The sequence below is a fragment of the Kluyvera sp. 142486 genome, from assembly GCF_046569695.1.
Taxonomy (GTDB): Bacteria; Pseudomonadota; Gammaproteobacteria; order Enterobacterales; family Enterobacteriaceae; genus Kluyvera.
In genome coordinates this window covers 1-57,671 of record NZ_JBKHUI010000022.1, presented here as the reverse complement: position 1 = coordinate 57,671, position 57,671 = coordinate 1, and the positions used below count along the sequence as shown (strand labels likewise).

Annotated in this window: 45 protein-coding genes and 4 pseudogenes (1 of these 49 running past the window's edge); 27 read left to right on the top strand and 22 right to left on the bottom strand. The window is 56.0% G+C overall.

The window, feature by feature from the left end:
- Window positions 1–425, bottom strand: partial view of a PTS sugar transporter subunit IIC gene (locus tag ACLGE8_RS20310; RefSeq protein ID WP_185668238.1) — the beginning only. Its footprint begins 919 nt before the window's first position; 425 of the gene's 1,344 nt are visible here — the first part of the coding sequence; it begins with the start codon at window positions 423–425; the stop codon falls past the left edge of the window.
- 337 nt (window positions 426–762) lie between these two features.
- Here ACLGE8_RS20310 and ACLGE8_RS20305 point away from each other — a divergent pair, with 337 nt between their 5' ends.
- Window positions 763–1,221 carry a YbaK/EbsC family protein gene (locus ACLGE8_RS20305; RefSeq protein ID WP_333496082.1) on the top strand — a complete coding sequence of 153 codons (459 nt, stop codon included), beginning with the start codon at window positions 763–765 and terminating at the stop codon, window positions 1,219–1,221.
- On the opposite strand, the gene bglJ is transcribed toward ACLGE8_RS20305, so the two are convergent.
- The 4 genes from bglJ to pobA all read right to left on the bottom strand — a co-directional run bounded on the left by bglJ (window position 1,218) and on the right by pobA (window position 4,954).
- Entirely contained in the window at window positions 1,218–1,892 is a 675-nt protein-coding gene (gene bglJ / locus ACLGE8_RS20300) for a DNA-binding transcriptional activator BglJ (protein WP_411000752.1), read from the bottom strand. The genes ACLGE8_RS20305 and bglJ overlap by 4 nt on opposite strands.
- Complete coding sequence (locus ACLGE8_RS20295; protein ID WP_411000750.1) at window positions 1,853–2,578, bottom strand: helix-turn-helix transcriptional regulator; 726 nt, start codon at window positions 2,576–2,578, stop codon at window positions 1,853–1,855. The genes bglJ and ACLGE8_RS20295 overlap by 40 nt, the downstream gene beginning before the upstream one ends.
- A 288-nt stretch (window positions 2,579–2,866) precedes the next feature.
- Complete coding sequence (locus tag ACLGE8_RS20290; protein ID WP_411000748.1) at window positions 2,867–3,766, bottom strand: helix-turn-helix domain-containing protein; 900 nt, start codon at window positions 3,764–3,766, stop codon at window positions 2,867–2,869.
- A 3-nt stretch (window positions 3,767–3,769) separates the two neighbouring features.
- Window positions 3,770–4,954: a 4-hydroxybenzoate 3-monooxygenase gene (gene pobA / locus ACLGE8_RS20285; RefSeq protein WP_411000746.1), complete on the bottom strand. Its 1,185-nt coding sequence runs from the start codon at window positions 4,952–4,954 to the stop codon at window positions 3,770–3,772.
- Between the two features lie 278 nt (window positions 4,955–5,232).
- Here pobA and ACLGE8_RS20280 point away from each other — a divergent pair, with 278 nt between their 5' ends.
- From ACLGE8_RS20280 to ACLGE8_RS20250, 7 genes are all read left to right on the top strand, one after another.
- Window positions 5,233–6,009 carry a threonine/serine exporter ThrE family protein gene (locus ACLGE8_RS20280; protein ID WP_411000744.1) on the top strand — a complete coding sequence of 259 codons (777 nt, stop codon included), beginning with the start codon at window positions 5,233–5,235 and terminating at the stop codon, window positions 6,007–6,009.
- Complete coding sequence (locus ACLGE8_RS20275; protein ID WP_411000742.1) at window positions 6,000–6,473, top strand: threonine/serine exporter; 474 nt, start codon at window positions 6,000–6,002, stop codon at window positions 6,471–6,473. The genes ACLGE8_RS20280 and ACLGE8_RS20275 overlap by 10 nt, the downstream gene beginning before the upstream one ends.
- 113 nt (window positions 6,474–6,586) lie before the next feature.
- A complete protein-coding gene (gene dnaT, locus ACLGE8_RS20270) occupies window positions 6,587–7,126 on the top strand; it encodes a primosomal protein DnaT (RefSeq protein ID WP_411000740.1) in 540 nt (179 codons plus the stop codon).
- Between the two features lie 2 nt (window positions 7,127–7,128).
- Window positions 7,129–7,866: a DNA replication protein DnaC gene (gene dnaC, locus ACLGE8_RS20265; protein WP_220440311.1), complete on the top strand. Its 738-nt coding sequence runs from the start codon at window positions 7,129–7,131 to the stop codon at window positions 7,864–7,866.
- Window positions 7,867–7,934: 68 nt separating this feature from the next.
- Window positions 7,935–8,426: a DUF2501 domain-containing protein gene (locus ACLGE8_RS20260; RefSeq protein WP_333500646.1), complete on the top strand. Its 492-nt coding sequence runs from the start codon at window positions 7,935–7,937 to the stop codon at window positions 8,424–8,426.
- Window positions 8,427–8,611: 185 nt separating this feature from the next.
- Window positions 8,612–10,906: a phosphatidylglycerol--membrane-oligosaccharide glycerophosphotransferase gene (gene opgB / locus ACLGE8_RS20255; RefSeq protein ID WP_411000737.1), complete on the top strand. Its 2,295-nt coding sequence runs from the start codon at window positions 8,612–8,614 to the stop codon at window positions 10,904–10,906.
- Window positions 10,907–10,961: 55 nt separating this feature from the next.
- Entirely contained in the window at window positions 10,962–11,477 is a 516-nt protein-coding gene (locus ACLGE8_RS20250; RefSeq protein ID WP_411000736.1) for a GNAT family N-acetyltransferase, read from the top strand.
- A 27-nt stretch (window positions 11,478–11,504) separates the two neighbouring features.
- Here the strand turns inward: ACLGE8_RS20250 and tsr are convergent, their stop codons facing one another.
- The 3 genes from tsr to ACLGE8_RS20235 form a co-directional block, all read right to left on the bottom strand.
- Window positions 11,505–13,172 carry a methyl-accepting chemotaxis protein gene (tsr, locus tag ACLGE8_RS20245; protein ID WP_411000734.1) on the bottom strand — a complete coding sequence of 556 codons (1,668 nt, stop codon included), beginning with the start codon at window positions 13,170–13,172 and terminating at the stop codon, window positions 11,505–11,507.
- A gap of 218 nt (window positions 13,173–13,390) precedes the next feature.
- Window positions 13,391–14,401: an Ldh family oxidoreductase gene (locus tag ACLGE8_RS20240; RefSeq protein WP_411000732.1), complete on the bottom strand. Its 1,011-nt coding sequence runs from the start codon at window positions 14,399–14,401 to the stop codon at window positions 13,391–13,393.
- A gap of 91 nt (window positions 14,402–14,492) precedes the next feature.
- Window positions 14,493–15,536 (bottom strand): zinc-binding alcohol dehydrogenase family protein, encoded by a 1,044-nt coding sequence (locus ACLGE8_RS20235; RefSeq protein ID WP_411000730.1) that lies wholly within the window; start codon window positions 15,534–15,536, stop codon window positions 14,493–14,495.
- Window positions 15,537–15,674: 138 nt separating this feature from the next.
- On the opposite strand from ACLGE8_RS20235, the gene ACLGE8_RS20230 reads away from it, so the two are divergent.
- The gene (locus tag ACLGE8_RS20230; RefSeq protein ID WP_185668215.1) at window positions 15,675–16,583 is read left to right on the top strand and encodes a GntR family transcriptional regulator; all 909 of its coding nucleotides are present in this window, start codon (window positions 15,675–15,677) and stop codon (window positions 16,581–16,583) included.
- Window positions 16,584–16,595: 12 nt separating this feature from the next.
- Here ACLGE8_RS20230 and ACLGE8_RS20225 read toward each other — a convergent pair whose 3' ends face one another.
- From ACLGE8_RS20225 to ACLGE8_RS20215, 3 genes are read right to left on the bottom strand one after another with little or no spacing between them, the layout of a single operon-like run.
- Window positions 16,596–18,758, bottom strand: a complete 2,163-nt coding sequence (locus tag ACLGE8_RS20225) for a glycosyl hydrolase family 28 protein (RefSeq protein ID WP_411000728.1) — start codon at window positions 18,756–18,758, stop codon at window positions 16,596–16,598.
- A 21-nt stretch (window positions 18,759–18,779) separates the two neighbouring features.
- A complete protein-coding gene (locus tag ACLGE8_RS20220) occupies window positions 18,780–19,856 on the bottom strand; it encodes a glycoside hydrolase family 105 protein (protein WP_411000726.1) in 1,077 nt (358 codons plus the stop codon).
- Window positions 19,857–19,867: 11 nt separating this feature from the next.
- Window positions 19,868–21,157 (bottom strand): ABC transporter substrate-binding protein, encoded by a 1,290-nt coding sequence (locus ACLGE8_RS20215; RefSeq protein WP_411000724.1) that lies wholly within the window; start codon window positions 21,155–21,157, stop codon window positions 19,868–19,870.
- Between the two features lie 427 nt (window positions 21,158–21,584).
- Here ACLGE8_RS20215 and btsT point away from each other — a divergent pair, with 427 nt between their 5' ends.
- From btsT to ACLGE8_RS20195, 4 genes are all read left to right on the top strand, one after another.
- Window positions 21,585–23,735: a pyruvate/proton symporter BtsT gene (gene btsT, locus ACLGE8_RS20210; RefSeq protein WP_411000722.1), complete on the top strand. Its 2,151-nt coding sequence runs from the start codon at window positions 21,585–21,587 to the stop codon at window positions 23,733–23,735.
- A gap of 107 nt (window positions 23,736–23,842) precedes the next feature.
- Entirely contained in the window at window positions 23,843–24,046 is a 204-nt protein-coding gene (locus ACLGE8_RS20205) for a YbdD/YjiX family protein (RefSeq protein WP_035893372.1), read from the top strand.
- 10 nt (window positions 24,047–24,056) lie between these two features.
- Entirely contained in the window at window positions 24,057–25,010 is a 954-nt protein-coding gene (gene yjiA / locus ACLGE8_RS20200; protein WP_411000720.1) for a GTPase, read from the top strand.
- A 444-nt stretch (window positions 25,011–25,454) separates the two neighbouring features.
- Entirely contained in the window at window positions 25,455–26,000 is a 546-nt protein-coding gene (locus ACLGE8_RS20195; protein ID WP_411000718.1) for a YfaZ family outer membrane protein, read from the top strand.
- Between the two features lie 68 nt (window positions 26,001–26,068).
- Here ACLGE8_RS20195 and ACLGE8_RS20190 read toward each other — a convergent pair whose 3' ends face one another.
- Both ACLGE8_RS20190 and ACLGE8_RS20185 read right to left on the bottom strand, forming a co-directional pair.
- On the bottom strand, window positions 26,069–27,439 hold the full coding sequence (locus ACLGE8_RS20190; protein ID WP_411000785.1) for an NAD-dependent succinate-semialdehyde dehydrogenase: 1,371 nt from the start codon (window positions 27,437–27,439) through the stop codon (window positions 26,069–26,071).
- 138 nt (window positions 27,440–27,577) lie between these two features.
- Window positions 27,578–30,118, bottom strand: a complete 2,541-nt coding sequence (locus tag ACLGE8_RS20185; protein WP_411000716.1) for a penicillin G acylase — start codon at window positions 30,116–30,118, stop codon at window positions 27,578–27,580.
- A gap of 217 nt (window positions 30,119–30,335) precedes the next feature.
- On the opposite strand from ACLGE8_RS20185, the pseudogene ACLGE8_RS20180 reads away from it, so the two are divergent.
- Together ACLGE8_RS20180 and ACLGE8_RS20175 are read left to right on the top strand one after the other, a co-directional pair.
- Window positions 30,336–30,581: pseudogene (locus tag ACLGE8_RS20180) on the top strand (helix-turn-helix domain-containing protein); the annotation flags it as partial.
- A gap of 84 nt (window positions 30,582–30,665) precedes the next feature.
- Window positions 30,666–30,899, top strand: a pseudogene (locus tag ACLGE8_RS20175) (LysE family translocator); the annotation flags it as partial.
- Window positions 30,900–30,938: 39 nt separating this feature from the next.
- On the opposite strand, the gene ACLGE8_RS20170 reads toward ACLGE8_RS20175, so the two are convergent.
- The gene (locus tag ACLGE8_RS20170; protein WP_411000714.1) at window positions 30,939–31,103 is read right to left on the bottom strand and encodes a DUF1127 domain-containing protein; all 165 of its coding nucleotides are present in this window, start codon (window positions 31,101–31,103) and stop codon (window positions 30,939–30,941) included.
- A gap of 178 nt (window positions 31,104–31,281) precedes the next feature.
- Here ACLGE8_RS20170 and ACLGE8_RS20165 point away from each other — a divergent pair, with 178 nt between their 5' ends.
- From ACLGE8_RS20165 to symE, 6 genes and pseudogenes are all read left to right on the top strand, one after another.
- Window positions 31,282–32,694, top strand: a complete 1,413-nt coding sequence (locus ACLGE8_RS20165; protein WP_411000712.1) for a PLP-dependent aminotransferase family protein — start codon at window positions 31,282–31,284, stop codon at window positions 32,692–32,694.
- Between the two features lie 231 nt (window positions 32,695–32,925).
- Window positions 32,926–36,435, top strand: coding sequence for a type I restriction-modification system endonuclease (hsdR, locus tag ACLGE8_RS20160; protein ID WP_411000710.1), 3,510 nt, complete (start codon window positions 32,926–32,928; stop codon window positions 36,433–36,435).
- A 66-nt stretch (window positions 36,436–36,501) separates the two neighbouring features.
- Complete coding sequence (locus ACLGE8_RS20155) at window positions 36,502–38,121, top strand: N-6 DNA methylase (protein ID WP_411000708.1); 1,620 nt, start codon at window positions 36,502–36,504, stop codon at window positions 38,119–38,121.
- A pseudogene (locus ACLGE8_RS20150) lies at window positions 38,118–38,609 on the top strand (restriction endonuclease subunit S); the annotation flags it as partial. The gene ACLGE8_RS20155 and the pseudogene ACLGE8_RS20150, both read left to right, overlap by 4 nt.
- A pseudogene (locus tag ACLGE8_RS20145) lies at window positions 38,583–39,500 on the top strand (restriction endonuclease subunit S); the annotation flags it as partial. The pseudogenes ACLGE8_RS20150 and ACLGE8_RS20145, both read left to right, overlap by 27 nt.
- A gap of 227 nt (window positions 39,501–39,727) precedes the next feature.
- The gene (gene symE / locus ACLGE8_RS20140; RefSeq protein ID WP_411000706.1) at window positions 39,728–40,066 is read left to right on the top strand and encodes an endoribonuclease SymE; all 339 of its coding nucleotides are present in this window, start codon (window positions 39,728–39,730) and stop codon (window positions 40,064–40,066) included.
- A gap of 67 nt (window positions 40,067–40,133) precedes the next feature.
- On the opposite strand, the gene ACLGE8_RS20135 is transcribed toward symE, so the two are convergent.
- Window positions 40,134–41,078, bottom strand: coding sequence for a TauD/TfdA dioxygenase family protein (locus tag ACLGE8_RS20135; RefSeq protein ID WP_411000704.1), 945 nt, complete (start codon window positions 41,076–41,078; stop codon window positions 40,134–40,136).
- 205 nt (window positions 41,079–41,283) lie between these two features.
- Between ACLGE8_RS20135 and ACLGE8_RS20130 the strand changes: the two genes are divergently transcribed.
- Window positions 41,284–41,526, top strand: a complete 243-nt coding sequence (locus tag ACLGE8_RS20130) for a DUF2164 domain-containing protein (RefSeq protein WP_185668202.1) — start codon at window positions 41,284–41,286, stop codon at window positions 41,524–41,526.
- The gene (locus ACLGE8_RS20125) at window positions 41,523–41,993 is read left to right on the top strand and encodes a GNAT family N-acetyltransferase (RefSeq protein ID WP_411000702.1); all 471 of its coding nucleotides are present in this window, start codon (window positions 41,523–41,525) and stop codon (window positions 41,991–41,993) included. Before ACLGE8_RS20130 ends, ACLGE8_RS20125 begins: the two co-directional genes overlap by 4 nt.
- 84 nt (window positions 41,994–42,077) lie before the next feature.
- Here ACLGE8_RS20125 and ACLGE8_RS20120 read toward each other — a convergent pair whose 3' ends face one another.
- From ACLGE8_RS20120 to ACLGE8_RS20090, 7 genes are all read right to left on the bottom strand, one after another.
- Window positions 42,078–43,154 carry a glycoside hydrolase family 105 protein gene (locus ACLGE8_RS20120; protein ID WP_411000700.1) on the bottom strand — a complete coding sequence of 359 codons (1,077 nt, stop codon included), beginning with the start codon at window positions 43,152–43,154 and terminating at the stop codon, window positions 42,078–42,080.
- Window positions 43,151–45,562: a hypothetical protein gene (locus ACLGE8_RS20115; protein WP_411000698.1), complete on the bottom strand. Its 2,412-nt coding sequence runs from the start codon at window positions 45,560–45,562 to the stop codon at window positions 43,151–43,153. Before ACLGE8_RS20115 ends, ACLGE8_RS20120 begins: the two co-directional genes overlap by 4 nt.
- A gap of 238 nt (window positions 45,563–45,800) precedes the next feature.
- Window positions 45,801–47,471: a hypothetical protein gene (locus ACLGE8_RS20110; protein WP_411000696.1), complete on the bottom strand. Its 1,671-nt coding sequence runs from the start codon at window positions 47,469–47,471 to the stop codon at window positions 45,801–45,803.
- 79 nt (window positions 47,472–47,550) lie between these two features.
- Window positions 47,551–48,612: a DUF2955 domain-containing protein gene (locus ACLGE8_RS20105; RefSeq protein WP_411000694.1), complete on the bottom strand. Its 1,062-nt coding sequence runs from the start codon at window positions 48,610–48,612 to the stop codon at window positions 47,551–47,553.
- Window positions 48,602–49,669, bottom strand: a complete 1,068-nt coding sequence (locus ACLGE8_RS20100) for an HlyD family secretion protein (RefSeq protein WP_411000692.1) — start codon at window positions 49,667–49,669, stop codon at window positions 48,602–48,604. Before ACLGE8_RS20100 ends, ACLGE8_RS20105 begins: the two co-directional genes overlap by 11 nt.
- Window positions 49,670–49,674: 5 nt before the next feature.
- Window positions 49,675–50,142, bottom strand: coding sequence for a MarR family transcriptional regulator (locus tag ACLGE8_RS20095; RefSeq protein WP_395596293.1), 468 nt, complete (start codon window positions 50,140–50,142; stop codon window positions 49,675–49,677).
- Window positions 50,143–50,237: 95 nt separating this feature from the next.
- Window positions 50,238–50,576, bottom strand: coding sequence for a YebF family protein (locus ACLGE8_RS20090; protein WP_411000690.1), 339 nt, complete (start codon window positions 50,574–50,576; stop codon window positions 50,238–50,240).
- Window positions 50,577–51,226: 650 nt separating this feature from the next.
- Here ACLGE8_RS20090 and trpS point away from each other — a divergent pair.
- The 4 genes from trpS (at window position 51,227) to ACLGE8_RS20070 (ending at window position 57,413) form a co-directional block, all read left to right on the top strand.
- Complete coding sequence (gene trpS, locus ACLGE8_RS20085) at window positions 51,227–52,234, top strand: tryptophan--tRNA ligase (RefSeq protein ID WP_411000688.1); 1,008 nt, start codon at window positions 51,227–51,229, stop codon at window positions 52,232–52,234.
- 261 nt (window positions 52,235–52,495) lie between these two features.
- Window positions 52,496–53,563: an HlyD family secretion protein gene (locus tag ACLGE8_RS20080; RefSeq protein WP_411000686.1), complete on the top strand. Its 1,068-nt coding sequence runs from the start codon at window positions 52,496–52,498 to the stop codon at window positions 53,561–53,563.
- Window positions 53,560–56,289: a ribosome-associated ATPase/putative transporter RbbA gene (gene rbbA, locus ACLGE8_RS20075; protein ID WP_411000684.1), complete on the top strand. Its 2,730-nt coding sequence runs from the start codon at window positions 53,560–53,562 to the stop codon at window positions 56,287–56,289. The genes ACLGE8_RS20080 and rbbA overlap by 4 nt, the downstream gene beginning before the upstream one ends.
- On the top strand, window positions 56,289–57,413 hold the full coding sequence (locus tag ACLGE8_RS20070) for an ABC transporter permease (protein WP_411000783.1): 1,125 nt from the start codon (window positions 56,289–56,291) through the stop codon (window positions 57,411–57,413). The genes rbbA and ACLGE8_RS20070 overlap by 1 nt, the downstream gene beginning before the upstream one ends.
- The last annotated feature ends 258 nt before the right edge of the window (window positions 57,414–57,671 follow it).

Genomic DNA, 57,671 nt, shown 5'->3' with positions numbered 1-57,671 from the left:
GGCAGATGGCCGCTGGTTTTTGGTGCGGCAACCAGCAGGAACGCCATGATGGAAAGCATCGAACACATGAACGGATCGAGCTGGTTGCTCTTTTCGTAGTGTTTGCCGAGGTTATAGGAGATGGCCGCACAGATATAGATAGACATAATGCCCATCGTCATATCAAACGGCGTCAGAATACGACCTTCAAACTGCTTGGCAAGATCTAACCACGCGCGGGCAAAGCCCCAGGTGGTATCGGGAGAAAACGGTGGATAGGCGAATACCAGTAAAAACGATCCTACAATCATAAAAGGCATGGCAGAGATAAAACCATCACGAATCGCCATAACGTGACGCTGAGAGGAAATTCGCCCCGCAACCGGACTAACGTAGTTTTCTACAAAGCGGAATATCAGATTAAATGCAGCGTGATTAGCAGACATAACAGCCCTCCTGACAGGCTTTAGACGTCAACACAGCAACAACGATTTTGCCGACATGCAACTGGGCGTACATTGAAGCATCAGGTGTTACGGGTCTGCGACCTGCAATGATGTTCATACCGATACAGTTCATACACGGCTCTTATTATAGATACAAAGGAAGTTACCCCCGCAGTATCAATCGGCTGATGAATAACCGCAACCGGTTACAGTAACCGGTTGCACTGATTGTGAAGGAGATCCAAAAAACAAACAATTTTTGCACAACTTAGCCGCTTTATTTACAACCCAGGTAGCTTTATGACAGAGTGGCTCGCCGAATTATCAGGAGAGAACCATGAGCCTACAGTCTGTAAAGGAATTCTTTGCCGAGCACGCGCCCGACATCAGCATCATCGAGCTTGAGCAAAGTACCGCAACCGTTGCTCTTGCCGCCGCCGCTCACCGCGTTGAGCCCGGACAAATTGCCAAAACGCTCTCGCTGAAGGTGAAAGACCGCGTCATTCTGGTGGTTGCGAAAGGAGATGCCCGTCTGGACAATAAGAAGCTGAAAGAGACTTTTGGCGCGAAGGCTCGCATGCTAAGCAGTGATGAAGTGGTGGTTCTCACCGGTCACCCAGTCGGTGGGGTCTGTCCATTTGGGCTGGAGAATCCGCTGGCGGTGTACTGCGATGTCTCGCTGCAGCAATACGAAGAAGTTCTCCCTGCTGCAGGAGCCATACACAGCGCGGTACGCATTTCGCCGGAGCGGATGGCTAGCCTTACCGCTGCCACATGGGTGGATGTCTGCCTCTAACAAACGGACGAGGAGCTGGCATTATTCATATCGTGTAACGACACCAGCAGGTCGGCAGCGCTCAGCAGTTCAATATCGGAATTCACCCCCAGCTTCGTCATCGCATTAAATTTATGTGCGCGAATAGTTTTGATATTCCGCCCCAGCTGCTGAGAAATATCCATCAGCGAATAGCCGTAGGTCATGTAGCGCAGGATCAGGTTCTCGGTCGGGCTGAGAAAACGATTTTCTCGCTGGGCAGCGGAATCCTCCATTGCCTCACGAACCTCTATCGCCTCTTCCAGCAGCGCGAATACGCTATGCCGTAGGTCGCTCAGCGTTTCGGATTTACTGAGCACGCCATGAATATAGGTGGGCGACAGCTGCCGAATCAGTCCAGCTTCATCTTTATCGTTAGCCAGAATGATACGCATCGCCTTAGGATGATGGCTGGCAATCTCGCCCATCGCTAACAGGCATTCAATACGAAGTTCACGCGTGCCAGAGAGACAATACATGACGCCATCAAACGGCCCTTGCCTGACCGCCAGCTTAAATTCGGCAATGCTGCGAAAAAAATGGAAAGTAAAATGCCTACCACGAGCGCTCATCAGTAGATGACGTAGCCCTACCGCCGTCACATTACAATGCTCTATGATAGCGATGCGCTGCTTCCTGCTGCATTTTTCCATTCGACTTGCTCCCCGTAGGCTGAATAGAGATTGAGTTCCTTCATTCCCTGATTGCTGTTGAGCCAGGCATACATTTCCGCATTACTGCGCAGAGACAGGCGGCGCATTGCACTATTTTTTTGCGCACTAATGGTTTTATTACTTTTTTTCAGCAAAGCGGCGATTTGGTTAATCCCCCATCCTTTCGCCAGCAGACGCAGTACTTTTCGCTCGGACAGCGTCAACATAATGAGTCGTTGATTATCATCATCGACATCTGCATCATGCTGCAGCGCAAGCAGCATTTCACTCACGTTATCCGTGCTGACATTGTCCTGTTGAATGGCTTTTACCACCCGCTCAACAGAGTCAGATTCTGAGAGTAGCGTGCTTTCCGGACGCATTAAAAATTCAACGGCTAATGCGTAGTACTGGCGGCTAATCATAAATATCCAGTGAATATCACGATATTGCGATAGCAGCGTATAGTATTGCTCGCAGAGCGCACGCGGATTACCAATATCACCAGAGAAATCAACGATAACCACATCAGTACGGCGAAGTTGAAGCAGCGTTAACTGCTCAAGAGACTGGCAAAAATTGAGCTCGTAATTCGGGAAATGCATTCGCATAATGGAATTCAGCCCAGACTGCATAACCGGTATGTTGCTGATAATCACTGCGAACTTGCAGTACTCTGGCGTCATATAACCTCCGTATCCTTTCGAAGATTCGTTTCCTGAATATATTTTTATTTCATCAAATAAGCGTATTTTCAGGAAATGAACCCATCCATTTCTATTTCCCTTTAATAGCGGCGTAATACTCGTCGGTTAATTATCAAATAAACCTGACCGCTGTATGACTTTATCTGTGAGATGACTTCATCTGGTTAGCAGGACTAACTACGACAGTATGGCATATCAACGTAAAAGAGATTGCTTAGAAAATATTAAAGCATCAATAAGAAAAAATTAAACATTCAAAAAAATAGCCTATTCAGATAGTTCCATTTTCATCTTGAATTCTTTGGGCGTCACCCCTTCACGCTTGCGGAAAAAACGCGAAAAATAGGTCACGTCACTAAATCCCAGATAATCAGAAACCTGTGTGATGGTCATGCTGGTGTACTGCAGGCTACGCTTTGCTTCGAGTAGTAGTCGCTGATGTAAAACGTTCAATGCGCTGGTACCGTGATATTCACGACACAAGCAGTTCAAATGGGTGGTGGAAACCCGCAGCTTTTGCGCATAGTCGGCCAACGATAAATGCTCGCGGTAGTGGCTCTCAATCAGCCGGCTAAACTGGCGCAGCACGCTGCGTTTCCGCTCGCTGTGATCCTTCACCACGCCTCCCGCCTTGCCCTGACGATTGAGCCACACCAGCAGCGCGCTTAGCAACGAATAGAGCATCATCTCCCGCGCGTCGTGATCCTGGGTGTACTCTTCCAGCAGCGTGGCAAATAGGGTACGGATATGGTGGCCGGAACGTTTAACCGGAATACAGCCGGGCTGGCTCAGCATATCCAGAGGTTGCCCGAACTGCGTCTCCAGACGGCTTAACAACGGCAGCGCAAGCGAGAGCACGTAGCCTTGCGTCCCCGGCGAAAAATGAAAGCCATGAACGCAGAGCGCGGGAACGACCTGAATAGAAGATTCGTTCACCACCAGGCGTTGTCCCTCTATTTCTATTTCAGCCTGCCCTTTGTGCAAATAAAGCAGTTGCACCAGCTCGGCATGCTGGTGAACCCGAATATGCCATTCGTAGAGGCTGCTGCGTTTATGGATCGATTCACAGTGCAGCAGATCGGGTGTCGGCCAACCCATATGCTCGCCATAGAGCTTAAATACCGGCACCACCTCCGGCATATTCGCTTCGACACCCGCTCTTTTCATTATCTACTCCACCGTTTCATAAGGCAGCCCCACGTAGTTTTCAGCAATCGTTGTCAGGCCCGCCTGCGAGCTGAGATAGTACTGGCGATCGGCTTCCTGCATCTTTCTGGCAAACGGACTCTGATCCTGAAAATCATGCAGCAGATGGGTCATAAACCAGCTAAAGCGTTCGCCTTTCCAGACCCGGTTCAGCGCCAGTTGTGAATAACGGCTCAGCAGGTCGGCACGTCCATTCTGGTAATACTGCCGCAGGATACGCCACAAATAGTTCACATCCGAAACGGCCAGGTTCAGCCCTTTAGCCCCGGTTGGCGGCACAATGTGTGCGGCATCGCCAACCAGGAACATCCGCCCGTACTGCATCGGCTCCACCACATAGCTACGCAGCGGCGCAATGCTCTTCTCAAGTGAGTGACCAGTCACTAACTTTTGGCTTAACTCGTCCGGCAGACGGCGCTTCAGCTCACTCCAGAAGCGTTCATCAGACCATTGTTCAACGCTGTCGGTCAGCGGAACCTGTAGATAGTAACGGCTTCTAGTTAGTGAGCGCTGACTACACAATACAAACCCACGCTCATGATGCGCGTAAATCAGTTCCGGGTTGACCGGCGGCGTGTCAGAGAGCAACCCCAGCCAGCCGAACGGCCAGATGCTTTCATATTCACGCAGAATATCGCGAGGTATGCTCTGACGAGAAACGCCGTGGAAGCCATCACATCCGGCAACAAACTCACATTCCAGATGGCAACGTTCACCGTTTTTCATAAAGGTGACGGAGGGCTTATCACTTTTCAGGTCGTGCAATTCAACCTGTTCAACGCCATAAATGGTTTGCGCTCCGCTGGCCTGCCGCGCTTCCATCAAATCACGCGTCACCTCGGTCTGGCCATAAACCATCACGCTCTTTCCGCCGGTCAATTCACTCAGCGGCACGGGAATACGCCGGTCAGCAAACAGGAACTCCACACCGTGGTGAAGCAGCCCTTCCACCTCCATACGGCGAGCGACGCCCGCTTCACGCAGCAGCTCGACGGTACCGTTTTCGAGTATCCCGGCGCGAATACGTCCCAGTACATACTCCGGGGTCTGACGTTCCAGGATCACGGTTTTAATGCCCGCATTATGCAACAACTGGCCTAACAGCAGCCCGGAAGGCCCGGCACCGATAATGGCAACTTGCGTGTTCATGGGTGACCTCGCACTCTGGTTAATTATTTGTTTATTTTGTGTATCAATAAAGTTTCAGAATGCATTTTTGATAAGTCAGAGGGGAAAAAGAAGGTCAGAATCCGTTCAAAAATTGCACTTTCGAACAGTTTTGCAAAAGTGTGGGCAACATCAACTCTTCAACAAAAGCGTCAGGCCGCCGAATTTTTGCACATTGTTTGATCCTGGCCGGATTGCTTCCCCATGCTCTTCGGGTAAAAGTAGGTCATTACATCGGCGTTCTCGATACCAGGATCATTATGGAAGTAGATCAGTCAGAACAACGCATCGTCACACGGCTTTGTATTCAGTGCGGTCTTTTTTTACTCCAGCATGGGGCGGAGAGCGCCCTGGTTGAAGAGCTATCAACGCGTTTGGGACGCGCGCTGGGGATGGACAGCGTCGAAAGTGCGATCTCGTCAAACGCGATTGTGCTAACCACCATTAAAGATGGGCAGTGCCTGACCTCCACGCGTAAAAATAGCGATCGCGGTATTAACATGCACGTGGTCACAGAGGTGCAGCACATCGTCATTATGGCCGAACACAAGCTGCTGGACTCTAAAGACGTCGGCAAGCGCTTCACGCAGATTAAACCGCTGCGCTACCCACGCTGGCTGGTTGTGCTGATGGTGGGCCTCTCCTGCGCCTGCTTCTGCAAACTCAACAACGGTGGCTGGGACGGTGCGCTCATCACCTTCTGCGCCAGCTCTATCGCCATGTACATCCGCCAGGTGCTAACCCACCGCTCAATGCACCCGCAGATTAACTTCGGCCTGACCGCCTTTGTCGCCACCACCGTTTCCGGCCTGATGCTGCAACTGCCCGCGTTTCATCAGACTTCAACGGTGGCGATGGCAGCCAGCGTGCTGTTGCTGGTGCCCGGCTTCCCATTGATTAACACGGTTGCCGACATGTTCAAAGGCCATATCAACACCGGCCTGGCGCGCTGGGCAATTGCCAGCCTGCTGACGCTGGCGACCTGCGTCGGCGTGGTGATGGCGATGACGTTATGGGGGCTGCGCGGATGGGTGTGATGCATTTTCTGTTCTTACTGGCGCAGGACGCCGTGCTGTCGGCGATTCCCGCCGTGGGGTTTGCCATGGTCTTTAACGTCCCGCAGCGCGCGCTGCCCTGGTGCGCGTTGTTGGGGGCTATCGGCCATACCTCACGATTCGCCATGATGACCTCCGGGTTTAATATCGAGTGGGCCACCTTCCTGGCGGCGCTGCTGGTTGGCAGCATTGGCATCCAGTGGTCGCGCTGGTATCTGGCGCATCCGAAGATCTTCACCGTGGCCGCCGTCATTCCGATGTTCCCCGGCATTTCAGCGTACACGGCGATGATTTCTGCGGTCAAAATCAGCCACTTCGGCTATTCCGAAGAGCTGATGATCATGCTGCTGAGCAATTTCCTGAAGGCGTCGTCTATCGTCGGCGCGCTCTCTATCGGGCTGTCGATTCCAGGCCTGTGGCTCTATCGCAAACGCCCAAGAGTGTGAAGCATCGGCGGTACGGGGAGTGCCGCCCATCCCATAGCTTGTGCTACTATGTGCACTATTACGGCGGTGCTTCCGCCCCCTTCCCGTTGTTTTTTCAGTATTGAGATAGTGTTATGTCTTCTCGTATTTTAACGCCTAACGTGATCGGTATTGACGCTTTCGTCGCCGATCCTGCTGCGATTCTTGCGCAAACTCAGGGCGGCGCGCTCGCCGTGTTTGCCAATAATCAGCCCGCGTTCTATGCCATTACGCAGGAACGTCTGGCGCAACTCCTGGCGCTGGAAGAAAAGCTGTCCCGACCGGGTAGCGACGTGACGCTGGATGCACAATTTTTTGAAGAGCCGACGCCAGCCCCTATTGCTGTTCCAATGGGTAAATTTGCCATGTACGCAGGTTGGCAGCCCGACGCCGAGTTCCTGCGCCTTTCCGCGCTGTGGGGTATCGCCTTAAGCGAGCCCGTTACGCCGGAAGAGCTGGCTTCTTTCGTCGCCTACTGGCAGGCGGAAGGGAAAGTGTTCCATCATGTACAGTGGCAGCAAAAGCTGGCGCGCAGCGTACAGATGGGCCGGGCCAACAATAACGGCCAGACGCGCCGCGATATCAACACCGTCAGCGAGCCTGACAGTCATATTCCACCGGGTTTCAGAGGTTGAGCATGAAAGACGTTGGTGAATTAATGAAGCGCCTGCAGAAAATGATGCCGGCGCATATCGAACCGGCATTTAAAACCGGCGAAGAACTGCTGGCATGGCAAAAGGAACAGGGCGAGATCCGCGCCGCCGCGCTGGCGCGTGAGAACCGCGCCATGAAAATGCAGCGTACCTTTAACCGCTCCGGTATTCGCCCGCTGCATCAGAACTGTTCGTTTGAAAACTACCGCGTTGAAAACGAAGGCCAGATGAACGCGCTGGCGAAAGCGAGGCAGTACGTGGAAGAGTTCGATGGCAACATCGCCAGCTTTATCTTCTCCGGCAAGCCGGGCACCGGGAAAAACCATCTCGCCGCCGCCATCTGCAACGAGCTGCTGCTGCGGGGCAAATCGGTGCTGATCATTACCGTGGCCGATATTATGTCTGCTATGAAAGAGACCTTCGGTAATCGGGAAACCAGCGAAGAGCAGTTGCTGAGCGATCTCAGCAATGTCGATCTGTTGGTGATCGATGAGATCGGTATGCAGACCGAATCGCGCTATGAAAAAGTGATCATCAATCAGATTGTCGATCGCCGTTCTTCGTCTAAACGCCCGACCGGCATGCTAACCAACAGCAATCTGGATGAAATGAATAAGATGCTGGGCGAGCGCGTGATGGACCGTATGCGCCTCGGCAATAGCCTATGGGTGATCTTCAACTGGGAAAGTTATCGCAGTCGCGTCACCGGCAAAGAGTATTAAGATAAATCCAGTGAATGATAGGCGTATACTCATCACGCCAACTTTTAATAGCACACACGAGTACACCCATGAAATCAGTAAAATCGATGCTTTGCCGAGTTATTATTGCCAGCGCGTTTGTTTCTACCGCTGCGGGCGCCGTATCGTTAAATGATCTGAGCAGCGCGGCTACCCAGCTTACCGGCGGGAGCAGCTCGTCGCAGACTGGCGGCACATCGCTCTCTTCGCTCACCAGCCTGCTTAACGGCGGCAGCCAGTCTCTGAGCTCCAGCAGCATGAACAATGCGGCGGGGATTCTGGGCTACTGCGCGAAAGAGAAGCTGGCTTCCGTGACCAACGTCGACAACGTGAAAAACCAGGTGCTGGATAAACTGGGCCTCAACACGCAGGCAGAACAGAAACAGGATACCGGCTATATGGAAGGTATTCAGGGTCTGCTGAACGCGAAAGATGGCCAGAAGCTCGACCTTGATAGCCTGGGTAACACTGAACTGGGCAAGAAAGTGAAAGCAAAAGCCTGTGATTTCGTATTAAAACAAGGCGTTAACTACATTTCCTGATGCTATTCCTGCGGCGAGCACCCTGCTCGCCGCACATTTTCCGCTCAAAAAATATCCATTTCTAAACCAATTCCGAATAACAGCACACTTTCGCTACGATAGAATTGCAGACAGATGACGACACAATTACATTGTGAAGTTAACTTCTGTTCAGCCAGAAATCCTGGCGCTGTTGAGGACGTGTAGTGTCAGAGCTGTTATCCCTTGTGCTTTTTCTCGCTTCCATCGCGATTTATGCCTGTAAAGCGGGGCGAAACAAATGGTGGTTTGCCGCCACCTTAACGGTACTGGGCCTGTTTGTGGTCCTGAATATCACGCTGTACGCAAGTGACTACTTTACCGGCGATGGGATCAACGATGCCGTACTCTACACGTTAACCAACAGCCTGACGGGCGCCGGCGTGGGCAAATATATTCTGCCGGGCATCGGCCTTATCGCCGGGCTGATTGCCGTCTTTGCCGCGCTGGGCTGGGTCCTGCGCCGCCGACGTCACCATCCTCACCATTTCGGTTACAGCCTGATAGCGCTGGTTCTGGCCGTCGGCTCCGTCGACGCTAGCCCGGCGTTTCGCCAGATTAGCGAGCTGGTAAAATCGCAGTCTCGCGATGGCGACCCTGACTTTGCGGCCTACTACAAAGAGCCGTCAAAGACGATCCCGAACCCGAAAATGAACCTCGTTTATATCTATGGCGAAAGCCTGGAGCGCACCTATTTTGACGACCAGGCCTTCCCGAACCTGACGCCAGAACTGGGCTCACTGAAAAACGAGGGGATCGATTTTAGCCACACCATGCAGTTGCCGGGCACTGATTACACCATCGCCGGTATGGTTGCTTCGCAGTGCGGTATTCCACTCTTTGCGCCGTTTGAAGGTAACGCTTCCGCCTCGCTGTCGAGCTTCTTCCCGCAGAACATCTGCCTTGGCGATATCCTGAAAAACTCGGGCTATGAAAACTACTTCGTGCAGGGCGCCAACCTGCGCTTTGCCGGGAAAGATGTGTTCCTGAAATCGCACGGCTTTGACTATCTGTACGGCGCGGAAGAGCTGAAAACCACCGTCGCCGACCCAGGCTATAAAAACGATTGGGGCTACTACGACGACACCGTGCTGGATGAAGCGTGGAAGAAATTCGAGTCGCTGTCCCAGGAAGGCAAGCGCTTCTCGCTGTTTACTCTGACCGTGGATACTCACCACCCGGACGGCTTTATTTCGCGCTCCTGCAACCGCAAAAAGTATGAGATCGGCGGCAAAACTAACCAGTCGTTTAGCGCAGTAGCCTGTAGCCAGGAAAATATCGCGGAATTTATCAATAAGATCAAAGCATCGCCGTATTTTAAGAACACCATTATCGTGGTCTCTTCTGACCATCTGGCGATGAAAAATACCGCCTGGGACTACCTCAACAAGCAGGACCGCAGCAACCTGTTCTTTGTGATCCGCGGCGACCAGCCGGACGAGCAGGACGTGGTGGCGGTAAAACGTAACACCATGGATAACGGCGCGACGGTGCTGGATCTCCTCGGCGGTGATAACTTTATCGGCCTTGGCCGCAGCAGCCTGTCGGGCCAGTCGCTCTCTGAGGTGTTCCTCAACATGAAGGAGAAGGTGCTGGCCTGGAAGCCGGACGTTATTCGCCTGTGGAACTTCCCGAAAGAGATCAAAAACTTCTCTATCGATACCCAGAAAAACATGATCGCCTTCTCCGGCAGCCATTTCCGTCTGCCGCTGCTGCTGCGCGTCTCCGATAACCGCGTTGAACCGCTGCCGGAAAGCGAATACTCCGCCCCGCTGCGCTATCAGCTGGCAGATTTCGCCCCACGCGATAACTTCGTCTGGGTCGACCGCTGCTACAAGATGGGCCAGCTGTGGTCGCAAAATCTATCGCTCTCCACCGACTGGTGCGTGTCCCAGGGGCAGCTTGGCGGCGAGCAAAAAGTTCAGCACGTCGATAAAGCCCAGTGGAACGGCAAAACCGAGTTTAAAGACACGGTGATCGACATGGTCCGCTATCACGGTAACGTCGATACGCTCAAAACCGTCGACAACGATATTCGTTATAAAGCGGACAGCTTTATCTTCAACGTCGCAGGCGCGCCGGAAGAGGTGAAATCCTTCAGCGGTATATCCCGCCCAGAATCCTGGGGACGCTGGTCCAACGCCCAACTAGGCCAGGAGGTGAAGATTGAGTATCAGCACCCGCTGCCGAAGCGCTTTGATTTGGTCATTACCGCCAAAGCTTTTGGCCCGAACGCCAATAAACCCATTCCCGTTCGCGTCGGCAATAGCGAGCAAACGCTGACGCTGGGCAACGAAGTCACCACCACGACGCTGCACTTTGATAATCCAGCGGATGCCAGCACGCTGGTTATCGTGCCACCGGATCCGCAGTCGACTAACGAGGGCAATATCCTCGGCCACTCACCTCGCCAGCTCGGTATCGGGATGGTAGAAATCAAAGTCATCGCCTCCGAGGGTTAACTGACTCCACGCCCGGCAGTCCCCCGCTGCCGGGAAAAACAAGAAAAAATCGCCGATGATCTTCTCCGTTCGCCCGACCACTATTGCCGATACCGCCCTTCTACCCGCCATTGAGCAGGGCGCAGGGCAGCGTTTTCGAGATATTCCTGAGTTAGCCTGGATTGCCGATGGCCCAGCCATTTCGCTGGAAAGTCACCAACAGTTCGTTCGTCGGGGAATGAGCTGGGTAGCGCTGGCAGATTACAGGCCAGTGGGCTTTCTGCTAGCAGCAGCACAGGGAAAATCGCTATTTATCGTCGAAATTTCACTGCATAGCGCATGGCAAGGAAAAGGGTTAGGCCGCAAACTGATGGCCTATATGCAAGCGTGGGCTTCACAGCATTGCTTTAGCGAATTGACGCTCACCACCTTTCGGGATGTACCCTGGAACGCACCGTGGTATGCCCGAATGGGATTCGAAATGCTACCGGAAACGTCGTTGAGCACTGCGCTACGGCAAAAACTGGCACAGGAAGTGGCGCACGGCATGGCGTATGAATCACGCTGCGCCATGCGCCTGATGCTGAACTAGTGCGCCCGGACAGAGGCGCATGTCGTATCAGAAGGTTTCCCAGTTTTCCCCGGTGTCGGTTGCCGCCGCTTTACGCAGCGTACCCGGCGCTGGCGCAGTGGCCACGCTGACCGGTTCGCGCGCGGTGCTTGCCTGGCCCTGCTGGATGCGGAACACGGCCACCGCCTGCGTCAGTCGGCTGGCCTGCTCTTCCAGCGCCGCAGCAGCTGCCGCAGACTCTTCCACCAGCGAGGCGTTCTGCTGGGTAACACGGTCCATTTCCGATACCGCCAGGCCAACCTGGTCGATACCCCGGCTCTGCTCATCCGATGCGGAAGCAATTTCACCCATGATATCGGTTACGCGGGTCACCGCATTCACGATTTCATCCATGGTTTCGCCCGCGCTTTCTACCAGCGTGGAACCGAGGTCGACGCGGTTTACTGAGTCTTCAATCAGGCTCTTAATTTCCCGTGCCGCCTGGGCGCTGCGCTGCGCCAGGTTGCGAACTTCACCCGCGACCACCGCAAAACCACGCCCCTGCTCACCGGCACGTGCGGCTTCCACTGCGGCGTTCAGCGCCAGAATGTTGGTCTGGAAGGCAATACCGTCAATCACGCTGATAATGTCGGCGATTTTCTGCGAACTGGCGGTGATGTCGCGCATGGTCTGCACCACGTTATCCACGACTTTACCGCCCTTCTGCGCGGTTTCCGATGCACTCAGCGCCAGATGACTTGCCTGACGGGCGTTTTCGGCGTTCTGCTTCACGGTCGCCGTCAGCTCTTCCATACTCGCCGCCGTCTCTTCCAGAGAAGCCGCCTGCTGCTCGGTACGTGAAGAGAGGTCGTTGTTGCCCATCGCGATTTCGCTCGCGCCGCTGTAAATAGCGTGGGCCCCCTGACGAACTTCGCCCACGGTACGCGCCAGTTCACCCTGCATATGGCGCAGAGAATGTGCCAGCTCGCCCATTTCGTTGTCGCTTTCCACGTCGATGCGTTTAACCAGGTCACCGCCCGCAATGTGGCGAATACTGTCGATTAAACGATTCAGTGGTTCAATAAGCGTTTTGCGCACTCCCAGCCAGACGGAGATGATCACCGCCAGAACGGCGATCATCACGCTAAACAGGATCCACATGGCCTGCGTGTAGGAGGCATTGCTGTCGTTGACCGCCAGGTCGTACAGGCTGTCATTTTGCTGCAGATAGTTGACGTATGCCTTCTCAAAGCCGTCCTGATAACCCTGGGTCGGCTGGTCGAAGAAGTCGTTGATTTTACCTGCGCCCAGCAACTGGATAAGCTCGGACAGCGCGCCGTGGTAGATATCGTAGTTACGCTTAATTTCCAGCGCCGCGGCTTCGCTCTGACGCGGGTCACGCGGCATCGCTTCATACTCTGCCCAGCGTTTTTCCGCATCTGCCAGTGATTTGGTGGCAATCTGCATCAGCTCGGCAACGGTGGCGCCGCTGCCGATATTGTTCTGATCCATCATGTAACGGATCCCAGCACGGTTCAGGGTATTGCGGGTTTGCAGCAGAGCAACCCAGCTCCCATTCAGCCCAGACTGCTGCTGACGCACGGTTTGCAGAATAGTGAAGTTCTCTTTGTCATGCTTCAAAGAGTTAAAGAACAGTCCCCCTGACGCCAGCTGTAACAGGCCAAACAACACCAAAACCAGCACGAGGCTGGTGACGATCTTTATACGTTTTAACATGTTTCTCTTTCCTCCAGACGAATAACGAGTTTTCGGCGGGAAAAGACAAAACTTTATAGAAATTGTGACTATTAATACGCGGTAACGGCGCGATTTTGCATCACCGAGTTGGCCTGTTCCCCTCACCCTTGCCCTCTCCCCATAGGGGCGAGGGAACCGATTGGTGCAAATTGACAGGCCCCGTAGCCCGGCCAAGCGCAGCGCCGCCGGGGGTGCTCCTATCCGCGCAGTGCGCAAATCTCGTCGTACAGGCCACGAGAAACATCCAGCCCCTGTTTCTCACTTTGCTCACGTGCCAAATAACGCCGCTCACCCGGCAGCCTCGCGCCCTGCGCCTGCATGCCGCTAAACAGTGTCTCGGCGCGTGCCAGATGCGCCTCGGCCTCCGCCCCCAGGAAACGCTGAGGGTCGAGCGCCAGAATCAACTCGCCGCCGTACGGCAGGCCGCCCGCACCGTTATCCCACGCCAGTGATTCGGCGCTGGTCATATCGCCAATCAGCGGGCCGGCGAACAGTTCCACCATCGCCGCCAGCGCCGAGCCTTTATGACCGCCGAAGGTGAGCATCGCCCCGTCCAGTACCGCCTGCGGGTCGGTGGTTGGCTGGCCGTCGCTATCAATCCCCCAGCCTTCTGGAATTGGCTTACCCGCCCGCTGATGTAGCTGAATTTCGCCGCGCGCAGCAGCGCTGGTCGCCATATCAAAAATGAACGGCGGCTTCGCACCGCGCGGCCAGCCGAACGCAATCGGGTTGGTGCCAAACAGCGGTTGGGTGCCACCCGCCGGGGCTACCCACGCATGGCTTGGCGTACAGGCGTAACCCACCAGCCCCACGTCGGTCAGCGGTTCCACGTCGGCAAACAGCGCCGAGAAGTGCACGCAATGGTTGATCGCCAGCGCCGCAATGCCGCAGTGGCGAGCTTTTTCAATCAGCAGCGGCAGCGCCTTTTCATAGGCACAAAGTGAATACGCCCCGTTGGCATCCGCTTTAACGATAGCGGGCGCCTGATCGACAACCGTCGGTTCCGCATCCGGCGACACCTTGCCTTTGCGCAGGGTTTCAACTATCCCCAGCAGGCGCCACAGGCCGTGCGAGGCACAGCCGTCGCGTTCACCCGCGGTGACGTTGCGGGCGATAGCGTCGGCGTGTGAGGCTGAAAATCCGTTTGAGCTGAGGACGTCGAAGGCCAGTTGATAGGCTTCCTTAAGCGCGATGTTTACCGTTGTCATGTTTTTCTCCATATTGTCGGACAGGCTTTAGCGTAGACGGAGGCGCAGGTTTTACTTAGTTAACATAGTGATTTACATCACATTTATTTTATTAAGCGCCAGCAATGTTCTCGCTAAACTCTATCACGCCTTTAATCAGCCGTGGATTATTGATGACATCTCGTTCATAGGTGCTACCCAACTCATCAAAGTGCAACCGGTGAGTCAGCAGCATGTCGGCACGCAGCAGCCCGCGCTGCATCAGCTCCCCCACTCGCGCAAAGTCTGCTTTCGTGGCGTTGCGGCTGCCCAGCAGCGTGGTCTCTTTTTTATGGAATTCTGGATCAGAGAACTGCAGGTCGCCTTTAAACAGGCCGACAAACACAATGCTGCCGCCGTGGCGAATCAACTCCACCGCGCGATTCATCGACTGCGCGCTGCCGGTGGCATCAATCACCGTCTGCGCGAGGTCGCGGCCAAAGCTATCGCGCAGCTGGGTGAGGAAGTCATCGGCCAGCGGGTCGAGGGCCGGTAACGCCAGCTGGCGCGCCACGTGCGCGCGGCGCTCCGGGCTGGTATCCACCATCACCACCTGCGCACCTTCTGCCGCCGCAATGGCCGCCGTCCCCAGGCCAATTGGCCCCGCGCCCACCACCAGGACTGCGTCACCGGGCTTCACCACCGCGCGGCGAACCGCATGCGCGCTGATGGCAAACGGCTCGATCAGCGCAACCGCTTCGGGCGCAATGCCCTCCGCCAGCAGGATGTTTTGCTCAGGCACGCATAAATATTCGCTGAACCCACCATCGCGATGGACGCCAATCACCGCAATGTTTTCGCAGCAGTTCTCGCGCCCGCTCCGGCACGCAGAACATTCATGGCAGGAGACATAGGGGATCACCGCGATCTGCTGACCAACGTGCCAATGGCCAGCCTGGCTACCGAGCGCGACGATCGTCCCACAAATTTCATGTCCTAATACGCGAGGGTAGCTGAAAAAAGGTTGTTTCCCTCGCCACGCATGAATATCCGTTCCGCAGATACCCACCGTTTTTACCTTTATTAAGACCTCATATTGTTGTGGTTTTGGAATATCTCTTGATTGCCACGTTAATTCACCCGGTTGCTGACAAACCCATGTTTTCATCATTGCCATTACGACGTCTCCTGTTTTCGTTATGGTTGTTATTGTGGATTTCAGAGCGTTTCAGCATCAGCGGAATAAATTCTTGTGAATATCAGCGCAGAAATATGTTTTAAATTCGTCTTTAATAAATAACAGGAGGAGATAACCATGAGCCGTTCGCAAAATTTACGCCGCAGCGTCGTCAATCAAATTATTGATGGTATCGCCCAGGGCCATATTCCATCGCCGCTACCGGCGCAGTCCTCACTGGGAGACATGTACAGCATCAGCCGCACCACCGTACGCCACATTCTTTCGCATCTGCAGCAACGCGGCGTACTGGAAAAAATCAATAACGATTACATCGTGATACGTAAGCCTGATGCTCTGGATGGCTTTGAGTGCACCCAGGCACCGCTTGAGGAGCAGACGCAGATTTTTGAGCAGGCGTTTTTCTCAATGATCAACCAACGGCAGTTAAAGGCCGGGGAAGTGATGAGTGAAATTCAGCTGGCAAAAATGGCGGGAGTGAGTCCAGTTGCCGCGCGGGAATATTTACTGAAGTTTGGCCGCTATAATCTTATCGTGAGCGAAAAACGTGGCCTATGGCGAATGAAAGAGTTCGATCGCGCTTACGCCGAGCAGCTATTTGAATTACGTGAAATGTTAGAGTTACATGCTTTACAGCGTTTTTTAAGCCTGCCCGATAATGACCCACACTGGCTACGGGCAAAAACCCTGCTGGAATATCATCGCCAGCTACGTGATAATATTGGCGATAATGTCAAAACATTCTCGCAGCTCGATCGTGATTTTCATTCACTGCTGCTCTCCGCAGCCGATAATATATTTTTCAATCAGTCATTAGAAATTATCTCGGTTATTTTCCACTTCCACTATCAATGGGATGAAAGCGATCTGAAACAGCGCAATATTATCGCCATCGACGAACATATGATGATCCTGATCGCCCTAATCTGCCGAAACGATCTCGACGCCACTCTGGCATTACGTAACCATTTAATGACGGCGAAGCAGTCGATGATCCGTTCGATCGATCAAACCGCTCGCCGTTAACCCCGAATCCCGCTACGGCAACGTCTGCACCTGCCGCTGAGGCCGGTCCTGATCGCCGATAAAGTGGCTCATCGCCAGCAGCATTTCCAGCGCTTCATGGCGGCGCAGATAGCGCCGAGGGTGAAAGCGCCCTTCGTGATTACAGCGCAGAAAACCAAAAGCCACGGCGCGCTGGGCGTTGGTGAGGTAAATATCCCGCAGCAGGCGGCCATCGGTGAAGGTCGATTGCAGCATCGTTGAGGCGTTGCGATACGACACCCCGCAGCTCATCATGGCAACCGTGGCGGCCTCTTCGCGGCGAATCGGTTTGCTCGGGTTAAACTTCCCTTTATCAAGCGCCATCATGCCGCGCTGAATCAGCGCTTCGATGCCCGGATACCAGACGGAATCCGCCGCCAGATCGTCAATCACCAGGCCGCAGGACGGTTGATACTGCAACCCCCATAGCCGGATCACCATTTGCGCCAGCTCAAACCGGGTGATGCACTCCGCGCCGCTGTCGTTATCGAGAATGCCCCGTGCCCGCAGAATGCCCGCGTTGACCGACTCGCCGCTTGCCAATTGAATGCTGCCCTCCGGCCCAATCAACCAGGGTTTGCCAAGCAGGCTCATCTGCTCATGGTGTACCTGGCAGCGAACAAAACGCCCGCTCATGGTCGGCGTCAGCGCCAGAATGTCGCCTTCACCGAGCGGCGTCATTGGCCCATCCGCCGTTTTGCCCAGCCACCAGTCGTAGCGCAGCACCGCGTCATCGTTCCCCGGTAGCGTCGCCACCGCGCGCAGATAATCCCCTACCTGCGGCAATCCGCGGACAAAAAGCTGCACCGGACGCGGATAATCGAGCCCGTTAATCACCACATTTTCCATTTTAACGCCGCGCCCCCAGTGGGCGGCATGCAGTGGATTCTCAACGTCGTGGAGACGGATATCCTTCAGCACCAGTCCGTCAATCGGCGACTGCGGCAGCCCTTCAATAAACAGGCCGTACTCTCCGCCGCTCGCTTCCAGATCCTCAATCACGATATTGCGAAAGCGCGGTAAGTAGCTGCCGTAGACCCCTTCGGCATAGTTCATGGTGGCGTGAACCACGGCATCGCGCACCCGCTTCACCTTAGAGTGGCGCAGCCAGACGTTTTCAATCACCCCACCGCGCAGCGCGTTGGCCTTCAGGCGCAGGGGGTAAGTTAACGCCGGGCTGTCAAATTCGTTGCCCGCGGCAAAAACGTTGCGGATACCGCCACTCATTTCACTGCCCAACGCAATGCCGCCGTGACCGTCGGCAAAACGGTTATTACGGATGATGATATTTTCGCAGGGAATATTGGCTTCACGCCCGTCGCGATCGCGCCCGGATTTAATGGCAATGCAGTCATCACCGGAATCAAACAGATTGTCTTCAATCAGCACATCGCAGCAGCTTTCCGGATCCACGCCGTCGTTATTGTGGCCGTGCGAGCGTAGCGTCATGCCGCGTACCGTCACGTTACTGCACATGACCGGGTTGACCTGCCACATCGGCGAGTTACGCAGCGTCACTCCCGCCAGCAGCACGTTCTGACAGTGCAGCGTCTGGATAAACATCGGGCGTAAATAGTGGCCGTCGCCAAAGCGGCGCTCTGCTACCGGCACCCCGTTGAGGTTCATTTCGCGTAGCCGCAGGCTCGCGGGGCGCTGCAAATTTTGCGCGTGAGTCGACCAGGCGTGTTCAATCTGATGAGTCCAGTGCCACCACACGCTTTCGCTGGCCTGCCCGTCCAGCGTGCCGCAGCCGGTCAACGCGATGTTCTGCGCATGACGCGCGTAGATCAGCGCCCGGTAGTTCCACAGGGGCGAGCACTCCCAGTGACCATAGGCCAGCGGGTAGTGCGCTTCGGTGGTGTCGGTGGTAAACAGCAGCACGCTCTGGCGGCTTTCCAGATGCAGGTCAATGTTGCTCAACAGCTCCAGCGAGCCGGTGAGGTAGCGCCCGGCGGGCACCACTACGCGGCCGCCGCCCAGCGCATGCAGTTGGGAAATCGCTCGCTGAAGAGCATCGGTATCCAGCGTCGTCCCGTCGCCGACCGCGCCGCAGTCGCGTACGTTTATCTCTCTGGCGGGAAACTGCGGGTCGCGGATACGCGCCAGAATCTTTCTCTCTTCCTCCACGCTCAGCACTACGCTGGGGTTTATGGTCATCACCTTGTCCTTAAGTTCAGATTATAAATGGGCGAGCGCTTCCCCTAACGCCAGCATCGCCAGCGACTGCCCGTAGGCGCGCTGACGCACGCGAATATCCAGATAGTGCTGCAAATCGCGCCCGACTGACGTTCCGGCGGACACATCCGCCACTTCACCGTGTTCATTAATTCGTGCCATCAACGCCTGCACGCCCGCCCAGCCCGCATCGCGGCAGCGGTTATCCAGCAGGCCAAGCCGCGCGCCTTTAAGCAAGGCATAGGTCAGCCCGGCGGTACCCGATGCTTCCTCATAGCTTTCAGGGTGATCGATAAGCGTCGACCACATGCCGTTGCTGTGCTGGTAGTGCACCGCCGCCAGCATCTGTCGAACAAACGCTTCGCGGATAAAACGGGTATTTGCCGTCTCTTCCGTCACCATCTCCAGAAAATCCACGCTGCCCGCAGCGGCCCAACCATTGCCGCGCCCCCATAGCGCCGCGCCGTAGTTGTTACGGTCGATAAAGCTCCAGCCGTGCATCCACAGCCCGCTACGGCGGTCGATCAGGTACTTGATGTGCAGTAAAAACTGGTACGCCACATCGTCCATATAGCGCGGTTCATCCAGCAGCAGCGACGCTTTTGCATGGAATAAGCCACTCATAAATAGCGTATCCACCCACAGCTGCTCTTCGTTCAAATGGTCGCTGGTACAGTGGGTAAAGCCATTTTCCTGGGTGCGCAGCAGGCGCGTATCAATCCAGTCGGCATACTCGGCAATTTCCGTGCGCCAGGCCGTTTCACCGAATTCCGCCGCCATACAGGTGGCCGTCAGCATCGGTGCCATGCGGTTAATATTCTTTTCCGGCAGACCTTCTGCCATGCGGCGTGAGAACCAGCCGTTGAGGTAGGCCAGGTAGCGCGGCTCACGGGTGATGTGGTACAGCCGCCAGATGCCATAAATCCCAACGCCCTGCGACCAGTCCCAGTTTTCAATCGACAAATCGGAGGCGATAACCTTCTGTTTTTTAAGCTCGGCATCGTTGGTGCGTACCACAATCAGCTCATTAAACAGCGTATCCAGCTTGCTTAGAATGGACTCTTTCAATAATTGAGACATAACCACCTCATTTACATGATTTTTTTCAGCACACGCTGCGCGCGCTGCGGGAATTCATCGGCCAGCTGTTCGAGCGTGAGCTGCCCGTAATCAAAGCGCTGCACCGCGTCGAGGAAGTAGGCCAGCAACTGCGGGTTTTCAAACCATGGCGACGGCTCGATTTTGCCCATCAACTTATCAACCTGCGCCAGCCCCTGAACCTGAATATGACCACCATCCAGCACGCCATCCTGTTGCAGCACTTTCACCGCTTCTGCACTCAGTGGGACACCGCGCTGTAGCCCCATCGCCTTGATACCCTGCGGGTCGTTCAGCAGGAAATTGATAAGCTTCGCCGCCAGTTCGGGATGACGGCTGTTTTTGCCGATGGAGAACATCATTGCTGGCTTGAAGAAGATCCCCGCGTCGGTGGCGCCGGGCAGCATAGGGTAAGGGCCCACTTCCAGATGCGCGGGCGCGCGCAGGCTCCCCGCAAAGGTGCCATCGGTGCTCCAGGTGTGTACGCCGCCAATTTTGCCCTCCAGCCACGGTTTAATTTCCCAGGCATTGGCCTTGCCGAACGACGACAGATACTTCATGGACGGGATAACGTGATTATCCACCAGCTTTTTATACAGCCCGAAGTATTCCAGCCACTGTTCACGGCTGTAGTTAAAGGCTTTGGTCTGCGGGTTAATCATCGAAATGTTGTATTTCTGCACCATATACGAGTTCAGGAACGTCATGATGGTGGTGTCGTGATTAGCGAGAATAAACGGATAGTAATCGTCCCCCAGTTTGCTTTTAAACACCGGGCCCGCCGCCATCATCTGCTCCCAGGTTTGTGGATACGCCACGCCCGCTTTTTTCCACAGTTCGGGGTTGTAGTACATTGAGCGCCCGGTCATCGCCACCGGGACACCATTAAGTTTGCCGTTTACCGTCACCAGCTGTTTGCCCTGGCTTGAGAACTTCGTCAGGTCGATAAGCGATGCCTGGCGGTTGATGTCATAAAAACCGTCGCCGTTTTTGGAGAACATCACCAGCCAGTTCCAGTTGATTTGCATCACATCCGGCTCGGTATTTCCCGCCAGTTGGGTGCTCAGGCGTGATAAATAACCATCCCAGCCGCTCGGTTCGGTATTGATTTTGACATCGGGGTTCTGCGCTTCGAAGGCTTTAATCGCTTCCGTCGTGGCCTGGTGGCGCTGGTTACCGCCCCACCACGACATGCGTAACTCGGTCGCGGACTGACCCATCATCGGCCACAACATTCCCGCGCCCAGCACGCAACACATCACTTTTAGCCGCATATTTTTCATTGTTTTCGTCCTTTTTAAGGATACAGGCCGATGAGCGACGTGGCTCACCGTCCGAAGATGAGTCAAATAGTCGGAAAAAACGGGCGATGTGGAGCAGACCAGGACCCGGAGTTGTGATCAATAAGTGACAATAGTGTTTTTAATTGGTTTTTAATCATACGAAGTACGTCGTAGGGAAACGACGCTGAGGAAAAAACTTGAGATCTCAATCACATATTTAGCCGCCGTTCAGCATGCAGCCAACCGCTTACCCCCTCACATAACCTCTTAGCCATCGCTTTCAACCGCTCACCGATTTACCCAACTTTACGCGCGCGTATCTCTGGCAAGCTTGTCATCAGCATAACGGTCAATACCTCCTCAAACCCAAACTCAAAACAACGGCAGCTTCGGCTGATTATTCATCCTATTAGAACCAGGTTTTACTATGGATACGAAAAAGCTATTCAAGCACATACCCTGGGTGATTCTCGGAATCATCGGTGCATTTTGCCTCTCGGTCGTCGCCCTGCGCCGCGGTGAGCACGTTAGTGCCCTGTGGATCGTCGTCGCGTCGGTTTCCGTTTATCTGGTGGCGTATCGCTACTACAGCCTCTACATCGCCCAGAAGGTGATGAAACTCGACCCCACGCGCGCAACGCCGGCGGTCATTAACAACGATGGCCTGAACTACGTGCCGACCAACCGTTACGTGCTGTTCGGCCACCACTTCGCCGCTATCGCCGGTGCGGGCCCGCTGGTAGGGCCGGTGCTGGCTGCACAGATGGGCTACCTGCCGGGTACCCTCTGGCTGCTGGCGGGCGTAGTGCTCGCGGGTGCGGTGCAGGACTTTATGGTGCTGTTTATCTCCACGCGCCGTAACGGTTCGTCGCTGGGTGAGATGGTCAAAGAAGAGATGGGCCGCGTGCCGGGCTCCATTGCCCTGTTCGGCTGCTTCCTGATTATGATAATCATCCTGGCGGTGCTGGCGCTGATCGTGGTGAAAGCCCTGGCAGAAAGCCCGTGGGGCGTGTTCACCGTCTGCTCGACCGTGCCGATTGCGCTGTTTATGGGTATCTACATGCGCTTTATCCGCCCGGGTCGCGTCGGCGAAGTGTCGGTGATTGGTATCGTGCTGCTGGTTGCCTCTATCTACTTCGGCGGCGTGATTGCCCACGACCCGTACTGGGGCCCGGCGCTGACCTTTAAAGACACCACCATCACCTTCGCGCTGATTGGCTACGCCTTTATCTCTGCCCTGCTGCCGGTATGGCTGATTCTGGCACCGCGCGACTACCTCGCCACCTTCCTGAAAATCGGCGTTATCGTGGGCCTGGCGCTCGGCATCGTGATCCTCAACCCGGATCTGAAAATGCCAGCCGTAACCCAATACATCGACGGCACCGGCCCACTGTGGAAAGGCGCGCTGTTCCCGTTCCTGTTTATCACCATCGCCTGTGGCGCGGTGTCTGGCTTCCACGCGCTGATCTCCTCCGGCACCACGCCGAAGCTGCTGGCGAACGAAAACGATGCGCGTCTGATTGGTTACGGCGCCATGCTGATGGAGTCTTTCGTGGCGATTATGGCGCTGGTTGCGGCGTCTATCATCGAACCGGGCCTCTACTTCGCGATGAACACGCCTCCGGCTGGCCTTGGCATCACCATGCCAAACCTGCATGAGATGGGCGGCGAAAACGCAGCGCTGATTGCGGCACAGCTGAAAGATGTGACCGTCCACGCGGCGGCAACCGTCAGCTCCTGGGGCTTCGTCATCACCCCTGAGCAGATCCTGCAAACGGCGAAAGATATCGGCGAACCGTCGGTACTGAACCGCGCAGGCGGCGCGCCAACCCTGGCGGTCGGTATTGCTCACGTGTTCCACAAAGTGCTGCCGATGGCCGATATGGGCTTCTGGTACCACTTCGGTATTCTGTTCGAAGCGCTGTTCATCCTCACCGCGCTGGACGCTGGTACCCGTGCAGGCCGCTTTATGCTGCAGGATTTGCTCGGTAACTTCGTGCCGTTCCTGAAGAAAACCGACTCTCTGGTGGCTGGCGTGGTCGCTACGGCGGGCTGCGTAGGTCTGTGGGGTTACCTGCTGTATCAAGGCGTGGTCGACCCACTGGGCGGCGTGAAGAGCCTGTGGCCGCTGTTCGGGATCTCTAACCAGATGCTGGCCGCCGTGGCGCTGGTACTGGGTACCGTTATCCTGATTAAGATGAAGCGCACCAAATACATCTGGGTGACCACTATCCCAGCAGTATGGCTGCTTATCTGCACCACCTGGGCGCTGGGCCTGAAGCTGTTCAGCTCCAACCCGCAGATGGAAGGCTTCTTCTACATGGCTAACCAGTACAAAGAGAAGATTGCTGCCGGCGGCGAACTGACCGCTCAGCAGATTGCCAACATGAACCACATCGTTATCAACAACTACACCAACGCAGGCCTGAGTATTCTGTTCCTGGTGGTGGTGTACAGCATCATCTTCTACGGTTTCAAAACCTGGATGCAGGTGCGCAATAGCGATAAACGTACCGACAAAGAAACACCGTACGTGCCGGTACCGGAAGGCGGCGTGAAGACCTCTTCGCACCACTAAACCTGATGCCGGATGGCGCTGCGCTTATCCGGCCTACAAGTTCAGCTATCGTAGGCCGGATAAGGCGCTAGCCGCCATCCGGCTTTATCTATTATCGGGATGAGACAATGTTTGGTAACTTAGGTCAGGCAAAAAAATATCTCGGTCAGGCGGCAAAAATGCTGATTGGCATTCCGGATTACGACAACTACGTCGAACATATGCAGACCAACCATCCGGATAAACCGTACATGACCTACGAAGAGTTCTTCCGCGAACGCCAGCAGGCACGCTACGGCGGCGATGGAAAAGGCGGCATGCGCTGCTGTTAAAGGAGACATCATGGCACCGATTGCAGTTATCCTACTTACCGGTTTCCTCGGCGCGGGCAAAACCACCCTGCTGCGCCACATCCTCAACGAACAGCACGGCTTTAAAATTGCCGTGATTGAAAACGAGTTCGGCGAAGTCTCCGTCGACGACCAACTGATTGGCGACCGCGCCACCCAGATCAAAACCCTGACCAACGGCTGCATCTGCTGCACCCGCTCTAACGAGCTGGAAGACGCGCTGTTAGACCTGCTCGATAACCTCGACAAAGGCAACATCAGCTTCGACCGGCTGGTGATCGAATGCACCGGCATGGCCGACCCCGGCCCGATCATTCAGACCTTTTTCTCCCACGAGGTGCTGTGCGAACGCTACCTGCTGGACGGCGTAATTGCCCTGGTTGACGCGGTGCACGCCGACGAGCAGATGAACCAGTTCACCATCGCCCAGTCGCAGGTGGGCTACGCCGACCGCATTCTGCTGACCAAAACCGACGTCGCCGGTGAAGCCGAGAAGCTGCGTGAACGCCTGACCCGCATCAACGCCCGCGCGCCGATTTACACCGTCACCCATGGCGATATCGATCTGAGCCTGCTGTTCAACACCAACGGCTTTATGCTGGAAGAGAACGTCACCTCGAAGCCGCGCTTCCACTTTATGGCCGACCAGCAAAACGACGTGTCGTCTATCGTGGTCGAACTGGACTACCCGGTGGATATCAGCGACGTTTCCCGCGTGATGGAGAACCTGCTGCTGGACTTCGCCGACAAACTGCTGCGCTACAAAGGGATGCTGTGGATTGACGGCGAACCGAACCGCCTGCTGTTCCAGGGCGTACAGCGCCTGTACAGTGCCGACTGGGACAGACCGTGGGGCGAAGAAGCGCAACACAGCACGCTGGTGTTTATCGGTATTCAACTGCCGGAAGAAGAAATCCGCGCAGCATTCGCCAGCCTGAAAAAATAACCCATACTCCGTAGCCCGGCCAAGCGAAGCGCCGCCGGGATGAGTACCGAGCCGCTCCCGGCGGCGCTTCGCTTGGCCGGGCTACAACAGCAGCTTAAATCACGCCCTCCCTCCGCCTGGAGGGGGTAATTAAATGCGTAGAAATGTAAATTTCCATTTTTATTCATGACAATTGGAGCATTTTTGGAAATTATTAGAAAGACAATTAATTCACTGCCAACCAATATCCCCCGCTCTGTTCAAGGTACGTTTAGCCAAAAACTAAACGGCCGCTAAACATCAAAACGCTAATCATTGACGCTGGTAAAAACAAACACTCAAGCAACAAAAAAAGACCATGGTGATTACAATGCCAGCATTAAAAATCGACATGAGTCACATTTGCAGAAGTAAAATCCACTTGTTAAGGTGTCCTCAGATTAATTTTATGACGAGGAATAAACCATGAAAAAGCTTAATATCCTGCTCCTTTCCGCTCTGACTGCTGTATCCGGTTCCGCGCTGGCAATGGGCGGCAGCATTGAGCAAGGTAAGAACTTCACCAACCTTAATCTGGAAATGGGCAAATCCTCTTCCGGCCTGTATGCAGAAAGCAACTGGCTGAAAAATACCGATGACGGTACGCAGACCGGCGGCGTAGGTGCGGGTTATAACCTCGAAGTCGGCCCGGTCATGCTGAATGCTGGCGCAAAAGCCATCTACCTCGGGCCGAAAAAAGGCGATAACGGCGTGGCCTTCCCTATCGGCGGTGGCGTGAGCGTGGCGCTGACCGACAGCATTAATGTATTTGGTGAAGGCTATGTCGCCCCAGAAGGCCTGAACAACAGCGTGAAAAACTACGTTGAAGCCAACGGCGGCGTGAGCTGGACCCCAATCAAACCGGTAACGCTGAAAGTGGGCTACCGCCACGTGAGCGTTGACGGTAAAGACGGTCGCCCTGGTCACACGCTGATTGACGGTGCCTACGTGGGCGGCGGCGTGACTTTCTAATAAAACGGAAAACGCGCGCTATACCGACAAAAAAAACCTGCCAGATGGCAGGTTTTTTATGAGTACCGTTATCGACGGACCACCACCAGCTTCTGGTTCACAAACTCTTTAATCCCCAGGTCCGACAGCTCGCGGCCATAGCCGGAACGCTTAACGCCGCCAAACGGCAGTTCCGCCGCGGTATCAGTCAGCCAGTTGATGTACACCATCCCGGTCTCAATACGCGAGGCCATTTTCTTCGCCCGCTCAATATCCTGGCTAAACACCGCACCGCCCAGCCCATAGTGGGAATCATTGGCGAGGGCGACCGCTTCGTCATCGTCTTTCACCACGTAAATCTGCGCGACCGGGCCGAAAAACTCTTCGAAATAGGCCGGGTTATCGCGGGAAATATGGGTCAGGATGGTGGGCTCGAAGAAGCTGCCGTCCCGCTGCACCGGCTTGCCGCCAAGATGCAGCTTCGCACCGTTTTTCACCGCCTCGTTGACCTGTTGGGTCAGCGTTTCCAGCGCGTCTTTTGATGACAGCGGTCCCAGCGTGGTGCTTTCATCCAGCGGATCGCCAATTTTTGCCTGCTTAAAGGCTTCGGTAAATTTACTCAGGAAGGCATCGGCAATTTTCTCATGCAGCACAAAACGTTTTGCCGCGGTACAGACCTGCCCGGCGTTGTTCAAACGCGCATTGACGCCAATTTTCACCGCTTTATCGAGGTTGGCATCATCCAGCACCACGAAGACATCGTTACCGCCCAGTTCAAGGGTCGATTTCTTGATGTGCTTCGCCGCCTGTGCCGCGACCACGCTCCCTGCTTTTTCGGAACCGGTTAGCGCCGCGCCCTGCACGCGGTCGTCGGCGATAATATTAGCCACCTGATCCTGCGAGATATACAGGTTCGCCCACGCCCCTTCCGGCGCGCCCGCTTCACGTACCAGGTGCGCAAAGGCCTCCGCGCAGTGCGGTACAATGCTGGCATGCTTCGCCAGCACCGGGTTACCCGCCGCCAAGTTCGGAGCCAGCACGCGCATCAGCTGGTAATAAGGGAAATTCCACGGCTCCACGGCCATCAGCACGCCGATAGGGTGATGCTCAACCCACGCCTCGCCCAGCTCAGATTTGTACTTCACCGGCGCAAGAAACTGCTTTGCATTGTCGGCATAGTAGCGAGCGATTTGCGCGCACAGCTTCACTTCGCCGCGGCTCTGGGCAATGAGTTTACCCATCTCCTGGCTGGCAATTTTTGCCAGCTCCTCAGCGCGGGCATCAATCAAATCAGCCAGTTTGTGCAGCACCGGCAGACGCTGGTCGATATCCCCTTTTGCCCAGTCGGAATGGTAGAGCGCATCGGCCGCCTTCAGCGCCGCTTCAACGTCTGCATCGGTATGAGAAGGGTATGCTTTGATAAGCTGGTTAGTGGCAGGATTTACTGTCTGGTAAGCCATCATGAATCTCCTTGTTTTTACCGCTTAGGGTATTAAGAGTAGTCAATCTGGCTGGTTACGGGCGTAAAGTTGGGTATAAACGGAGGTTTCCGAATAGGCATCCCCCGCCGGATAAGACGGGGAATGGCAGGTAGAAGATTACCGTTTCACCTGCAGAACCTCCTGCGATTCCTTATGCGCATCCACTTCCTGCGGCGTTAACCACAGCGATTTACGCCCAAAGGTTTCGTACATCTTCAGCTGATCGTCATAGTGTTTATCCGCCTTGCCATCCGGGGCAATAAACCCGCTTTGACCCGGCGCGACCACATCCCAGGCAAGCACCGGGCTTTTGCTGGTTGACGGTGAGAATACGATCATGTCGTTTTCCGTGCCGCGGTTTTGGTACTCCGCCTGATGACGCGCCTCCTCCGCTGCCGCCTGCGGCACGCCGAAGAAGTTGTTGGCCCGGAAGGTCAACGCCATCGCCGGAGTTTTCCAGCCGTTCAGGTCATTACCGTAGCGTTTCGACAGCGTCTGCCAGGCATCATCCAGCGCCGCCAACACCACCTCCTGCTGCGGTTTTCCGCCAAACAGATCGACCGCCTGCGGAATCGGCGACTTCTCGCCCTGCAGCGCTTCATACAGGATCTTCGCCCCGACGCTGATGTTCAGCGAGCCGGTTGGCCCATCCTGCGTCGTTTCATAGCCGCTGGCGCTGTACCAATCGCCAAACGGCTTCGGTACTGCTGCCACAACCGTACGTTTGAGCATACTGGTGAGCCAGGCGTTGAGGATCGCCGAACCCGGCTGCTGATAGGTTTTACCGCCCTCACTCAGCAGGTTGGTACCATCCCAGCCCGCCAGTTTATCCACCAGTTGACGGCGCGGATCGCTCACCGGCAGGCTCGCCGTCGCCTCTTTCAGCGCAGGCAGGAACAGCCGCAGGTTCAGATCCTGACGGCTGGTTTTGCGGATCACGTCCCAGGCCTGGTCGGCGGTAAAGCGCGGCTGCTTATCAAGAATACGGTCAATCTCGGTTACGCGATCCGCGCCGCCCCACAGGAAGGCAAACAGATCGGACGCCGGGTACTCTTTTTGCGGTGAGTTGTTCCAGTTGGCGATATAGCCCGACTGCGGGTTGTACACTTTCGGGTTCAAATCGAACGAGAGCAGCCCTTTCCAGTCCCACTTGCCGGTGCCGGGCACCGGCAGGCGCGGATCGTGGCCCGGCTGACGGTCAGGATACGCGCCGGTATGCACATAGCCGATATTGCCGTTCACGTCGGCGTAGTACCAGTTGATGGTCAGCGCCTGTTTTGCCGCCTGCTGCGTCCACTCCTGCCAGTTTTTGGCCTTCATCTGGTGGGTCCACGCCAGCAGCGAAGCCACCTCTTTGCCATCCCATGCGCGCGCTTTGGCGTAGGCCGTTTCGGTTGCCGGGTCGGTTTGAATCACGTTGCCGTGCAGGGTGCGCCAGACGGTAAAGGTCTCCGGCTGGCCGTCTTTGACCTTAATAGTCTCTTCGCGGCTCAGCATTTTTACCCACTGACCGTTATGTTGATAATAGCCCGGTTTATCTTTCGCCAGTTTTTCGGCAAAGATGTCGACATCATCGCCGAAACCGGCGGTAGAGCCCCATGAAATCATGCCGTTATGACCAAACACCAGCCCCGGATAGGCGAACGGCGTATTGCCGGTGACGTCATAGCCCGCGCCGTGCAGACCAATGCCGTAGGTGTAGGCCGGCGCATACCAGCCAAACTGCGGGCCGTTGACCATAATGGCCTTCGCATCCTGGGTTTTGTTTTTGCCGAGCACCCACATGTTACTGGTTGTCGGATAACCCGCCAGCCCGTTGGCCCCGCTCTGCGCAAACTGCGCGGCGATAGTTTCGCGGTTTTGCCCCGCCGTCAGCGCCAGCAGCGCGCCATCGGCGCCTTTTGCTGGCCGGTCGAGCATTGGTGCCGGGCGGTCATAGCGCGGCAGGAGCGCTGCCGTTTGCGCGTTCTTCAGGTCGAAGGTGAGCGGATAGTGACTCTCCTTAGGGGAAATGGTGGTTGGCGCAGACGGGTTAACCAACCATTTCAACTGGTTAAAAACCGCCATCCCCTGCTGTTTGCCGTATTTGTCTTTTAGCGCCGTCAGCAGCGCCAGGTTATCAATTTCGCTGGTGCTGTCAGAGAAACGGTTCGCCATCGTGCCGACAAAAACCATTGCCACATCAAAAGGCTGCCAGTGCTGTGGGGCAAAGCCGAAGGTCGAAAACTGTTTTGGCAGCAGCTTGCCGGGGTTGGCGTTCACCTTATCAATCCAGGCGTTCATGCCGTCGGCATAACCTTGCAGGATAGATTTATCGTCCGCAGAAAGCGCGGCGATCTGCGCGCGGATGGAGTCCGGCCAGTAGTTCTGGCGAATGTCCTTATCAAAGCGCACGAACGACTTGCCGAGCACTTCAGAGACCGTCCCCTGAGTGCTGCGACGCGCCATCTCCATCTGGAACAGGCGATCCTGCGCCACCACGTAGCCATAGCCGTAAAACAGCCGATAGGTATCATCGGCGTAAATATGCGGCATGCCGTATTCATCGCGAACAATCTTGACCTCGGTCTGGGTACCTGCCGCCAGCGCGGAAAGACTCAAGGAACACATCAGGGAAGCAGCAACACAGTTCACGATCATACGATTTGTATTTTTCATTGTATCCTCTTGCAGGTGTATGATTAGCGAATTGATACTAGCTGTGAAGCAGCATTTATCTATATGAGGCGAATAATTTCCACGCGAACTGTGAGTGCGATATCAGTTATTTGATACATTAAATTCGTTAATGTGATCTAAAGCGAATCGTTTAATTTTCACCCACCTCTGCCTGCTTTCCCCTGATGTGGTATAAAAATAAAAAACCGCCGGGGAAACGCTGCGCAAAGAGACCTTAATCCGGACGTTCAGGCAGGATACGGGCCTGACACCCGGTAGCTTTCTCAACAATTCCCGGGTGGAGTTAGCCAAAGCACGCCTGCGGGCCGGGGACGAGATTGCCGACGTGGCCTACCAGACCGGCTTCGCCGACCAGAGCCACTTCCACAAAACCTTCGTCAGCTACACGGCCGCCACGCCGCGTCAGTACGCGTTGGGTCAGTCAATATCTGACAATAATTAACGCGTTCACCGGCATACGCTGACCTCACGTTTTTCATTGAGGTCGCTATGAAACAGGTCACCTCCGGAGTTTCCCGCACTGGCGCTGGCGCACTTTATGGCGCTGCTCAGCCCGGACGTGACCGTGGCGCAGCAGGCTATATGCGGGATCTGGATGACCAGCGTTGTGCTGCTGTGGGATCTGCTGTTGATCGTGCTGATCGCTCTGCCGCAGGTTCAGCGCCGTTTGGGCAATCTTGTCTGGAAAATTGAACGGGCCGCCAGTGGCATACTGATCGGTTTTGGCGGCTGGATTGTCTGGCAGTTAGTCATGGGATAAACGGTGTCGGGCAGCGTGAGTTACCACGCCGCCCGTATTTTAACGCAGCTCATTGCGTCGCAGACCAATATCTTTTAACTGTTCGTCGCTCATTCGCTGCAATATGCGGCGCGTTTGCTGCTGTATCCACCATTTTTTGATAAAACGCCCCACCAGCACAAAGCCGATAAAAGGCTGTTTCGCCCTGTTCTCGTGAAATTCCATACTCCACCTCCTCACCTTGTCAGAGGCTTTATCTTCGCGGATTTCGGGCCCTGCAATACAGATTCAAAAAACACTTTTATTTAACATACAGATTCGCTAAAACGGTATCTGCGTGCGGTTTTTCTCGCCTGACTGTACTGGTTTTTTCATCTGTATGGCGATAATTGGGGATACAGCAATGACGCGTTACCAACATCTGGCCAACCTGCTGGCCGAGCGGATTGAACAAGGGTTGTATCGTCATGGCGAGAAGCTGCCCTCCGTTCGCAGCCTGAGCCAGGAACACGGCGTCAGCATCAGCACCGTGCAGCAGGCGTATCAGACGCTGGAACAGCGCCAGCTGATTACCCCGCAGCCGCGTTCTGGCTACTTCGTCGCCCCGCAAAAAGCCCAGCCGCCGGTACCGCCGATGTCGCGCCCGGTACAGCGCCCGGTGGAGATCACCCAGTGGGATCAGGTATTGGATATGCTGGAAGCCCGCGGCGATAAATCGATTATCCCCTTCGGCGGCGGCTCGCCGGACGTCACCCAGCCCAGCCTGAAGCCGCTCTGGCGCGAGATGAGCCGGGTGGTGCAGCACAACATCATTGATGTGCTGAGCTACGACGAGCTGGCCGGCCGCCGCGAACTGCGCGAACAGATCGCCCGCCTGATGCTCGATGGCGGCTCGGTGGTGACCGCCGACTCCCTGATCATCACCAGCGGTTGCCACAGCGCACTCTCGCTGGCACTGCTGTCAGTATGCCAGCCCGGCGATATTATTGCCGTTGAATCGCCCACCTATTACGGCACCATGCAGTTACTGCGCGGTTTAGGACTGAAGGCCATTGAGATCCCAACCGATCCTAATACCGGGATCAGCATCGAAGCACTGGAGATGGCGCTGGATCAGTGGCCGATCAAAGGGGTGATCCTCGTTCCTAACTGCAACAACCCGCAGGGCTTTATCATGCCCGACGCTCGCAAGCGCGCGGTGCTAAGCCTCGCCCAGCGCTACGACATCGTGATTTTTGAAGATGATATTTACGGCGAACTGGCGACCGAGTACCCGCGCCCGCGCACCATCCACTCATGGGATATCGACGGCCGGGTGATGCTGTGTAGCTCATTTACCAAAACCATCGCCCCCGGCCTTCGCATTGGCTGGATAGCGCCGGGCCGCTATTACGACAAGCTGCTGCAGATGAAGTACGCCGCCAGCGGCACCAACGTACCCTCGACCCAGCTTGCCGCCTCTAACTTTATCCGCGAAGGCCACTACCACCGCCACGTCCGACGGATGCGCCAGATCTACCAGCGCAACATGGAGATCTACACCTGCTGGCTGCGCGAATTTTTCCCCTGCGGGATCTGTGTGACTCGCCCAACCGGCGGCTTTATGCTGTGGGTTGAGCTGCCTGAACAGGTAGATATGGTGTGCGTGGCGAAGCAGCTGTGTCGGATGAAGATCCAGGTGGCGCCGGGATCGCTGTTTTCCGCGTCGGGGAAATATCGGAACTGCTTGCGGATCAACTGCGCCCTGCCGCCGATTGAGAAGCATCGGGAGGTGATGGTGCAACTGGGGATGGCGGTGAAGGTGGCGATGGAGTGAGATGCAGAGTGATAAGGCATCGCAAGATGCAAATGGTAACTCCATCATTAACACATTATTTACCTCATTCTTGAGTATTTTTAATGTGTTAGCCATTACATCCTCTCGTCATAACGCTTGATAAAAAAAAGTACAGCGTTATGATTTTGGAAGGCGTCTCGCGAAAATACCTTTTCATCCTCTGCTACACCAGCCCCATCCGGCGGGTGAATGCTGCAAGGAGTTCAACCTTTGACAACTCAGCAAACAAACTTTGATTTCCTGGCAGAATACGATCCGCTATTGGTTCAAATTACCGCCACCGCAGAACGGCTATTCTCCAGCGATCCCAATACCACGCTAATGAAGCTACGCCAGTTTGGTGAAGCGCTAGCGCAAAATATTGCTGCCCGGCTGAATATTAGCCGGGAAGATAATCCAAACCAGCAAGAGTTGCTCTACAGGTTGGACAGGGAATTACAGTTTGATCCTGCCATCCGTCAGTTATTTCATACGTTGAGAATTGAAGGTAATAAAGCGACGCATCAGTTCCAGACCCGTCACCGTGAAGCGATGGATGCGCTGAAAGTCGCCCGTGCGCTGGCAATCTGGTTCCACCAGACATTTGGTGATGCCGGTAGTCAGTTTAATCCGGGCTCTTTTATTCCACCGCATGATCCAAGTGAACAGCTCAATAAATCACAATCTGCCATCGAACAACTCAAACAAACCTTATTGGCAGCGAACCAAAAGCTGGAATCCAGTGAACAGCTTCAGAATTTACTTAAACAGCAAAAAGAAGAATATGAACAGCTGGCTCATGAAATGGATATTGAGGCCAGAGAGCAACAACAGTTACTGGAAATGAGTCAGCAGGATCTACAAACGCTCCAGCAAAATTATGAAGCGAAGCTCACCGCTTTGCAGGCACAGCTTGCCCAGCAAACACAGCAAGCCATTACGGCCCAGCGTAAAGAGTTTGGTCGCAAGTCCAGCTACGCTCGCAAGCACATCATTACCGAAGAGCTGACGCGGATCCTTATTGACCAGCAGCTCAATGAATGGGGCTGGCTGGCAGATACTCAGGAAATCACCTGGAAAAAAGGCTCCCGCCCTGAAAAAGGGGTGAACAAAGCCATTGCAGAATGGCCGACCTTTGCCGATGACGAACATGGCAGAGCAGATTACGTTCTTTTCTGCGGGCTCACCCCCGTCGCAACCGTTGAAGCGAAAAGAAAAAACGAAAATGTTGCTGGGAAAATCCCCCAGGCCGAACGCTACAGCAAAGGTTTTCAGTTTGACACATCCATGATCCCCGCCTGGTCTGAAGAAGGACGCGTCAAAGGCTGGGAAGATGGCGTGAATAGCGTTTATCAAATTCCTTTCGTGTTCTCTTGCAACGGTCGGCCTTATATCAAACAGTCCGCCGAACACTCCGGCACGTGGTTCCGCGATGTTCGATCGCCTGACAATACCCGCTATCCGCTGGAAAGCTTTATCACGCCAGAAGGTCTGATGGACCGCCTGCATCGTAGTCGGGCGGAAGCAGAAGCCAAATTGCATCAAGAGCCGTTTAGCTATCTTGGTTTGCGTGATTACCAGGTCAACGCGGTTAAGGCCGTCGAGTCCTCGCTGGAACAGGGCTCGCGTGAAGCGTTGCTGGCCATGGCAACCGGGACGGGCAAAACACGTACCATTATTGGCTTAATCTACCGCTTCCTGAAGGCCGAACGCTTCAAACGGATCCTCTTTCTCGTCGACCGCTCTGCGCTCGGTGAACAGGCGCAGGATGCTTTTAAAGAGGCTTCGCTGGAACAGAACCAGACGCTTTCACAAATCTATAATGTCGCCGAGCTAGGTGATATGGCGGCAGAAGCAGAAACCCGCGTACAGGTTGCCACAGTGCAATCCATGGTCAGCCGGATCTATCGTTCCGGTACGCCGCCTGCGGTAGATACCTACGACTGCATCATCATCGACGAAGCACACCGTGGTTACACGCTGGATCAGGAGATGACCGAGGGTGAACTCTCTATCCGCGATAACTCCCAATATCTCTCCAGCTATCGTCGGGTGCTCGACTATTTTGACGCCGTAAAAATCGGTCTGACCGCCACCCCAGCCAAACATACCAGCGAGATTTTCGGTCACCCCGTTTATGTTTATTCCTACCGGGAAGCGGTGGCGGAAGACTGGCTGATTGACCACGAACCCCCGGTTCGCTATGAAACCCAGCTCAGCAAATACGGCATTCACTTTGAAGCTGGTGATACCGTCAGCGCCGTGGATGCAGAAACGGGAGAAGTCGATACCAGCGAGCTGGAAGATGAGCTGAATTTCGACGTCGACGCCTTCAACCGTAAAGTCATCACCGAAGATTTTAACCGGGTGATCTGCGAAGAGCTGGCGAAAGAGATAGATCCTTCCGGCGATGAAAAAACGCTGATTTTCTGCGCCACAGACGCCCACGCAGATATGGTTAAGCGTCTGCTCGATGAGGCCATGGGCGCGGTCAACCCCGACTTTAATCAGGCCGCGATTGAGAAGATCACCGGCAAGAGCGATCAGGTCAGCAAGCTTATCAAGCGTTTCAAAAACGAACGCTACCCCAGCATTGGGATCACCGTGGATCTGTTAACCACCGGTATTGACGTTCCGGCGATCACCCATCTGGTGTTCCTGCGTCGGGTAAAATCACGCATTCTGTACGAGCAGATGATCGGTCGCGCCACCCGTCGCTGCGACGATATCGGCAAAACCGTCTTCTGGATCCACGATCCGGTGGATATTTACGCCACGCTTCAGGATGTGAACACCATGAAGCCGCTGGTGAAAAACGCGGGCGTCAGCATCGAGCAACTGGTTGAAGAGCTATCGAATGACGATGTGCTGGAAATAGCGCTGAACAATCCAGGCGATAGCCCAACGGAAACGCAGGCGGATAGCTTGCTCAATCAGCTCAGTCAGAAAATTATGCGCGTCCTGCGTAAAGCGGAAAAAAAGGCCGAAAAACGCCCGGAAGTCCGCAAAAAGCTTAATGAACTGGAAGAGCTCTGGGGCGTGGAGCCAAAGCAATTGCACCAGCATCTGCATAAGCTTGGCCCGCAGCAAGCCTCGGCGTTTCTCAAGCAGCATCGCAGTCTGATTCGTCAGTTAAGCGATGTCGGTACCCTGCTGGGCAGCGAGTACCGCCCGGTGATTTCAGACCATGATGATGAACTCATCAGCAAAGAGCAGACCTACGGGCGCTACCAGAAACCCGCCGACTACCTGCAAAGCTTTAATGAGTTTATCTCCACGCAAATCAACCAGTCCGCAGCGCTGTCGGTGGTGATTAACCGTCCACGCGACCTGACGCGTGAGCAGTTAAAAGAGATCCGCCTTTTGCTGGATGAAGCGGGCTACAGCGAGGCCAACCTGCGCTCGGCGGTACGCACCCAGAGCAGCCAGGATATTGCCGCCACCATCATTGGGCATATCCGCCAGGCCGCGCTCGGTGAACCGCTTATTCCGTTCGAGGAACGCGTGAAGCTGGCGCTGGACAAAATCTATGCCCAGCATAGCTGGAATAACGTTCAGAAACGCTGGCTGGAGCGGCTGGCAAAACAGCTGGTCCATGAAGTGGTGCTGGATAAAAACTTCGTTAACCACCTGTTCTCCGCCGACGGCGGGACGAAGAAGCTCAATAGCCTGCTGGACAACCAACTCGACACCATTCTCGATCAGATGAGCAATGCATTGTGGGCACCAAAATCCGCCTGATCGTGATACCCTTCCCCATCATTTTTTGACAGACAGGCCGGGTAGCCGGCCTTAACCGGAATAGCTATGAGTAACAACGAAATCGTTCAGAAACTCTGGAATCTTTGTGACGTCCTGCGTGACGATGGCATCAACTACAGCGATTACGTCACCGAGCTGGTATTACTGTTGTTTATCAAGATGGTGCACGAGAACACCGAAGCGGAAACGCTGGATAAACACATCCTGCCAGAAGGGTGCCGCTGGAGCGATTTAAACAGCAAATCCGGCCTTAACCTGCTGAACGACTACAAACAAATTCTGCTGAAGCTCTCTACCGGTAAAGACGCCGAAGGCAAGCTGGTCCACGCCGACCCACTGATCACCGCAATTTATGCCGACGCGCAAACTCGCCTGCGCGAGCCGCGCCACCTGGAGCAACTGATCCGCTCGCTGGATCAGATCGACTGGTTCAGCGCGCAGAAAGACGGTCTGGGCGACCTTTATGAAGGGCTGCTGGAAAAAAACGCCGGTGAAACCAAGTCCGGTGCCGGGCAGTATTTTACCCCGCGAGCGCTGATCAACAGCATGGTGCGCTGCATCAAACCGCAGCCGGGCGAAGTGATTCAGGATCCTGCCGCCGGTACCGCGGGCTTCTTGATTGCCGCCGATCAGTATATCAAGGCCAACACCGACGATCTGTACGATCTGTCGGATAAAGAGCGCGTGTTCCAGAAGAATAAAGCCTTTATCGGCGTTGAGCTGGTGCCGTCCACCCGCCGTCTGGCGCTGATGAACTGCCTACTGCACGGGATGGAAGGCGACGAAAAAGGCGTGGTGCATCAAGGCAACGCGCTGGGCATGGTCGGGCAGTCACTGGCGAAAGCCGATATCATTTTAGCCAACCCACCGTTTGGTACCTCTAAAGGTGGGGAAGCCAGTATTACCCGCGACGACCTTACCTACAGCACCAGCAATAAACAGCTGGCCTTTTTGCAGCATATTTACCGCAACCTGAAGCCGGGCGGTCGTGCCGCAGTTGTGCTGCCTGATAACGTGCTGTTCGAAGCCGGGGTCGGTGCCGACGTGCGTCGCGACCTGATGAACAAATGCAATCTGCACACTATTCTGCGTTTGCCGACCGGGATCTTCTACGCGCAGGGCGTGAAAACCAACGTGCTGTTTTTCACCAAGGGCACCGACGCCGATAAATACCAGGAAGAAAATTGCACCGAAAACGTCTGGGTGTATGACCTGCGTACCAATATGCCGAGCTTCGGCAAGCGCACGCCGTTTACCGAGCAGCATCTCAAGCCGTTTGAAGATGTGTTTGGTGACGATCCATACGGCAACAGTCCACGCAGCGAAGGCGAGTGGAGCTTTAACGCCAGCGAAATTGTCGTGGCCGACAGCGAAGAAAACCAGGATACCGAGCAGCACCTGACCACCAGCCGCTGGCGCTGCTTCAGCCGCGAGTGGATCCGCACGGCGAAATCCGATTCACTGGATATCTCCTGGCTGAAGGATAAGGACAGCATCGACGCCGACAGCCTGCCGGAGCCGGACGTACTGGCAGCAGAAGCGATGGGCGAGCTGGTGCAGGCGCTAGGTGAGTTGGATGCGCTGATGCGCGAGCTGGGCGCGGGCGATGAGGCGGATGCGCAGCGCCAGTTGCTGAATGAAGTATTTGGTGAGGTGAAGGCATGACCTTAATGTTAAAACCGGATAGTTGGGAAATCGGTATTTTAGGAGAGATCTCTAACTTTATAGACTATAGAGGAAAAACACCTCAAAAAACCACTTCTGGTATTCCTTTAATTACCGCAAAAAATATCAGAAATGGTTTTATTAAAGTTGATCCAAGAGAGTATATCTCAGAAGCTGATTACGATAACTGGATGACCAGAGGCATCCCAAACTATGGTGATGTAGTAATTACCACCGAAGCTCCTCTCGGTAATGTAGCCTTGCTCCATACCCAAGAAAAAATAGCGCTGGCACAACGAGCTATTTGTATTCAGTCATTTAACTCCCACATGAATACCTATATTCATTATGCATTACGTAGCCCCGCATTCCAAAAGGAACTCACAAGTAATGCTACAGGAACTACTGTTTCAGGAATAAAAGCATCAACTTTGAAAAAATTGGGATTACCCATCCCTTCTCTGGCCGAACAAAAAATCATCGCCGAAAAACTCGATACACTTCTGGCGCAGGTAGACAGTACCAAGGCACGTCTTGAGCAAATCCCACAAATTCTGAAACGCTTTCGCCAATCTATTTTGGCTTCAGCGGTTAATGGTAATCTGACAGAAGAATGGCGTAAGAAAAATACCCTTAATATTGATAACTGGGAAAAACTCACTCTGGGTCATATAGTTAAAAAAATTGAGGCTGGAAAAAATCTGAAATGCATTGAAACACCACCCCATGATGAACAATATGGCATTATAAAAATTAGTGCCGTGACTTGGGGTGAATACGATGAAGATGAAAGTAAGACCCTTCCTGATGACTCTCTTTTTGTTGAGTCACGACGAATAGCTACTGGTGACTTCTTGATCTCCAGAGCAAATACGCTTGAGTTGTTAGGAAACCCAGTTATTGTAAAAAAAGTGACAAAAAACCTCATGCTAAGCGATAAGGTGTTACGTTTAGTTATGGCAGATAATGATAAGCCATGGGTAAATATTTTTCTTCGTTCTTATTATGGCCGCCGTGAAATTGAATTTAGATCTACAGGAAATCAATTATCGATGAGAAATATCGGGCAGAAAGCATTGCTTGAAATTCCTATGCCTAAGCCACCAGCGGAAGAACAAGCCGAAATCGTCCGCCGCGTCGAGCAACTCTTCGCCTACGCCGACACCATTGAAAAGCAAGTCAACAACGCCCTGACCCGCGTCAACAGCCTCACTCAGTCGATCCTGGCAAAAGCCTTCCGCGGCGAGCTTACCGCTCAGTGGCGTGCCGAAAACCCTGTTCTCATCAGCGGTGAAAACAGCGCCGCCGCGCTGCTAGAAAAAATTAAGGCCGAACGCGCCGCCAGCGGTGGTAAAAAAACCTCACGTAAAAAAGCCTGACGCTTATTTTCATGCGCACCTGACAGGTGCGCTTTTTATTATTTTCCCGCAATCATAACCATCAAAAATATATCCAGTTTCTTCCTGAATATTCCCATTACAGTCTATTTTCAGCTGGACTTTTCTTTTATTTACTGATGTTATGTACAGGTATTTAGCGCGATATGGCCGTGCGGGAACACGGCCATATCACTCATCACAATCACTATTTTCAAGGAATAGCCATCATGACTACCGTCCATTCTATTTCAGATCCGTGCGATCCAGAAGTCTCCCCAACAAATAACCGTCATCTGACCGTGAGTTATGCGAGTCGTTATCCGGATTACACCCGCATTCCCGCGCTCACCATGAAGGGCCAGTGGCTGGAAGCCGCCGGTTTCACCACCGGTACCGAGGTGGATGTGAGGGTGATGAACGGCTGTATTGTGCTAACGGCAAAACCGCAGGAACCCGCGCTGGTGCAGTCTTTGCGGCAGGTGAGCAAGCTGTCAGCACGTAAGCAAAAGCAGGTGCAGGAGTTTATCGGGGTGATTTCGAGTAAGCCTCGCCGACGGGAGGCGTAAGGTCAGTTTGCGCGATTGAGCGCGTGTTATTGCCGGGTGGCGGCTACGCCTTACCCGGCCTACCATTTTACGACACCTTACCCACCGCAACTTCCCCATTAGCCGCATCCTGCGGCCGTGAAACCGTGCGGCTTTTACTGCCATCCACCCCAACCGCAATCTCCCCTTCCACCGTCACCCGGCGCACCACGCGCGGCTGGCTGCCGTAGTCGTTGACCGCATAATGTTGGGTGCTGCGGTTGTCCCAAATCACCACGTCGTCCTGCTGCCACTGCCAGCGCACGGTGTTATCGAGGCGGGTGATGCGGTTTTGCAGCAGTTCGAACAGCTGCGCGGATTCCCGCGAGCTGAAGCCTACCAGCCGTTTAACGAAATGCCCCAGCAGCAGCGCGCGTTCGCCGCTGACCGGGTGGACGTGCACCACCGGATGCTCGGCTTCCCACAGGGATGAGACGAACACTTTCTGGTGATGCGCCAGGCGGTGCGCCTCCACAATGGTGCGCTCGGCGCCGTAGTCATAGTCGTTGCTGTGCACCGCGTGCAGGGTGTCGACGAAGCGCTTGAGCGTCTCCGGCAGCTGCTCGTAGGCGCGGGCGGTGTTGGCCCACACAGTGTCGCCGCCGTATTCCGGGATGGTGACGCCGCGCAGGATGGAGATTTTCGGGAAGGCGTCAACGAAGGTGACGTCGGTGTGCCAGGAGTCGGCGCGGCCGCCGCCTTTGGAGGCGTCGAGTTCAAACAGTTTGGTGCCTTCCGGGGAAGGAACGGTTGGATGGGGAACAATCTTGCCGAAGCGCGCGCCGAAAGCCTGATGTTCGGCATCGGTCAGATGACCTTGCTGGCGGAAGAACAGCACTTTGTATTTGACCAGCGCCGCGTCGAGCTGGGCGAAGGTGTCGGCATCCAGATTGGCAGAGAGGCGAATATCGCGGATCTCCGCGCCAATGTTGCCCGCTACGCGGCGTACGTTCAGTAAAGGAAAATCGGTATCAGCAGTGTTCACAGCAGTCATGATTGCGCCCCTTTAAAATCGTCAGAAACCCGAATATAGAAATATTCCACCAGGTCACAAAGTCGAGTTTGTGATATTGATAGCTGCCACTTGGGATTGCATTATTCGGCATCGAGCCGCCCCGGAGTCGGCGCTGCGCTTGGCCGGGCTACCAACTTGTAGCCCGGCCAAGCGCAGCGCCGCCGGGAATGACACTGGAGTCTTTATGAGCACGGAAATCAACCTCACCCCCGCCGAACGCGAGAAGCTGCGCGATCAGCTAACGGATTACTGCGCCAAACAGTTCGACCTCGAGCTGGAGCAGTTCGACGCGGAGTTCTTTATCGATTTTATAATCGAGAAGCTGGGGCCAGCCTTTTATAACGCCGGCATTGATGAGGCGATTCGCACCCACTTTGCGTGGAGCGAGCGCATTCAGGAAGAGATGGATCTGAAGAAAATTCTATGAGTTCACAGTACGTTATTCGCTCTTTACGCGACCATCCCGAGCAGATGGAGGCGGTTATCGCCTATTTCCAGCAGCAGTGGGCGTCGGAAGCATCGATGATGGTTTACGACGACGCGCTGCGCCGCACGCCGGGGGCGAAAAATCCGCTGCCGCAGTGGTACTGGCTGCAGGACGGCGAGCGGATCATCGGCTGCGCGGGGTTGATTACCAACGACTTTATCAGCCGCGGCGAGCTGTATCCGTGGCTGTGCGCGCTCTATATCGAGCCGGCGTATCGTCAGCAAGGGCTGGCGCGGCGGTTGATTGAGCATATCGCGCGGCACACAAAAGAGCTTGGCTTTATGCAGCTGCATCTGTGTACCGATATGGTGGGATTTTACGAGCAAGCGGGCTTTAGCTTCAATGGGTTGGGCTATCACCCATGGGGTGAGTCTTCACGGGTTTATAGCCGCGAGTTGAACCCGTAGCCGGACAAATGCCGGGTGGCGGCTACGCCTTACCCGGCCTACAAACCGCGGCGTAGGCCTGATAAGCGCAGCGCCATCAGGCAATTAGCGGCACCATTTCTCCTGCTGTAACTCCAGTAATAACAGCATCATCAGCGCCTGAGCGTAAGGCACCGGGGCCATGGCGATATCGCAGTAATATTGCAGATCCGGCCCGACCATCGTCCCTTTCGACGCTTCCAGTAAGATTCCATCGTCGATTCTGTCGCGCAGCGCATGCCAGGCGCGCATCGCATTATCAGCCACCTTCTCGTCGAGGATCCCCATCCGCACGCCGCGCAGCATGCCGTAGGCGATCCCCGCCGTAGCGGAAGATTCTTGCGGCGATAACGGATCGTCGAGCAGCGTGTGCCACATGCCGTTGTCGGCCTGCAGTTCGCAGAGCGTGTTCACCTGACGCGCCACCACCACCGAAAGATAGCGCTTCACGCTGGCGTCCAGGCTGTCGCCGAGCAGGGCAATAAATTCCGGGATCGCCACGGTGATCCACGCGTTGCCGCGCCCCCAGAACGCTTCGGAGAAGTGATGTTTACCGACGAACGTCCAGCCGTGATACCACAGGCCGCTCGCCGGTTCGCACAGGTAGCGGGTGTGCAGCAGGAACTGGTAAGAGGCTTCGTCGATCAGGTCTTTGCGCTTAAGCACCACGCCCGCCGTGCCGAGGAACAGGCAGGTCATAAACAGCGTGTCGTCCCACAGGTGCCCGGTGTTCGGCTGCTCTTTCACCACATGCTGGAAGCCGCCCTCTTCGGTTTTCGGCAGGGTACGCAACAGCGCGTCGGCCCAGTCGTTCACCACCTTCAGCAGATCCTGACGCCCGGTGTGTCCGGCCACCAGCGCGAGGGTGATCATCGGCGCGGTGGTGTTGATCTGAATTTCTGGCAGCCCTTTTGCCAGCTGATCTTCATACCAGGTGAGGATCGACTGCTGGAGACCGGCATCATTTTGCTGGCGCGCATACTGCCAGAAGCCGTACAGGCCGACGCCGACTTCCCATTCCCACTCTTCGAAATGGATGGTAAAACCTTCACCGGAACCGGTGCCGACTTCGCCCATATTTTTCAGGCGGCAGAAGCCCTGAACTACCTGTTCCAGCAGGCCGTTTAATGCTGCGTTGTTCATTGCGCGTCTCCTGACAGCGTGACCTGAATTTCATTACCCACCAGCGTCGGGAACGCGACGGCCTTGCCGTTGTGCTGGCAGTTACCCTGCGCGTCTAGCTGCATCAGCGTGTGCTGGCTATCCATCACCCGCGCGATGTCGCCTTGATGTTCAATGCGCAGCGCCTGAACGCGCTGGCTGAAGGCGCTAAAATCACCCTCGCCCACCTCCAGCCACCACGCTACGTGGCGGCCTTCGGCACGCACCTCATCGCCGTTGACGGTGAGCGGCTGCGAGCACAGTACGGTGACAAAGGCGTTACCCGCCCGCACGGCAAAGCCTTGCGCCAGCGGAAGCACTTCCTCAAAAGCTTCCGCATGAAGATGCAGATGCGTCCAGCCCAGCGCATCGCGCGCGTCCAGTTGCCACAGCAGCATGGTCTGATTCTCCACCTGCATCACGCGCGGCAGTACGCCGTTACCCGCCCAGAAAGAAGGACGCGCTTCGCTGCCCGGTGCCACATCGCCCGGATGGTTTACCCACAGCCGGGCATCGGGACGCCCGGCAAACTGCACATCCACCAGATGCTGCTGATGCCCGCGCTCGCCGCTGTGGTGATCCACGCAGCTCGAGAGACTTACCGCTGGCTGCTTCCACGCCACAATGTTGCCGCCGCCGCACTGATAGTGGGCGCTGAGCGTGCCGTGGGTTAAACGTGCGTAGCGTGCCGATTCCAACGGCGGCACGTAGTCGCTGAGGCAGAAAAACGGCAGCGAGGCGCACTTGCGGTTGACGTGTCCACCGCCCCAGGCGACGTGGCCAAAGGCGGAAAGCTCGGTCATCTGGCCCGCCAGCAGCTCTTTTTCATACACCCGGCCCATGGTGCCCGCGGCAATGCCAGACTGGTAGTGCAGCGCGCTAGTGAGCATTAGCCGGTCGATCAGATGGCGCGCGCGCTGGCGCAGCGCGGCATCATCGGCCAGTTGGTAGAGCGCGAACAGGCCGATGTAGTCCACCGGGTAGTAAGGCGCAGAGTTCCACTCGACAAAACCCTGCTGCTCGACGGCATCAAACCAGGCGTTCAGGCGCTGGGCAGCCACCGCCTGCTGCTCGCAGCCCGTGCGGCCAGAGGCAATAAAACGATCCTCCGGGAACATCTGGCCTGCGAGGTACTGCGCGGTGTGGAAGCAGAGCGCGTGGTTTTCGCTCCAGTACCACATCACGTCGTTACCCAGTTCGTCGTACCAGTAGCGATAGCCAACGATGGCCGAGCGCACGCGTTTCCACAGCACCGTCGGGAAGTGTTCGCCGTGGAAGTCATGCCAGATCCACAGCAGCGGCACCATCGAGAAATCCGAACAGTCCTGACGGGCGCTGATGCGCTGTAGGGTGCGAATCAGCAGGTTCTGCGCCAGCGAGCCGGTATCGCCCACGTGCAGCATGGCGAGCAAACGCCCGGTGCGCGGCACGCCGTGTTCGGCGATGTAGCTCAGGGCCACGCGTTTGCGGGTCTCTAGCACGCCTTCACCGCCGGGCAGCGCCTCCTGGGGCAGCACGGTGATACTAAGCGCGCGGCTCATGGTGACATCCCCCAGCGAGGTGGTCAGCATCAGGCGATAGTGGCCCATGCCGATAGAGGCCGGAAGCGGGAGCGTTAGCTCGCCGTTGCCGGTGGTGACCAGGCCGAAATCCAGCGGGGTCGCCGGGATGCAGTCGTTACCGAGGCTGTGCACCGCGCCGAGCAGCGTCAGGGTCTTATTGGCTGGGCAGGTTAGCGCCAGACGCTGATCCCGCACAGTGACGGTGGCGGGCAGCGCGTCCATAAACTGCGCCAGCGCTTCCACATACGCTATATCCATCGTCGGCAGCCCTGCCTCAAGCGGGTGCTCGCCAAGATAGATCATGCGGAAGGCAAAAATCGTGTCGCGTTCAAACAGCTCGTCGAGGTGAATAAGCAGCGCGTTCTCCCCCTGCTGCAGAGGGATATCAACGGCCTGCGTTTGCAGCGTATTGCGGGTGAACGGCGTGAAGCAGACAACCTGCTCGTTGCCGCTCCAGATACGCACGCCGCCGCAGGTAGCAATTTCGAAAGGATAGCGGCCGGTTTGCGGCGCATGCAGCGTAACGCGCAGCCAGCGCTGGCTGTGGGTGGCGACGGGCTGCACGCCCGAAAAGGTCACGGTATCGCTGTGTCCGGTCCAGGTAACTTCGCTTGCCGGTAACGCCTTCTCTGGCGACACGGCGCGCTGCGCAAAGTCACGACGGAAGATGCGCCGACAAAATGCGTCCTCTGCCGGGCCTTTACCGTTGGCGAACCGATAGTCCATCGGTTCATCGACCGCTTCGCCCGTGAAAAACTCCGCAAACCGCTCATTGTGCGGCAGTGACACCGTAAAGCGCGTCAGCGCCTCGCCCGCAACCAGCCTCATGATACTTTCCTCAATAACCGCTAAGTAATTGCCCGTTATTTTCTGGAAACGGTATGCCACAGGCTATGCGGATAAGAGCGGGGTTTTGCGGAACTGCCCGGTCATTCACAATCCTGACCGGGCGCAGGGATAAAACGTGATGAATATCACATGAGGAGAGTCAGTCACCTGCGCTGAAACGGGGAATTTCACGTTTCCCGGCAGTAGAGCACGAAGAAGGAGCGATCGCCATCACACTTTACCCTTTCAGCTGCGTCAACTCGTGGCTCAGGCTGTCGGCTAGCATGCGCACGCGAGTTGGGTCGAACATCACGTGCAGCCCCGGCGACGCCTCGGTGTGCAGGGCGCAGAAGCTCTCCATTTCCGCCGCGCAGCGGTACAGCTCCTGGATATTGACCTGGCAAATCTCGCGCATGCTCCAGCTGTTTTCCACCAGCCGCGCAAAGTGGAGGGTGAAGAAGGCTTTCTGGGCGTGGCGGAACAGCAGGCAATAGAGGTCGAAGCCCTGCCACTCCTCCTGCCAGCGTTTTTGCAATGAATACGGGAACGCCGCGCGTTCGGCAAAGGCCAGCGCCTGTTCACGCAGCGTCACCGCCGCCTGCCAGGCACCGTCTTTCTCTTCGGCAATCAGCGACAGGTTGCGCCCGGAGGTCTCCACGTCGCTGGCGCTGAAGAAGATGTCGCGCTCAGAGCCCGGCAGCCAGTGGTTACGGTTGAGCTGGCCGTACAGACTCCACACCGCCTGGCCGTAGCTTGCCGGTACCTGGCTGTGGCGATGGAAGACGTGGTCGCGCACATAGATGGCCTGATACAGCACCTGCCCGGCCTGCGCCATCAGCGACTGAAACGCCTCGAACGTCGCCTCATCGGGCCGCCAGCCGTAGCATTCATCCAGCCAGTGGGTCAGCAGCGACGCGCGGGTTAGATGTTCATTTTCCCGCGAGAGGATCTGGCTACAGGCTACCAGGTTGCACTCGCTCAACGTGCCGATAACCCAGTGGTTATCGACCCCTTCCCAGCTGGTTTTGCATACCGCACCGTTAATGCTGGTGTTGCCACGGCACCACAGCAGACGCCCCTGTAGCTCGTCGATGCGCGGGAACGGAAACACGCCCCAGCCCACCTCTTCGCCCACCAGATCCAGCTCCACCCAGACGTCGCGATTTTCCACGTCGAGCAGCGCCGGGTTATTGGGAAACGTCGGCCAGAAGCGTTCCGGCGTGAGTTTTATCGACACCGACACGCATTCCGGCAGAGTGCGAACCGCCTCCATCACGTTGGCGATGTCGTGGTTGCCCGCCGGAAAGGCGCGCAGCACCAGATGTTTGTTCTCGCGCATCATCGCCCGCGCCATGGCGCTAAAGCACTGGGTGTAGCGCGACAGGCTGCGCGGGTCGATGTGCGGCGAGGGGTCGTCCTGCCCGGTCAATTCCCAGTTGGGGCGGGAAACCGGCAGCAGGCCGTCGGTATTGGAGAGCGCCACCAGCAGCCCGCTCATCGCAGGGATTTGCTGGCACAGAAGCGTGAGTTTATCCGCCAGATACTGGCACCAGAACTCGACGTCAAAACGAATGCTGCCGTCTTTATCAATCAGCTGCGGGTGCGCCGCCAGCAGGTCGGCGGGGAAACTGAGCTCTTTAGCCTGAAGGTAAAAACGCAGCCCTTGTTTGTGGCAATAATCAGCAAGACGGTTGAGGTAGACGCAGCGGGCGCGCTGCTGGCTGGAGAGGCGGTCGTTGTACTGGTGCGGCGTGTAGCCCTTCGGCGAGACCAGCTTGTCGAACAGGTCGACCTGGCCGACAATCACGGTATTAAAATCATGGCGGGCCGCCCACTGCACCAGCTCGCAGGCTTTTTCCCAGTTCCAGAACTCCTGATTATTCAGTTCCAGCGCACGCGTTTTCCACATCGTCTTCTCCCTCACGCCACCTCGGCGAGCGGCTATTGTTAGCACAAATGGGGGAGAAGATTCAGCGTCCTGAAGTGCGCTACTTCACAATAAAGCGCGTTGGGGCGAAACAGTTGAGCAGGCGGTGCAAGATAAACACCATCGTCAGGGTCGCCAGCAGCGAGATGGTCACCGAGGTGGCGCGATACAGATCGCTGAATACCAGGTCACCGTCCGGCTGGAGGTTCTGACCAAACATAATGCCGATGGTGGTGATACTGGCGAAACCGACGCCCGCCCCCACTTTCTCCATCACGTGCAGCCGCGCGCTGAACGCCAGCCCTAAGCCGATAAGCGGCATCATCAGCAGCATATGGCTGCTGTGATCGTAGAGGATCAGCTGTATCACCAGAATGTACAGACAGGCCAGCACCACGCCCGCCACGCGCCAGATGGAGCTGATCACCGCGCCCCGATAGTGCATCGGGAAGAGGATCAAGATCCCGGCCATCAGCGCCGACAGCGAATCGCTCAGGTCGCTCACCTGGAAGACGACAAAGATAATCGTCGCCACCGTGCCCGAGAGCAGCGATTCGTGGCGCACCCGCGCCGCGTCTTTTTCAATCAGCGGCGGCGGCTTACGCGGTTCGACATCCGGGATCAGGTAATGCATCAGCGCGCTCAATGCCACCGCCATCACGCTGGCCTCAATATTGGAAAACAGCAGCGTGTGCCAGTTGGCGGTAGGGTAGCTCATAAAGTTGAGCATCACGCTCTGGCAGACCACGCCCATTGAGCCAAACAGGAACAGCGGCCCCTGGCTCATAAAACGAAAACGCACCACGTACAGCGCAAACACTACCGCCGTCATGATGACCGGCCATTGGCTGAGATAGCCGATGATCAGTACCATTTCGAGGCAGTTCAACGACGCACTGAAGATAAACTGCTTGGCGACGTGGCGGTTAAATACCGGTACTAAAGACATTAAAAGCAGCGGGTAAACGACGAAGAACACGCCGTAGTGAGTATCGTAAAACGTCGAGATACTCAGCGCCACCATACCGGCAAAGGCAATGCGCAAGGTCTGACGGAAATCATTCGCCGTGTAGACGATGTTGCCGTGAGGGGTAAAGACCTGCGCGAGGGTTTTAATAGACATAGTGCAGCCAGCTAATCAGGTGGATTTGTAGCCCTGAGAAGAAACGGGCAAAGCCCCCCTCGCTGTTATACAGCTGCACCGTGGCGCGCGCGCCGGTCGGCAGGGTTTTATCCAACGGTTCATCAAGCGCCACGTGAATACGCATACGCTGCGCGTCACGCACCCAACGGGTGGATTGCTCCGGCTGCGACAGCTCACCGTTCACCGCTTCCTGCCCGGCGAGGATCCCCGCATCGCTGCTGGTCACCTTCGCGGCAAACACCTGGCCCGGCAGCGCATCAAACACTACCGCTGCGTCGGTACCCTGTCTGGTATGACGCAGGCTCTTTTCACGGAAGTCGGCCACGATATCGGTTTTCTGATTCACCACCGCCATCACCGCGCTACCCGCCGAGGCATAAAGGCCGGGGCTGAGCTGGAGGTTACTGACGGTACCGTCCGCTTCAGCGCGGATTTTGGTCCAGTCAAGGTTGAGCTGCGCTTCCCGCAGCGCCGTCTGGTACTGCTGGAGGGTGACGTTGCGATTATCATCACGCTCGCCGCGCTGAATTTGCAGGTTATGGATCGACGCATGCTGCGCGCTGACCGACTGCTCGCTGGTCTGCCAGGTGGTGCGGACTTTATCGAGATCCGACTGCGAGACGTTCTGCATGCGGCTCAGGCTCTGGTAGCGATCGTAGGTCACGCGGTCATTGCGGGCCGTGAGCTGCGCGGTCTTGAGGTTCGCCTGTGCGGCAGCAATCTGGGCATCAAGCTGCTGGTTGCTCAGCCTGGCCTGCGCCAGCGCCAACGCGGCGGAATCAACCTTGTTCTGGAACGGCGTCGGGTCCAGCTCATACAGCAGGTCACCCTTTTTCACCGTGCTGTTGTTGTGCACGTAGACCTGTGAAACGTAACCGGAGACGCGCGAAGAGATAGGCGTCACGACGCGCATCACCGTGGAGTCCGGCGTTAGCGGGATCCAGATATCAGCAACGATAAAATAGAGAAACATTAGCAGGAAAGAGGCAATACTGACCCTTACCCAGCGGGCAAACTTCTGTTCTGGCGTCATCATGGTGTTTAGTCGGTTTTATTATTTTCTTCGCGGATATTCCGCAGATTGCAGGCTATTTGATTCAGGGTGTCGCTAAACTTCGCGATGTCGTCGGCGGGAATGCCGTTGGCGACGCGCGTCTGGAAGGCTTCAATCACCTGATTTAGCGTCTGGAGCACGGCCCGACCTTCGTCGGTGAGCGTCAGCAGGCGGATGCGTTTGTCGTACGGCGAGACGGTGCGCTGCAGGTAGCCCTGCTGTTCCAGTAACGTGAGCGTGCGCATCAGCGGCGGCATTTCAATGCCCTGCGTCTGTGCAAGCTCACTGACCGAAACGTTGTCACCCAGCTGATGAAGCTGCATCAGCACCGTCCAGCTAGACTGGGTCAAGCCGGTATCGGTAATCGCGTGATCGATGATTGAACGCCACTGGCGTACCACCATCGCCATACGCATGCCCATTGGGCGGCGGGCAAACAGTTCATCTTCGGTCATCACACTCTCCGATTGTTTCGTATCACTACGATAATACTTACCATGATAAGTATCAAGGAACGAAGAGGCTAAACCGCATGGATTGTAAAACGGGGCTATCTGGCCGCCATGTACTCCACGTCCATAGAGACGCAGTTAACAAAGCCAATACGCGCCAGCGAGGTGATGGGGCCGCGCGCGGTGAAAGGAACCCGGTACTCTTCGTCTTCGATAGTCACCTCACCGAAGCGAAGTTCGGGGGTCATCGTGCCGAGCTGGCTTTTTTCCTGATACCAGCGCGGGAAGCGGCCGCGTAAATAGTCCTCTTTCACCCGCAGCAGCGCTTTACGGGAGAAATCCGGACGACAGGCCGATGTCGTATCGTGGAAGGTTTCATGGACAACGCATATCGTCGAAATGCCCGCAGTCAGCAGGCCACAAAATAGTGCAGTCACTAATAATGTCTTTTTCATGCTGAAGGTAGGTTATGTTGAGCTAATGTATTATCACATCGGGGTATTCTAGAAACATCAGGGGGTATGTAAACCCGCCCGTTGGTATTGTTGCGTAAATATCGAATAAATAACTCAGTAAAAAAGATGAGTTACCATAATATATGCATACTGATTGTCGATAATCTCCTTTAATTGTTTTATGCCGCCTCTATTATTAATAATCCTATTTATTTTTACACCATCAAAATAACGAAGTCTAATATTACTAAAAGACAATTTTTATATATTTCTGGGTACCCATCTTCAGAAATGACGTCGTTTTATGGTGAAGGGGTAGACAGCGCAGGCCGTTTGGTGGCAGGATAAAAAGATGAACACGAACGTGACCGTTACCCGCTCCAACCGTTGGTGGCTGCCTTCATAACAGGCGGCTCGGGTTACGTTATCTTTTTTCAAAGCCGCCGAAAGGCGGCTTTGTTGTTTCTCAGTCTCGTCTTTCGGCTTTTTACCCTAAATAATTCGAGTTACAGGAAGGCGGCAAGGGAGTGAATCCCGATGAGCTTACTCTAGTAAGTGATTCGGGTGAACGAGCGCAGCCAACGCACCTCAACTTGAAGTATGACGGGTATATACCTCATAAGGAACGACTGATGAACACCACCCATACTATCCTGACCGGCGACCGTCCAACCGGCCAACTGCATCTCGGCCACTACGTCGGCTCGCTGCGCCAGCGCGTGCAATTACAGCATGAACATCAGCAGTTTATTCTGATTGCCGACCTGCAAGGGTTGACCGACAACGGCAGCAATCCGCAAAAAATCAGCCACCATATTCTGGAAGTGATGGCCGACTATCTGGCGGTGGGCATTGACCCAAGCCGCACCACCATCTGCCTGCAATCCGCCCTGCCCGCGCTGGCGGAGTTGACCGCGCTGTATATGAATATCGTTACCGTCGCCCGCGTGGAACGTAACCCGACGGTGAAAAACGAGATTGCGCAGAAAGGTTTCTCCCGCTCGCTGCCGGTGGGCTTTATGGCCTATCCGATTAGCCAGGCCGCCGACATTACCGCGTTTAACGCCGATCTCGTACCGGTGGGCGACGATCAGCTGCCGATGATCGAGCAAACCAACGAGATCGTACACAAGATGAATAGCCTGACCACCGAGCCGGTGCTGCGCCATTGCAAAGCGCTGCTGAGCGACGTCAGCCGCCTGCCGGGTATTGATGGCGGCGCGAAGATGTCGAAATCGCTCGGCAATACGCTGACCCTGAGCGCCAGCGAGTCGGAAATCCATCAGGCGGTGAGCGCCATGTACACCGACCCTAACCACCTGCGCGTCGCCGACCCGGGGCAAGTCGACGGCAACGTGGTCTTCACCTACCTCGACGCATTCCATTCCGATAAGGCGCTGGTCGCGGAGATGAAAGCGCACTATCAGCGGGGCGGGCTAGGCGACCGGCAGTGCAAAAACGTGCTGGAAGCGTGCTTACAGGAACTGCTGGCCCCTATCCGTGAACGCCGTGCGACCGTGATTCAGGATAAAGGCATGCTGCTGGACCTGCTGCGCCAGGGCAGCGAACGGGCGCACGAGGTCACTCAGCAGACGCTGCACGCGGTTAAACGCGGGCTTGGGCTGCCGGTGCTGTTCTGAACGCGATGAGGGCTCAGGCGTTGCCGAGCTCTCATCCACTTTGATTAATTGTGTTAATGCTTCCGCAAACCCATGTTAACGGCATGGACATAATGAATGCCGGTGTTAGTATGACATTGACAGTAGCTATATTTATGCGTGTTTCATTTACGGCCAGGATTGCTGACGATGACCACATGAGTAGCACTCTTCACAGCATCCTTTCCTTTCTTTCAAGACGAAACGCGCGCACTCAGCAACAGGGAACAGAGCGGGTAGCGTATGGACAAATTCAAGCAGCATTGGGCCTGGTATATCGTCGGTATCGCGGTGGTGATTGCCGCCGTGGCGTGGTGGATGCTTCGTCCACCGGAGCTACCGGCTGGGTTCGCCAGCAGTAACGGCAGAATTGAAGCCACGGAAGTGGATATTGCCACCAAGACCGCCGGGCGTATCGAATCAATCGTCGTCAAAGAGGGGCAGTTTGTCCGCCAGGGTGACGTGCTGGCCCGCATGGACACCCGTGTGCTGAACGAGCAGCGCCTGGAAGCAGCCGCGCAGATTAAAGAGGCGCAAAGCGCCGTGGCTGCCGCGAAAGCTCTGTTGGATCAGCGTCAGAGTGAAATGCGCGCCAGCGAAGCCATCGTCAAACAGCGCCAGGCAGAACTGGACTCTACTTCCAAACGTCACGCCCGTTCCAGCACGCTATCTCAGCGCGGCGCTGTGTCCGCCCAGCAGCTCGACGATGACCGTGCTGCCGCCGAAAGCGGTAGGGCGGCACTCGAGTCCGCCCGTGCGCAGGTCTCTGCCGCCCGTGCGGCAATAGAAGCCGCCCGCACCAGCATCATCCAGGCGCAAACCCGCGTTGAAGCCGCCCAGGCCACCGAACGCCGCATCATGGCCGATATTGACGATAGCGAACTGAAAGCCCCGCGCGATGGGCGCATTCAGTACCGCGTGGCTGAGCCGGGCGAAGTGCTGGCCGCCGGTGGGCGCGTGCTGAATATGGTCGACCTCGCCGACGTCTACATGACCTTCTTCCTGCCCACCGAGCAGGCCGGGCTGTTAGCCATCGGCAGTGAAGTACGTATCATTCTGGATGCCGCGCCGGATCTGGTGATCCCTGCCAATATCAGCTTTGTGGCAAGCGTCGCCCAGTTCACACCGAAAACTGTCGAAACCAGCGATGAGCGGCTTAAGCTGATGTTCCGCGTCAAAGCGCGCATTCCGCCGGAGCTGCTGGCCGAGCACCTTGAGTATGTGAAAACCGGCCTGCCGGGGATGGCCTATGTGCGCCTGGATAACCAGCAGCCGTGGCCTGCCATGCTGATGGTGAGGTTGCCACAATGAAACAGGATATCCACCCCGCCGTCGCCCGGCTGGAGCACGTCGGCCAGCATTTTGGTGCCACCGTCGCGCTGCGCGATATCACGCTGACCATCCCTTCCCGTCGTATGGTGGGGTTGATTGGCCCGGACGGCGTGGGGAAATCGAGCCTGCTGTCGCTGATTGCCGGCGCACGGGTGATTGAGCAAGGCAACGTGATGGTGCTCGGCGGCGATATGCGCGATGCCCGGCACCGCCGCGATGTCTGCCCGAAAATAGCCTGGATGCCGCAGGGGCTGGGCAAAAACCTCTATCGCACCCTGTCGGTCTACGAGAACGTCGACTTCTTCGCGCGGCTGTTTGGTCACGACAAAAGCGAGCGTGAAGCACGCATTGACGAGCTGCTGAAAAGCACCGGGCTGGAGCCGTTCCGCGACCGCCCGGCGGGGAAACTCTCCGGTGGGATGAAGCAGAAGCTCGGCCTGTGCTGTGCGCTGATCCACGACCCAGAGTTACTGATCCTCGATGAACCGACCACCGGCGTGGACCCGCTCTCGCGCGCGCAGTTCTGGGCGCTTATCGACAGCATCCGCGAGCGTCAGCCGGAAATGAGCGTGCTGGTTGCCACCGCCTATATGGAAGAAGCCGAACGCTTCGACTGGCTGGTTGCGATGAACGCTGGGGAAGTGCTGGCCACCGGCAGCGCGGAACAACTGCGTACCCACACCAACAGCCAGACGCTGGAACAGGCGTTTATCGCCCTGCTGCCGGAGGCACAGCGCAACGCGCATCAGCAGGTAGTCATCTCACCGCGCGATACCCGCGAAGAGGAAGTTGCCATTGAAGCACGCGGGCTGACCATGCGCTTTGGCAACTTTGTCGCGGTGGATCACGTGAACTTTCGTATCGCACGCGGCGAGATTTTCGGCTTTCTCGGCTCCAACGGCTGCGGTAAATCCACCACCATGAAGATGCTGACCGGGCTGCTGCCCGCCAGCGAAGGGGAAGCCTGGCTGTTTGGTCAGCCGGTCGACCCAAAAGATATCGAGACCCGCCGCCGGGTAGGCTATATGTCGCAGGCCTTTTCGCTCTACAGCGAGCTGAGCGTGCTGCAGAACCTGGAACTGCACGCCAGGCTGTTCCATATCCCGGATGACGAAATTCCCGCAAGAGTTGCCGAGATGAGCCAGCGTTTTATGCTCACCGAGGTGGAAAACGCTCTGCCCGCCGCGCTGCCGCTCGGCATTCGCCAGCGCCTGTCGCTGGCGGTGGCGGTTATCCATCGCCCGGAGATGCTGATCCTAGACGAACCGACCTCCGGCGTAGACCCGGTGGCCCGCGATATGTTCTGGCAGCTGATGGTCGACCTGGCGCGCCAGGATAAGGTCACCATTTTTATCTCCACCCACTTTATGAACGAGGCGGAGCGCTGCGACCGTATTTCGCTGATGCACGCGGGCAAGGTGCTGGCCAGCGATACGCCGCAGGCGCTGGTCGAAAAACGCGGCGCGGCCACGCTGGAAGAGGCGTTTATTGCCTACTTACAGGAGGCTTCCGACCCCGTTCCGGTTGCGGAAATGGTAGATACCCCAGTTAAACCCGAGAGCGAACCGCCGCGTCAGGCCTTTAGCCTACGCCGCCTGTTTAGCTACAGCCGTCGCGAAGCACTGGAGCTGCGGCGCGATCCGGTACGATCGACGCTGGCGCTGCTGGGAACGGTGATCCTGATGTTTATCATGGGCTATGGGATCAGCATGGACGTGGAGGATCTGCGTTTTGCAGTACTCGACCGCGATCAAACCGTCAGCAGCCAGGGCTGGTCGCAGAACATTGCCGGTTCGCGCTATTTTATCGAGCAGCCGCCGCTGCATAGCTACGACGAACTGGACCGCCGCATGCGTGACGGTGAACTGGCGGTCGCCATCGAAATTCCACCAAACTTTGGTCGCGATATTGCCCGCGGCACGCCGGTGCAGATAGGCGTGTGGGTCGATGGCGCGATGCCAAACCGCGCGGAAACGGTGCGCGGCTACGTGCAGGCGATGCACCTTTCGTGGTTACAGGAGATGGCCGGGCGGCAGCCTTCTGCCAGCCGGGATACCTCGCTGATTTCTATCGAGACGCGCTATCGCTATAACCCGGATGTGAAGAGCCTGCCGGCGATCGTTCCGGCGGTGATCCCCCTGCTGCTGATGATGATCCCAGCGATGCTCAGCGCGCTGAGCGTGGTGCGGGAGAAAGAGCTGGGTTCGATCATCAACCTGTACGTGACGCCCACCACCCGCACCGAGTTTTTACTCGGTAAGCAGATGCCTTACATCGTGCTTGGGATGTTCAACTTCCTGCTGCTCTGCGCTCTGTCGGTGTTCGTTTTTGGCGTGCAGCATAAGGGGAGTTTCCTGACGCTGACGCTGGCGGCGCTGCTGTATGTCACCATCGCCACCGGGCTGGGGCTGTTGATCTCCACCTTTATGAAGAGCCAGATCGCGGCGATCTTCGGGACGGCGATCATTACGCTGATTCCGGCCACCCAGTTCTCCGGGATGATCGATCCGGTCGCATCGCTTGAAGGGCCAGGGCGCTGGATTGGCCAGATTTACCCGACCAGCCACTTCCTGACCATCGCCCGCGGCACTTTCTCTAAAGCGCTGGGGCCAGGTGACCTGTGGGCGTCGTTTATTCCGCTCTTGATTGCCGTGCCGCTGGTGCTGGGATTAAGCGTGTGGCTGCTGAAAAAACAGGAGGGATGATGCGCGGATTACGCAATATTTATAACCTCGGCGTGAAGGAACTCCGCAGCCTGCTGGGCGATAAAGCGATGCTGACGCTGATCGTGTTTGCCTTCACCGTTTCGGTCTACTCTTCGGCAACGGTGATGCCGGGCTCGCTGCATCTGGCGCCGATTGCGATCGCCGATATGGATAAATCTCAGCTCTCATCGCGGATTATCAACGGCTTCTATCGGCCGTGGTTTCTTGAGCCAGAGCTGATTACCGCCGACGAGATGGACGCGGGGCTGGATGCCGGGCGCTATACCTTCGCCATCAATATTCCACCTAATTTTCAACGGGATGTGCTGGCAGGAAGGCAGCCGGATTTGCAGGTTAACGTCGATGCCACCCGCATGAGCCAGGCGTTTACCGGCAACAGCTATATCCAGAATATCGTGACCGGCGAGGTGAACAGCTTCGTGGCGCGGTATCGGGATAACAGCACGCTGCCGGTGGAGCTGGCGGTGAGGATGCGCTTTAACCCGAACCTCGAGCAGGCGCGTTTTGGCGCAGTGATGGCGATCATCAACAACATTACGATGCTGGCGATCGTACTCACCGGATCGGCGTTGATCCGCGAGCGCGAGCACGGCACGGTTGAGCATCTACTGGTGATGCCGGTGACCCCGTTTGAGATTATGCTCGCCAAGGTCTGGTCGATGGGGCTGGTGGTTCTGGTGGTGTCGGGGCTGTCGCTGATGTTGATGGTGCAGGGGATCCTGCAGGTGCCGATAGAGGGGTCGATTCCACTGTTTATGTTAGGGGTTGCGCTGAGTCTGTTTGCGACCACGTCGATCGGCATTTTTATGGGCACGATTGCCCGGTCAATGCCGCAACTGGGGCTGTTGATGATTCTTGTGCTGCTGCCGTTGCAGATGTTGTCCGGCGGTTCAACGCCGAGAGAGAGCATGCCGCAGCTGGTGCAGGACATTATGCTCACCATGCCCACCACGCATTTCGTGAGCCTGGCGCAGGCTATTCTCTATCGCGGTGCCGATTTTGCTATCGTCTGGCCGCAGTTTTTGACGCTGCTGGCGATTGGCGGGGCGTTCTTTGGGATTGCGCTGGTGCGTTTTCGTAAAACGATTGGGGAGATGGCATAAGATTTGTAGGCCGGATAAGGCGTTTACGCCGCCATCCGGCAACGTGCACCATCCCGGAGTCGGCGTGAACGCCTCGTCCGGGCTACGGGTCGGGCATTATCATCGTCTGTAGCCCGGGCGAACGCAGTGACCCCGGGATGTTCACCGCACTTTCATTTTCCCGCACACGCAAAAAAGCCCATCCGTCAGGATGGGCTTCTTCACTAAATTGATGCCTGGCAGTTCCCTACTCTCGCATGGGGAGACCCCACACTACCA

Excerpts from the sequence above, each read along its gene's own strand:
- ACLGE8_RS20305 (WP_333496082.1), top strand. The coding sequence starts at position 763 with ATGAGCCTACAGTCTGTAAAGGAATTCTTTGCCGAGCACGCGCCCGAC.
- bglJ (WP_411000752.1), bottom strand. The coding sequence starts at position 1,892 with ATGGAAAAATGCAGCAGGAAGCAGCGCATCGCTATCATAGAGCATTGT.
- ACLGE8_RS20295 (WP_411000750.1), bottom strand. The coding sequence starts at position 2,578 with ATGACGCCAGAGTACTGCAAGTTCGCAGTGATTATCAGCAACATACCG.
- ACLGE8_RS20290 (WP_411000748.1), bottom strand. The coding sequence starts at position 3,766 with ATGAAAAGAGCGGGTGTCGAAGCGAATATGCCGGAGGTGGTGCCGGTA.
- pobA (WP_411000746.1), bottom strand. The coding sequence starts at position 4,954 with ATGAACACGCAAGTTGCCATTATCGGTGCCGGGCCTTCCGGGCTGCTG.
- ACLGE8_RS20280 (WP_411000744.1), top strand. The coding sequence starts at position 5,233 with ATGGAAGTAGATCAGTCAGAACAACGCATCGTCACACGGCTTTGTATT.
- ACLGE8_RS20275 (WP_411000742.1), top strand. The coding sequence starts at position 6,000 with ATGGGTGTGATGCATTTTCTGTTCTTACTGGCGCAGGACGCCGTGCTG.
- dnaT (WP_411000740.1), top strand. The coding sequence starts at position 6,587 with ATGTCTTCTCGTATTTTAACGCCTAACGTGATCGGTATTGACGCTTTC.
- dnaC (WP_220440311.1), top strand. The coding sequence starts at position 7,129 with ATGAAAGACGTTGGTGAATTAATGAAGCGCCTGCAGAAAATGATGCCG.
- ACLGE8_RS20260 (WP_333500646.1), top strand. The coding sequence starts at position 7,935 with ATGAAATCAGTAAAATCGATGCTTTGCCGAGTTATTATTGCCAGCGCG.
- ACLGE8_RS20250 (WP_411000736.1), top strand. The coding sequence starts at position 10,962 with ATGATCTTCTCCGTTCGCCCGACCACTATTGCCGATACCGCCCTTCTA.
- tsr (WP_411000734.1), bottom strand. The coding sequence starts at position 13,172 with ATGTTAAAACGTATAAAGATCGTCACCAGCCTCGTGCTGGTTTTGGTG.
- ACLGE8_RS20240 (WP_411000732.1), bottom strand. The coding sequence starts at position 14,401 with ATGACAACGGTAAACATCGCGCTTAAGGAAGCCTATCAACTGGCCTTC.
- ACLGE8_RS20235 (WP_411000730.1), bottom strand. The coding sequence starts at position 15,536 with ATGGCAATGATGAAAACATGGGTTTGTCAGCAACCGGGTGAATTAACG.
- ACLGE8_RS20230 (WP_185668215.1), top strand. The coding sequence starts at position 15,675 with ATGAGCCGTTCGCAAAATTTACGCCGCAGCGTCGTCAATCAAATTATT.
- ACLGE8_RS20225 (WP_411000728.1), bottom strand. The coding sequence starts at position 18,758 with ATGACCATAAACCCCAGCGTAGTGCTGAGCGTGGAGGAAGAGAGAAAG.
- ACLGE8_RS20220 (WP_411000726.1), bottom strand. The coding sequence starts at position 19,856 with ATGTCTCAATTATTGAAAGAGTCCATTCTAAGCAAGCTGGATACGCTG.
- ACLGE8_RS20215 (WP_411000724.1), bottom strand. The coding sequence starts at position 21,157 with ATGAAAAATATGCGGCTAAAAGTGATGTGTTGCGTGCTGGGCGCGGGA.
- btsT (WP_411000722.1), top strand. The coding sequence starts at position 21,585 with ATGGATACGAAAAAGCTATTCAAGCACATACCCTGGGTGATTCTCGGA.
- ACLGE8_RS20205 (WP_035893372.1), top strand. The coding sequence starts at position 23,843 with ATGTTTGGTAACTTAGGTCAGGCAAAAAAATATCTCGGTCAGGCGGCA.
- yjiA (WP_411000720.1), top strand. The coding sequence starts at position 24,057 with ATGGCACCGATTGCAGTTATCCTACTTACCGGTTTCCTCGGCGCGGGC.
- ACLGE8_RS20195 (WP_411000718.1), top strand. The coding sequence starts at position 25,455 with ATGAAAAAGCTTAATATCCTGCTCCTTTCCGCTCTGACTGCTGTATCC.
- ACLGE8_RS20190 (WP_411000785.1), bottom strand. The coding sequence starts at position 27,439 with ATGGCTTACCAGACAGTAAATCCTGCCACTAACCAGCTTATCAAAGCA.
- ACLGE8_RS20185 (WP_411000716.1), bottom strand. The coding sequence starts at position 30,118 with ATGAAAAATACAAATCGTATGATCGTGAACTGTGTTGCTGCTTCCCTG.
- ACLGE8_RS20170 (WP_411000714.1), bottom strand. The coding sequence starts at position 31,103 with ATGGAATTTCACGAGAACAGGGCGAAACAGCCTTTTATCGGCTTTGTG.
- ACLGE8_RS20165 (WP_411000712.1), top strand. The coding sequence starts at position 31,282 with ATGACGCGTTACCAACATCTGGCCAACCTGCTGGCCGAGCGGATTGAA.
- ACLGE8_RS20155 (WP_411000708.1), top strand. The coding sequence starts at position 36,502 with ATGAGTAACAACGAAATCGTTCAGAAACTCTGGAATCTTTGTGACGTC.
- symE (WP_411000706.1), top strand. The coding sequence starts at position 39,728 with ATGACTACCGTCCATTCTATTTCAGATCCGTGCGATCCAGAAGTCTCC.
- ACLGE8_RS20135 (WP_411000704.1), bottom strand. The coding sequence starts at position 41,078 with ATGACTGCTGTGAACACTGCTGATACCGATTTTCCTTTACTGAACGTA.
- ACLGE8_RS20130 (WP_185668202.1), top strand. The coding sequence starts at position 41,284 with ATGAGCACGGAAATCAACCTCACCCCCGCCGAACGCGAGAAGCTGCGC.
- ACLGE8_RS20125 (WP_411000702.1), top strand. The coding sequence starts at position 41,523 with ATGAGTTCACAGTACGTTATTCGCTCTTTACGCGACCATCCCGAGCAG.
- ACLGE8_RS20120 (WP_411000700.1), bottom strand. The coding sequence starts at position 43,154 with ATGAACAACGCAGCATTAAACGGCCTGCTGGAACAGGTAGTTCAGGGC.
- ACLGE8_RS20115 (WP_411000698.1), bottom strand. The coding sequence starts at position 45,562 with ATGAGGCTGGTTGCGGGCGAGGCGCTGACGCGCTTTACGGTGTCACTG.
- ACLGE8_RS20110 (WP_411000696.1), bottom strand. The coding sequence starts at position 47,471 with ATGTGGAAAACGCGTGCGCTGGAACTGAATAATCAGGAGTTCTGGAAC.
- ACLGE8_RS20105 (WP_411000694.1), bottom strand. The coding sequence starts at position 48,612 with ATGTCTATTAAAACCCTCGCGCAGGTCTTTACCCCTCACGGCAACATC.
- ACLGE8_RS20100 (WP_411000692.1), bottom strand. The coding sequence starts at position 49,669 with ATGATGACGCCAGAACAGAAGTTTGCCCGCTGGGTAAGGGTCAGTATT.
- ACLGE8_RS20095 (WP_395596293.1), bottom strand. The coding sequence starts at position 50,142 with ATGACCGAAGATGAACTGTTTGCCCGCCGCCCAATGGGCATGCGTATG.
- trpS (WP_411000688.1), top strand. The coding sequence starts at position 51,227 with ATGAACACCACCCATACTATCCTGACCGGCGACCGTCCAACCGGCCAA.
- ACLGE8_RS20080 (WP_411000686.1), top strand. The coding sequence starts at position 52,496 with ATGGACAAATTCAAGCAGCATTGGGCCTGGTATATCGTCGGTATCGCG.
- rbbA (WP_411000684.1), top strand. The coding sequence starts at position 53,560 with ATGAAACAGGATATCCACCCCGCCGTCGCCCGGCTGGAGCACGTCGGC.
- ACLGE8_RS20070 (WP_411000783.1), top strand. The coding sequence starts at position 56,289 with ATGCGCGGATTACGCAATATTTATAACCTCGGCGTGAAGGAACTCCGC.